Raw genomic sequence first — 57671 nt, forward strand, 5'->3', positions numbered from 1 at the left:
TCAAGTATTTGTCATGGGACACTCTTGTGGGAATTCGGATCGGACCCTACTTAATACTCTGTTTGAACACAATAATTGCGCTTCAGTAAAAGTATACTATAGACAATATCCAGATGGTTCTGACGACTATAGTAATTTGATAAGGAATATTTCACGGAATTTCAATAATAAACCTCAAATGCGAGACATAGTTGTAAATTGGGAGAATTGCTCACCACTGGTTCCGTACAAAAAGTATAATTAGATTATTATATTTTAATACTTTAGTTCATTAAGGGCTTTTATAACTGTCCCTCTCTTATAAAAACTTTCTAGATAAAAATCATTCGTAATTTTGCGAATAAAATAATGTTCGTATATTTGCGAACAATAAATATAAATAGCTATGTCAAAGAAAGAATTAACAGCCGATCAGGAACAATTAGCACGCTTTGCTAAAGCACTGGGACATCCTATTCGTATTGCCATACTTGAAATGCTTGCCAATCAATCATGTTGCTATCATGGCGACATGTCAGAGATATTACCAATAGCCAAAAGTACGCTGTCACAGCATTTGAATGAGTTAAAAGACGCAGGATTAATCCAAGGGACAATTACATTGCCTACTGTAAAATATTGTATCAACAACGAGAACTGGAATAAAGCCAAAGAATTGTTTGGTGGCTTTTTTACTCAGTTACAGAATACAGACGAAAATTGCTGATATAATTATGGACATCAGGTTTGCGACTAAAAAAGATATCCCCGCTATTAAAGAACTGTTCCGTTCAACTATCCTTTCAGTCAATTTGAAAGATTATACTTCCGAACAGGTCGAATGTTGGGCTGCAAGAGGAAAGGATGCGAGTATATGGGAAGAGTGGATAAATGAGCAATATTTTATACTTGCTGAGAAGAATAATATAATATTAGGATTTGCTGCCCTAAAATTATCAGGGTATTTAAACTCCATGTTTGTTCATAAAGACTATCAGGGAAAGGGCATTGCAACATTCTTACTTAAAAAGATTGAAGAATATGCACGGTTGAAAGATATTTCAGAAATAACTGCTGATGTCAGTATTACAGCCGAACCTTTCTTCTCAAAAAAAGGCTATGTTATTTTGGAACAACAGACCGTTTGCATTGGTATTTCCATGACAAACTATAAAATGTCAAAAATTTTATCCTGATATTTTTTTAAGATATACATTCGTTATTCTACGAAATAGGAACTGTTAGTATAAATACGAAATTATAAACAATATGAGAATTTTAATTCTGTGTACAGGAAATAGTTGCCGCAGCCAGATGGCACATGGATTTTTACAATCATTCGATCCTTCATTGTCTGTTTATTCCGCAGGGACAAAAGCAAGCGGAAAGGTAAACCCAAAGGCAATAGAAGTCATGCAGGATGCAGGTGTAGATATTTCACACCATACATCCGATAGTGTGGAGCAATATATGAATGATAAATGGGATTATGTGATAACCGTTTGCGGTGGTGCAAATGAAAGCTGTCCTGCATTCTCGGGAAAAGTAAAGAACCGTCTGCATATCGGTTTTGATGATCCGTCCGAAGCTACGGGAACACCCGAATTTATTCAATCCGAGTATATTAGGGTAAGGGATGAAATCAAAATAGCATTTTATGAATTATACACCGATAAGATAAAAGGTCATGAGTAAAAAGAAAATGAGTTTCTTAGATAAGAACTTAACACTTTGGATATTCCTTGCGATGGCTATCGGTGTAGGATTGGGGTATTTTATCCCGTCTTTCAGCAGCTACATAGATTCCATGTCGAGCGGAACAACAAACATTCCTCTGGCAATCGGTCTAATCCTGATGATGTACCCGCCATTGGCAAAAGTAGATTACAAACAACTGCCGAAAGTTTTCAAGAATGTCAGAATACTGACTGTCTCGTTAGTCCTGAATTGGATTATCGGACCTGCCCTAATGTTCTTACTTGCCATTCTCTTTTTACACGATTATCCCGAATACATGGTGGGGGTTATCCTGATAGGTCTTGCACGGTGTATTGCAATGGTGCTTGTATGGAATGATCTGGCAGAAGGTAATACAGAATACGGTGCGGGACTTGTCGCCCTGAATAGTATTTTTCAGGTATTTTTTTACAGTTTTTATGCGTGGATATTTGTAACAAAACTTCCTCCCTTGTTCGGTTTTGAGGGTACAATCGTGGATATATCCATAGGTACAATAGCCGAAACAGTAGCTATCTATTTGGGTATTCCTTTCCTGATAGGTATTCTAAGCCGATTGATATTAGTTAAAATAAAAGGGGAACAATGGTATAAAGAAAAATTTATTCCTACAATCTCTCCAATTACTTTAATCGCCTTACTATTTACCATAGTATTAATGTTTAGTCTCAAAGGAGGACTGATCGTACAAATACCATTAGATGTAGTGCGTATAGCAATACCATTATTAATCTATTTTGTAGTGATGTTCTTCCTCAGCTTCTTTGCAGGAAAATTAATGGGGGCGTCTTACGATAAAAATGCTTCGATAGCTTTTACAGCCACAGGTAACAACTTTGAACTGGCTATTGCTGTTGCTATTGGTGTCTTCGGCTTGCATAGCGGACAGGCTTTTGCAGGCGTAGTAGGCCCATTGGTGGAAGTTCCTGTACTTATCCTGTTGGTAAACATTGCCTTTTGGCTAAAAAAGAAATATTATAAATAAAATAACTACAATACTTTTAATATGAACACGAACGAAGAAAAGAAAGCTTTGGTAAAACAAAGATATAGTGAATTGGCTTTGAATAGTGATGCTTTAAAATCCGGTTGCTGTTGTGGAACGAACCCTGCAACTCCTTCAAAAAAAGTCTTTACAATTATGAGCGAAGACTACAGCGGGCTTAAAGGATATGAAGCCGATGCGGATTTGGGTGTAGGCTGTGGATTACCTACTGAGTATGCAGGTATTAAAGAGGGTAATACCGTTTTGGATTTGGGCTCAGGTGCGGGCAACGACTGTTTTATAGCCCGAGCAGAAGTCGGAGAAACAGGGAGAGTAATCGGTATTGACTTTTCTCCACAAATGATAGACAGAGCACGTAAGAACGCCACAAAGCGGGGCTATACTAATGTGGAATTTATTGAAGGTGATATTGAGAATATGCTTTTACCTAACAATTTCATTGATGTAGTAGTCAGTAATTGTGTTTTGAATCTTTTGCCTGAAAAGGATAGGATATTTAAAGAAATACACCGGGTATTGAAAAAAGGAGGTCATTTTTGTATCTCTGATGTTGNCAGTTGTCATTCCTGATGATGTTTTACAGGAACATCTGGATGAGTCGACGATAGCCGAATACAAAGGGGGCAATGTTGGCATTTATTCGATTACCGTTACAGGAGTAAAATCATAGAGTTGTTTAATGAAAATGATACGCCGCCTAAAAGGCGGCTTTTTTTGTCAAAAACCTGATTGCAGATAATTATCGGAATACATACCATGCATCCCGATAATTATCTCCGATCAGATTAAATACTCCACTCAATCTGCTTTTTCCTGCAAATTGTTTAGCTTCACGAATACTATGAAATTCGCCTAAAAGTCTGAATCCAATATATAGTCTGTACATTGTTGTTGATTTTTAGATTAATAAATTAGGCAGCCAATCGTTCCTCGATTTGCGAGATATTATTCTCCACAAGGCTGATAATCTGATTGTGATACTTGGTATTCTTATTACAAATACCTCTTGATTGAATAACCTTTAGTTGAGAAATTGAGACTTCTATTGTTTCAATCCGCTTACCATCTATACAAGCCGAAAGAATCAACGAATCTTTTTTTGAGTGATAACCGCCTACACAATGGTGCATGGCTTTACCCTCAGTTATTATCTCTGCAACACTTTCCAATACCCGTACACTGATTAACCCATCTGAAAATATGAGTCCGAAAAACTTAGCTTTAGCTTCTCTGAATGAATCTTCTTTTGCGAGTTGCTTTTCTATTTCCAATTGGGCATCTACTTTTGCTTTTTTTGCTACATATCGGTCGTGCTCTACTTTCAGATTATTGGGGCAAACGTATTTAGGATTAAGCAGGTCTTTACTAAAAAATCGAAGCAAGTCAATATAATCACACCAAAGAGTAGCATCTTTGATTTTGTAGTTATTGCGAATACAGATTCTAATCGATTGCCAATAGTTATCAATATTCTTCCATCCGCTATCCAGAATACGCTTTAATAGCTTGGCTTGTTTAGTTTTTATCAGCGTTTCGGCTTTACTATCTGTTAGTAGGATACGGAATAAATCCAACGGTTTCTGATTGTATAAAGCTTTCTTGTAGCCTGTACGCTTTAGTTCGGGTATCAGTTTTTGTTTTGGATATATTGCACCTGTATAGATACGATTATAAACATCAATCTCTTGTCTTAATTCCAATGGAGTATGAAATATCCATGAATCGTAATACATTGTACCCATTGTCTGCCTGAGTTTAGCAAATGTACAGTACTTCCCATCGGGAGCAATCCAACGTTGCATTACTTCAGATGCGCTGTATTTGGGTAGTTCCCCGATTTTACTTGTATAGCCTAACATAATTGTGCGTAGTACCTGATAGCCTTTGTGGGTATCAATAACTGTCATGTAATAGCTGTCATTGAATGTCCGTTTAGCAGTAGCTTTTACAGTCAGATTTGATTTACAGTTCGGACAATCACATCCTAAAAGAGTCGTAATCAGTTCGCCTTCTCCTTTCCATGAATGTCCACACTTGGAACAGGTCATAATGCCTTTCTTTGATCGATAACCGAGATATACAATTGCATTATCATATCCCCATTGTATCTGTTCTTTAGTTATTGCAGGTAATGTCTTACTTGCTTCTACAACTTGTTCTTGAAATTTATTCTTTGGTTTCATAGGTCAAAAAGGCTTAGTTGGTTTGTATTGGCTATTTGTTTAAATGTTGTCTTCTTCTTGGATTGCATCATCTTGTTATAGGCATCATTCTGTGCTTTTTGAATAGCATCCTGCCGTGCCTGTTGTTTTTCGTCCTCTGTTAGTTCTACTACATGGTTTACTGCAATTCTGGCATCGATCGGTTTGCCTACTTCTATGTTTTCTTCATCGTAATAATGTACTGCCATTGAGTAGACTTCATCATCCGTGAAACCATTACAACCGCTTTTCTGTACTTGATTCAGGATGTAAGTACAGCAATCATTAATATTCTTATCAAGGTTGGCAAACAATTGGGCGAACAAAGGGTCTATAGATGCCCTTTGTTCTAAGTGTGTCAATATGGTTCGTGTAAAATATGCTGTTGATTTCATAACTTTTATTTGTTTAGATTCAATACTTTTTGTAATTCTTCTCTCTTTGCTTTGGAAAATATCCATCCTGCTTGCTTTTCATTGTTGTGTGCCAGTCTCGGATTGAATTTTCCTCCCATTGCTTTGAGTAAATCTTTTATTTCTTTGGTATCTCCGAACAGGGCGATAGCTTTTTCTGAATAATCAACTATCTCAAAGGAGAGGTTATCGGATTCAAATTGGAGGGTTGGTTCTTTCTCGTTTTCAATAGAAGTATTATTCTCATTGCTGTTTTTGATATAAATACCATCGGGACATCCTGCGACATAGGCAAATTCATCAATCTTGTTCTTTCTGTCGTATATAGGGGATTTTTCAATAATCCATCCGCTGTATTTGCTTTCTCCTAAATAATAGCCTGCACCCATCGAATACTTTTCCCTGTGTTCATACTGTTCGTTATAGGTTGCCAGATGTGCTGTTTCTTCAAAGTTTGGAGCATACTTCCGCATCTCGGAAAAAACATCTCGCTTGTGTTTGGAGAAACCTAAGATTACTGTGCGTGCTACTCTTGAGGCATAATAGTCCGTTTGCGAGTCGGATTCATCAGCTTTCAAACGAGCCACAATAATTGCTTTGGCATCTTCGGGTAGGTTTTCATTCAGCCATTTGCGACCGATCTCCCTTACAGCCTTTCTTCGTTCATTTTCTTGTCGCTCTTTTTCCTGTTCTGCATCCTCTTTAGCCTTTGCTTTGACATAGAGTTCAGCGACTTCTTTTTCGGGCATGAATTCGATATTGTTTTCATCGTAATACATACCGATTCCAAACTTTTGGCTCAGCGGTTTAATGATTTCGGATTGTTGCATATCAAGTGTACGGAGGTTAATCAGATGATAGTGATAGCCGTACTTGTCATGTGTAATTTGGTGGACTACATAACGGTCATAGGAGTATCCTTCCATTTGAATAATTTGATTTTTTGCTGCTGCTTTCACTTCTGTATCGGTTGTTGTTCCTGCGAACAATGAATATAATTTTGTCATGGCTGTATGGATTAAAAGATTAGGAATAAGAAAATGGAGATAAGGATGATAAAAGCTATAATGGATAATATCATCTTGATAAATAGCTTTACTATTTTAAATACAAGACAGATAATCAGATAGCCACCGATAAGTCCTGTAATAACAGAAGTGTTTATACTCATTTGTGTAACTATCCATGCACACAGAGCCACTATTGCTACCCCTAAACCCAATTTTATGATGATTCCAGAGGGGAGGGAGTTTTGTTTCATTATTTTTCTTTCGTTTCTCATAACTGCGACTTTTTTTTTCATGCGTCATCCGTCAGGTCGGTCGTTTTTTGTTTCAAGGGCAACAAGCAGGTATAGGCTTTTAGACAGGCATATTTTTTCGTCAGTAAATACGCTCGCCTGAAAGGAAAGAGGAAGATTTCTGCGAAAACCGTTAGGCAATGAATATGCAGGACTAAAAGCCGTTCATACCTTTGCCCGATGAACAGAAAGACCGATCAAGAGATGGCTCCACTGGAAGAGGAGCGGTTATAAAAAGAGAAACGCAAAAGGGAAATTCTATAATATGGATGTATTAATTAAGATTCTTAATTCACGTTATCTCTATTGCTTTATGTACTTTTGTTTTGATGGAAAAGAAAGCTCTTGAAATATTTCGTGCAGAAGTAGATACTGAATTATCACTTCCTATAGCTGACGGAGGGATCAAAGCAGGATTCCCCAGTCCGGCACAGGATTTTATGGATTTGGCTATCGACTTGAATAAAGAGCTGGTTCGCCACCCGGCCAGCACATTCTATGGTCGTGTCCGTGGAGACAGTATGCAAGATGCAGGTGTTTATGATGGAGACATATTGATTATTGATAAATCTCTGGAGCCTCGAAACGGAGATATGGCAGTCTGCTTTGTCGATGGAGAATTCACTATTAAGTATATCAAAATAGAAAAAGAGATAGTGTGGCTGATACCTGCCAATGATAAATATAAGCCCGTTAAAGTGACAGAAGATAATGATTTTCTTATCTGGGGGATTGTTACTTATTCAATAAAAAAACAGAGATAATTTGCTTAATATGGATATAAAAACTTTAATAAATCGTCTACGTGTTAGGATAGAGGATGATTATTCTGAATATAGTGAGACATATTCAGAAAATATATTCGAAATAATTGACAACTATATAAATAACGATAAATATTCTGATTTAGAAAAAGCATTTTATCTGATATTGAATCAATATCCTAGTGATATGAAGAATTATTTTGTAAAGCCTAATGAAATGGTTCTTATACCAGATGTATATGATATGGGAAATCCAGGAATAGAATATGAAGTAGATTTTGCTATTTATGGAGGAGTATTGAATAATCCTGTTAAAATAGCAATTGAATGTGATGGAATTCGTTCTCATAGACAAAAACATAGTAATAAAGACAGAAGAAAGGACGTAAACTTTCAGGTGGCAGGTTGGATTGTTATTAGATTCGGTTCAAATGAAATTCATGAAGAATTGGCTAAGTATGAAAATCAAGAAAATTACACATCCGATTTTTTACAGTATATAGAAAATGTAATAAATGAAACTTCGCAGATAATCACATGGAGGTCATATGCGAAAGCTGACTTTAGAAGTAGATTAACTGGATATAAGTGGGGATACGTACTTTGCCCACTATGTGGAAAAAGCCAAATGGGAGAATTGAATCATATAAAACATGTCTGTAGGCATTGTGGTGAAAAATTCAAAAGAGAGGTCTTTTCAAGTGAAAATGTAAAATATGAACATAACGGAATATTGTATTTTGATTAATGTACGCCCTAATCGACTGTAATAACTTCTTTGTTTCGTGTGAACGGGTTTTTAATCCGTCATTAAACAATCGTCCTGTTGTTGTACTCAGCAATAACGATGGTTGTGTTATATCCCGAAGCAATGAGGCCAAAGCGTTAGGTATAAAAATGGGAGTACCATTCTTTCAAATAAAAGAGCTCGTTAAACAATATAATGTTGGGGTTTACTCTACTAATTTCACACTATATGGAGATATGTCGGACAGGGTAATGAATACGTTATCAAATCTTGTTCCCGATATGGAGATATATTCTGTGGATGAAGCTTTTCTTCATCTGCACGGAATAGAGGATATTGTAAGCTATAGCAAACATATCATCCATACAGTAACTAAAAATACAGGGATTTCTGTATCGATAGGCGTAGCACCTACTAAGACATTAGGTAAGATAGCCAATCACTTTGCTAAGAAGTACAAGGCATATAACAATGTTTGCATTATTGATAACGAGGAGAAGCGTATTAAAGCATTACAAAAGACACCTATAGGTGATGTTTGGGGAATCGGGCGTCGGCATACAAAGATGCTTGAATATCACGGGGTAAAAACAGCGTATGATTTAACCCAAAAGACTCGATCATGGGTCAGAGGCAAGATGACTGTAATCGGGGAACGTACCTGGCTGGAATTACAAGGCATCCCCTGTATTGAAAAAGACGAACTGTCGGCGAAGAAACAACAGATATGCACATCCAGAAGTTTTGGACAGCCAATTACAGAATACAACAATTTATTAGAATCTATTGCTTCTTTAGCTTCATTGAGTGTCGCTAAACTGAGGAAACAGAAAACCGTTACCAAAGCTATTTATATTTTCGTCCAAACTGATAGATTTGATGAAGATGTGTATAAACCGTCAAAGGTTGTTCCTTTGTCATTCTATACTTCAGATACAGCTGAGATAATCGGGTACTGTCGTCAGGCTTTGGATTCGATATATTTGCCGAATCTTGAATATAAAAGAGCCGGAGTGGTATTGATCGATATTATTCCCGAAGAATATGCACTACGGGACTTCTTTGATGAAAAAGACCGTGATAAGCAGCAGCGATTAAATCAAACGTTGGATGAGATAAATAAAAAGAATGGACGTGACACCATAAAACTTGCTATTGAAGGAAACGGCTATAGTAAGAATATTCGTCAGGAGCATCTTTCACAACGCTATACAACCAATTTTAATGATATTATTGAGATTAGAATTTAATCGTATTATTATAATTGAAACGTAATTTATAATCCACGAAAAAGGTTTAACTATTACTCATAATTAAATATCTTTCTTAGGGCAACAAGTATTCTATTCTGTTTGATTAAAATCAAACAGAATACTCTCATGATAAATATATTTTATTAATTTGATCGTTCTAACTTTTCCAGATCAAGTACTATTTGTTTATTGAGTTTTGCAATATTACAAAAATGCTGACTGACTATTAATGGATCTCCGTAAGAGTTTTCATTTGAATTCCTGACCATACACATGGTGCAATATTCCCTATCTATACATTGAATACATTTAGGGAAATCTTTGTTCCGCAAACCTCTTAAATATTGTACTTTTTCGGAATTCTCCCAAATATCTTTGAGGAGAGTATTTTTTACATTACCAACAATATAATCCTGCCAGCCTGCACATGGGTATACATCTCCATTTTCTGTTATACATATAGAGAAACGGCAAACACTACAAACAAAATCATTCGATGTCGCATCTTTTTTCTCTTTAGCAGCCATTTGCATCTGTTCTAAATATTTTGTATCAGTTGCGACTTTATCGTATATGATTCCTCTGATTTCATTAATCGGTAAGCGACAATTCAAATTTTGCGTTGTATGATCATATTCTGCAATAAGGTTATAATCAGTTCCGACATGAACTTTTTGTTTATTAGCCCATTCTATAACATCATTATAAGTACTCTTATTTTGTTTCATTATTGGACAGCTTATTTGCAAAGGGATATCGTTCTCAATCAGTTTTAAAATTGCATTTTTCGTTTTCTCAAAACTTCCTTTCATTTGAGTTATCTCATCGTGGATAGCTGGAGTCATTGAGTATAATGAGACTTGAACACCTAAAAGAGGATTCGCCTTCATTTCTTCAATTATTCTATCATTTAGTAATGTTAAATTACTAAGTACATTTACAGAAAAATTATATTCTCTGCATTTTTTTAAAAAGTCACAGAACTCCTTGTGCAACATTGGTTCTCCACCACTTAAGGTCAAATGCAGTAGTTTTAGATCTTTACATTGTTCTAAAATAGCATAGAACAAGTTTGGAGAAATACTACTTATTTTATTTTCGTGAGGTATATAGCAGTGTAGACATCTTTCGTTACATTTACTGGTAAGTTCTATGTGTAAATTTGTAAGCTGTGGCTTGCCATTAAAGTATTCTTCAAAGAAATCTTGTGTATCTTTTTCTGAATACTTACTTATTGAAAGAGAATCCTCATTTATAGTTTCATCATCTAACATCTTGTATGAAAATTGTGTATCTTTTTCTTCACATTCCTCAAATGTTTTGCCAGACACAACAAATCCATCTTGTTCAAGCATGCAATAAAATTCAGAAGCATCACTTTTTATTGTTTGTATATCAACATCAGGGAATTGCTTATTTATTTTATTTGAAAGTTCATTAATGTTTTGAGGTTTTCTATCTAATACCGAGAAAAATACATTTCCACTTTCTGATAGAATTTTGTCGCCGATGTAATTTTCATTACTATTAATTAGTTTATATCCAAAATTTCGATTATCGGTAATATATCCAAAAGACTCATAACTTCTGAATATGATATTAGATTTTTGCTTGAAAAACATAAGAATACTTCTTTAGTAAAATCAGGAAATGCATTTAATTATAAAACAGCATCTCCTGATTAATTTGTTCATTAACGTCCTCCAGGTCCTGGTTTATTACAAGGCCTTCCACTTGGCTTACTATTAGGACGGCATTCTGCCATCTGAGTAGTACTTTTTGCCAATACTTTAGGTTTCGTATAGGTCATAAGTTACCTCCTTTTTAATAGTTAATATTTTAGTTGTTAATCACACTTAAAAATATAAAACAACTATCATTCTACAAAGCATTTATCATTTTTATTTTAACATTTTCATGTAAATATTTTCAATAGATAGAGATGTTTTGATTAATATTGGGATACCTTTCCTACATATTATTGTTATTTACTGCGGAAGACTGCAGGATGAGGAGCTAGAAAAGTGTCTTAGAAACAAAGAAGAGGAGCTATCACCCCTCTTCTTCATTTTGTATATATCCTACACGCTTTCGAGATTTACTGTTCTGCTCTCTTGTACTGGCTAATTCAGTCAAAGCCTGATATATCTGATTAAACTGTATATTAGTTTCGATCATAAATGTTTCTAGCTTTTGATTTAGTTCTGCATAGTCTAAAGTATACTGTCGTAAAGCGACAAAAGCTCTCATGATTGAGATATTGATTTCAATGGCTATCTTACTTCGGAGAACGGATGAAAGCATAGACACTCCCTGTTCTGTGAATGCAAATATTTTAGATATACCCACATTATAGCCTGAGGGTATCACAGATTGTGATACCCCTATATTTATCAATTCTAAAGCTTCTTCGTTTGTCAATTCAAACATAAAGTCGTTTGGGAAACGCTCGATATTTCTTCTTACAGCTTGTTTTAATGCTCTGGTTTCTACCTGATACAACTCTGCTAAATGAAAATCAATCATCACCCGTAATCCACGAACTTCAAAAATCTTATTTTGTATTATCTGTAATTCCATATTAATTCGAAGTATTAAGTGAATATTTTTTCATATTAGAATTAAATAGTATAATCATTTCTGATTTAGCTTCTACTTTTCCGTATTCACAGAAAGCATTCAATACCCATTCCCGAAAAGCTTTGGTATATAAGGATTGAATACGAAAACTCAAGAAGATAACAACCTCTAAATTATAATAAGTACGAATATATTCTTCTGTCTCATTCCGAGTATATCTGTATTCTTCTGTCACATCCGGTTCTTTCAATAAACCTTCTTTAAACATAGCTTTGAGGTGTTTATTGATTGTAGGAATATATGTACCAAACAAATCAGCAATTTCATTTACTGTCATCCAAATCGTACTATTTACTATTTTTACTTCAATAATGGGACTATCAGTCTCTACATCTATAAACTTTATATATCCTGTTTCCATAATTTAGATTTTATTGATTTACTGCAAATTTATCACTCAGACCTTTTACTTTTGAAGCAAAATCATCCATGTCGTTACTTATCTTAGAATCAGTGATACGGGCATATATTTGAGTTGTTCGAATATTAGTATGCCCCAGCATCTTACTTACACTCTCAATCGATACTCCCTTAGAAAGAGTCAGAGTCGCAAATGTGTGCCGGGCTAGGTGGAAGCTCAATTCCTTATCAATTCCACATAAAGAACCGATTTCTTTCAAATATGCATTTACCTTTTGGTTGCTTGGAACCGGAAGTACACGATCATCTGATAATGCTCCTTCATATTTATCCAATATCTTTTGAGGAATATCAAGCAAAGGAATGGTAAAAGACACTCCTGTTTTCTCTCTTTTACCTATTAACCAGAGTTTGTTATCAAATGATATACGAATATTTTCTTTTCGCAGATTTTTCACATCGATGTAAGCCAATCCGCAAAAACAGGAGAAAATAAAAATGTCCCGAATCTGATCCAGGCGCTTTATCGTTATCTTCTTGTTAATGATAGATTCTATTTCGTTCTGTGTTAAATAACCTCGATCGACTTTCTTAATCCGGATCTTATAATTTATAAATGGATCACTCTTTAACCAGCCATTATTCTTGGCTATAAGAACAATTCGCTTAAAAAACTGCATAAATTTGGCTGTTGTATTCAGATTACAACCTGCTTTGGTCAAGAGATAAACCTCAAAATCAGTTATAAAAATAAAGTCGATTTCTTTTAAGGCAACATCTGAACGATTGTATTTTTCTTTGATGAAAGAAGTCAGATGCTTTCTGGTTACTTCGTACTTTTGGTAAGTAGCCTTACTTTTATTTATGCCGATCAGTTTCTCAACATCTTCATTATGCTTTCTGAAAAGATCAAGCAGCATCTGCTGTTGGATCTCAACACCAAAGAAGATATTCTTAATACGTTCAGGGGTAACAGAAACTTCTCTTTCCAGTAGTTCTCTGTAAATCTTAGTCATCGTTGCTTTGATACCATCAAGCACTGAGTTCGTGTTAATGACTTCCTGTGTTTTTCCAACAAGCTTACCTGCCGTTACATTCCATAATTTAGGATCAACATCAACCTTTGTTCCAAACTGGATCGATTTTCCATTAATGGTAATTCGTCCCATAACCGGCATCTTGCCGTTTGCTTTTAATCCATTCTTTTTTCCATAAAAAAGGATACTGAATGTCGTCTTTTTCATAACTCAAAATTTAATTTCAAAAATACATTCAACAATCAAATAATGAGATAAATACAGACTTCCAAAAATGGACTATAAACTGCCTAAATCAGACAAATCGTAACCTATTTTGATTTTCTGACAATAGGTTACGAATAGGTTACGCAGCTATGTCAAAAAATGGCTTTTTTATGGCTTCTATATGAAATGGGGATAAACGAAAAAGTCCCACAAATCACTGATTTGTAGGACTTTTCTTGTTTTTGGCTTATTTTGTCTTAGCCTTTTGGCGGAGAGAGAGGGATTCGAACCCCCGGAACCTCGCAGTTCAACGGTTTTCAAGACCGCCGCAATCGACCACTCTGCCATCTCTCCAATGCTTGTTCAGCATTGTGCTTTCCTTCAAAAGCGATGCAAAGATATGTACTTTTTTCTAATTCCAAAATAAATATCAGCCTTTTTTGAGATAAATCTGCATCATCAGAAGAAATGCTTGTTGAGGAAGTCCATAAATCTCACCTTATATGATTCTGACACAGGAATATATTCCTTTCCGAATACGATACAGTTTCTTTCTATTGTTTTTATCTTATCCAGATTAACGATAAAAGAACGATGTACACGCATAAACTGCTTTTCGGGAAGTTTCTCCTCCAACGATTGCATACTCATCAGCGAACTTACCGGCTCCTTTTGTGTTTCCAGATGGAATTTTACATAATCCTTTTGGTTCTCTATATAAAGAATATCGTCAAACTCTATTTTTTCCATTCTATAACCCGATTTCACGAATATACTCGAAGCGGAGGATGCTGCATTATCATTTGATGAAGCGGCTGTCAACTTAAACCATTCCAATGCTTTATTTGCAGCCTGCAAAAACTCGGTATAATTAATTGGCTTTAGCAGATAGTCCAGGGCATTTAACCGGAAACCATCTACGGCATACTGATCATAAGCCGTCGTAAATATAATCTTTGTAGTAGGAGGGAGGGTCTTGGAAAATTCCAGGCCTGTTATCTGAGGCATATTTATATCCAGAAACAATACATCTATTTTATCGTTGCTTATCGTATCCATAGCAGACAAAGCATTATTGAAAGTCCCTATCAATTCTAAAAAAGGAGTTTTTGCAACATATGTCTTCAACAAATCTATTGCTAGAGGTTCATCATCTATTATTACACATTTCAGTTTCATAATATATTTTTTTCTTTCCCAAAATCGATTCTTAATAATGTAAAGAAACTGTTTGTCCGTTTCTCTGCGATAAATTCATGCCTGTTAGGATATAGGAGATCAAGCCTTTTAGAGAGGTTGGTTAAACCAATGCCGGAATTATGCTCTTCCATATTCATATTTTCTTCTCTTTTCACAAGGCTGTTCTCCACAGTGCAAAGTACCCCTTTTCCCGGATCTACCAAAATACTAACATCAATAAAACTTTCTTCACCATTATTTATTCCATGTTTAAAAGCATTCTCTATCAGGGTTATAAACATTAATGATGCGATCATATCATGGCTACTTTTGCCGTCTATCAGCACATTTAGTTTCACGTTAGCGCTTAGACGGAGTTTCATTAAATCAATATAGTTTTGAGTAAACGTTAATTCCTTATCCAAAGGAACAAATTTCTCATCATTATCGTACATTACATAGCGTAAAAGATTACTGAGCCTGTGTACCGCATCCTGTGCCCTGTTCTGATCGATAGCAATCAGTGAATATATATTATTCAGCGTATTAAAGAGAAAGTGAGGATTAAGCTGGCTTCTCAAATTACGCAAATCGGCCTCTAATTGAACGCTTTTCGCCTTTTCAAAATTAATAGAATCACGATACCAGCGAATTGTTGTTTTTATTGCCACAGCGAGCCCTATCACAAAAATAATCGATACATAATCGAATACGAAACGCATCAGAAGAGGAGGCCCGCCATGCTTGCCTTCCGGGAATCGACCCATATGTGGAGGCTTCTTCTGTATACCTTCCTCTATAGTCTGTATCACCTGTGGATCAGGGCGCATAGATTCTGATACAAAAGTCTGAAGGATTACCAGAACAACTATAAGCGCTATATTTGTAATAACATAAAGAGCAAACTTCCTATTGAACAAATATTTCTCTATCAAATAAGAATAGTTTGCATAAAACAATATGGCAAATATCCCCATGCGGATAACATAATTATAATAAGGTTTATAATCGAATGTTCCTTCACGCGAGATCAAATATATCGGAACCACCAATGCAATCGTCCATATAATGATGTGTGGAAATATTTTTATAAAGTTCTTCATGCTTATATCATTTTAAAATACAGAAAGTTAACATTAGATACTTCAAGTAATAATTTACATTCATTAACTACATTTCGTTAAAAAGTAACAAACGTAACACAAAAAGTAATTAAATAATTAAGAATGAAAAATTAATAATTAGTTCTTATCATTATGACTTATGTCTCAAAATTCATTGTTTGTTAAAAAGTAACAAAGGTAACACATTATTCATATTTTATTACTGTTACTTTTTCCGAAAACCAATAATGAAATCAAATATCTCTGTATCTATAGCACAACCCTATAGATAAACAAATCTAGGGATAATTCAACCTTATTCATATCTCAGAGCTTCGATCGGATCAAGGTATGATGCTTTTTTTGCAGGATACCAGCCGAAGAAAATTCCCGTTGCAGTACACACAATGAAAGACAATACAATAGTATATACCTGGATGCTGATAGGCCATGCCAGCAGATAATTTACCATAAAAGCACTGCTGACACCAAGTATCACGCCGATAATCCCACCTGTTACGCTCAGAAGAATGGCTTCGATTAGGAACTGCATTAATATATCCACACCTTTGGCACCGATAGACATACGCAGCCCGATTTCGCGGGTACGCTCTGTTACTGATACATACATGATATTCATAATGCCTATACCACCTACCAACAAAGATATTCCGGCTATACAAGCCAGTAGGACAGTCATCATATCGGTAGTGGAACTCATCATGGAGATCAGCTCTTTCTGTGAACGTACATTAAAATCATCTTCATCATTCGCACCTATTTTATGACGCTGTCTCAAGATGTTTTCTATACTTGTTATAGCATCCTCTGTAGCGTCCTCTGTTACGGCAGAGGCCGATATGGACTGAATGTAAGTAATGGCCAAAATGCGCTTCTGAACTGTCGTATAAGGAGCGATAATCAGGTCGTCCTGATCCATTCCCATTGTATTGTCACCTTTCGAGGTAAGTACACCTATTACTTTGAAAGGTATTTTGTTAAAACGAATTGTCTGTCCAACAGGGTCTTCACCATTTGTAAACAAATTATCTACAACAGTCTGTCCTATTACACAAACTTTTGCAGAAGTCTTAACATCTCCTTCACTAAACATTTCGCCCTGAGCAATAGTATATTTGCGAATATCAAGATAGGAGGGATTCACACCATATATGGAAGTAGGAGAGTTGTTCGCTCCAAAAATCACTTGTCCCGATGACTGCACTTCGGGTGATGTTGCCGAGATATATTCGGCCTGTTCTGCAATAGCCTCATAATCTTCGAGTTTGAGCGTCTGCATACTCGATGCACTCTGACGTACTCCGCCAAACTGGCCTGTCCCGGGTCGAATATTTATCATATTCGACCCCATTGTGGATATCTGGTCCTGTATACTCTTCTTCGAGCCTTGTCCTATTGCAAGCATGGTAATAACGGCCGCTACACCGATTATAATACCTAGCATGGTAAGAAATCCCCTGAACTTATTACCGCTCAATGCCCGAAGAGCTATTTTGAATAGATTTACTAGATTCATAATTCTAATTTTTTGATGTGCCAATGAAATAATGTGCCGATATGCCAATTTTTTTAATATGATATATCTTATTTGTAAATTAAATAACTTTCAATTACGTTATTGGCACATTAATTATCCTCTTTCGGCAGTTTCGCTATAAATTCTTTTGCCGACTGGATACTATCATTATATTTATCTTCCTTGATACTACCGTCGCGAATAACAATATTACGGCTGCTGAATGCTGCTATTTCCGGGTTATGCGTAACAAAAATAATTGTACGCCCTTCTTCATCATGCATGCGTTGCAGTACGGAAAGAATTTCGAAAGAAGTACGGGTATCTAGGTTTCCGGTAGCTTCGTCAGCCAGTATTATCACAGGTTCATTTACCAGTGCACGGGCAATAGCCACACGTTGCATCTGACCTCCCGACATCTGATTGGACTTATGGTTCAGCCGATCGCCCAATCCTACTTCTTCCAGGGCCTTAATCGCGCGTTGATGGCGTTCCTTTGCCGAAACATCAGGGTTATACATAAGGGGTAATTCTACATTTTCCACAGCTGTAGTCTTCGCCAGCAGATTATAAGACTGGAATATAAATCCGATCTTACGGTTGCGTAGTGTAGCCCTGTCATTCTTACCCATTTTGCGGACAGAAATACCGTCCAGATAATATTCTCCTTCTGTAGGAGTATCCAGGCACCCCAGTATATTCAGTAAAGTAGACTTCCCGGAACCGCTCGTACCCATAATGGTCACAAACTCGCCCTCCTGTATACTGAAATTGACTCCACGCAAGGCATGAACCGTTTCATCACCTACGATATAGTCGCGTTTCAGGTTTTCTACTCTTATAATTTCTTTATTCTGATTCATTACATTATGCTATTTTATATGAAGGAAATGCCGGACTGGTATTACAATCACATAGGAGACATCCGGCATTCCCCGCATAAACACAGTGCTCGTATTATTTCTTCTTATTACCACCGGGACGCTGAGGCATAAACGGACTCGATTCGCCGTTTGCTTTTTCAGGCTCAGGCATATTGCCGTTTGTCTTCTGCGAAATACCTGTAGCAACTTCTTCCCCCAGATTAAGACCCTCCTTTACAGACACATGTACGCCATCAGTGGTTCCTACAGTAATCTGTTTAGGCGAAAGTGTATTTCCTGATTTTACCCAAACTACTTTCTTGGTTTTATCTTTCGGATCAAACTGTAGGGGCTGTCCTAATGTCAGGTCTTTAAAATTTTTCATTATATCGGGATCAGGATTGAAACGCAATGCCTTGGATGGTACTACCAGCACATCTTGTTCTTCCTGTGTATAGATATTGACACTGGCTGTAAGTCCCGGTTTCAGTTTCAATTCGGGATTCGGAGCATCTATAACAACTTCGTATGTAACAACATTAGATGTTGTGGTTGCTTCGAGCCTTACCTGTACTACTTTCCCTTCAAATTCATCCTCAGGAAAGGCATCCACTGTAAATGTTACACGCTGTCCTTCTTTCACTCCACCTATATCCGCCTCGTCTACATTGGCGATCACACGCATCTTGGTCAGGTCGTTAGCTATAGTAAACAGGGTAGGGGTGCTGAACGATGCTGCCACCGTTTGCCCTTCTTCCACTGCACGTGATATAACCACGCCGTCGATAGTAGATGTGATGGTTGCATATCCCAGGTTGGTCTGAGCTTTCAGTACAGCAGCTTTCGACGAAGTTACAGCCAACTGTGCCGTCTGGTAGGTAGATTCAGCGTTTTCCCAGTCTACTTTACTGATCGCCTGCTTTTCCCACAGGCCTTTCTGACGGTCGTAATTTTGCTTTTGTAATGTAAGCTCAACCTGCCTTGTCTGTAGATTGGCGTTCGCATTTTCCAGTTCCGATACAAGCAGCCTTTTATCCAGTTCGGCCAATACTTGACCGGCTTTCACTTCCGAATTAAAGTCCACATATATTTTGGATATAACACCCGATACCTGTGTACCTACCTCTACTAGTGTTATTGGCTCTATAGTACCTGTTGCTGTAACAGCAATAGAGATATTTCCTTTTTCTGCCTTCGCTGTATCCAGCATAATGGCAGAACCTTTTGCTGACGGAAGTAGGAAGAATATCCCTGCAACTACAATTGCGACTACGGCTGCAATAATCAGGTATTTTTTTAGTTTCTTATTCATAATTAGTTTCGAGTTACGAGTAAACGAGTTACAAGTTGTTTATAATCTGTAAAGAGTTAATTATTAATTATAATGCAATTTCCTGCCCCTGATAAAAATTAAGTAATTTGAGGCTAACCAACGCTGTATATTTGGCTTGCAGCAAATCCTGCAAAGCATTGGCATAATTATTTTTTTCGGTTGTTAGTTCAACTGTATTGCGCATGCCTAGTGCATATTGTTCCTGCACCAGTTCATAGCTCAATTGGGCCGAATTAAGTTTGTCTTTTGCCGCATTATATTTACTTTGCCCCGATACAGCATCCTGATACAGGTTTTCTATTGTCGAGAGCAATGTCTTCTGTGTATCTACAAGATCTAGTTCTGCCAATTGAATATTCAAATCGGCTTTTTTTACATTCGACCGGTTCTGTTTATTATCAAATATGGGTATACTGACTGTCAGTCCCACACTCTGATTGAAATTACGTCCTATCTGTGTTGCAAATGACGGGCTGCTGTTAAATATATTTCCTGTACCGATACTTCCCGATACGGATACAGTTGGTAAATAACCTGCCTTTGCCGAGGATTTATTAAGCTCTGCCAGTTTAATATTCGTCTTACTGCTGGCAATTTCCGGCATAATACTCAACGCTCTCTGATATACTTCATACTTCGAAGGGATAAAAGATAATATATCCTGATCGTCAATCCGTGGAAAATCAATATTCATTTCTTCGTCATAATCAAGCTCCAGCAACTGTTTTAGTTGTAGCTTATAAATCTCAAATGAATTCTGAGCCTGCACCAGATTATATTTATCGGCACTGTATTGCGCTTCCACCTGAGCATACTCGCTGCGTGTAATACTTCCTGCATCGAGAAAAATCTGAGTTTGTGCAAGTTGGGCTGAATCGGAGGCCACTATATTTTCATTATTTTTTATCGATTCCCTGCTGTATAGTATTTGCAGGTAGGCCTGAGTTATAGCTATTTCAATATTGTTCTGGGTATTCTTGGTATTCAGGTTCTGCATTTCTTTCTGCAATTGGGCCTGCTTTATATCATTCCTGTTTTTCCCTCCGTTGTACACAGTCCAGTTCGCATTCAGGGTATATTGCCCGTTGAATAAACCTTCGTACCGGTAATCCCCGTTTCCGTCCGGCGACTGGGAATTGGTATATCGCTGAGAGACACTTCCGCTGAGAGAAGGGAACAATGCGGCCTTGGATTGAGAAATATCCACATCGTAAGTTTCTGTTGTAATATCCGATTTTTTCACCTGAATGTTTTCCTGACGTGCATAATCTATGCAATCTCGCAAGGTCCATTTCTTTTGTGAAAAAGCAATGGTTGGTATCAGAACACCAACCATTACCAATCTAAACAATCTATTTATATTATAAGTGTTCATATAAATTTTAATTCTTGAAATTATCAAAACATATCGTCATCCGGCATATCCGGACGGCCTCCGCCATCATCGGGTCTTTGCACAGGTGGTTGTTGCCTGTTGCCCCTATTGGGCATGCCTTGACCTCTGAACTCTATATTCTTCTTATTTGCCGAGAATATATTATATTGTTCTTCGGATAGGATAGAGCGATACTTCTTGTCATATTTTTCTTCTTTCTTTTTTATTTTTTCATCTATTTTGGTCATCTTTCCGAAAAGTTTCTGCCTATCTTTTTCTGCCATTCCCGGATTTTCGGAATCTATTTTCAATTCCTGCTTTTCCTGCATCAACTTCGAAATATCCTTACGTTCACTGGTTATTTCTTTTCCCAGTTTTTCGCGCTGCTCCAGCGTTAAATCAGGTATTTCGGGCATACCCATTATCATAAAACTATCCTGGTTTTGTCCCTGCTTGTTCATCATAGGCGGACGGCCTCCACCCATTGGTGGCTGGGCTGCCAGACCGGAGCATATAAGGATAAATGTTACTGCCAAAATTGACTTTTTCATATTTCATATTTTTATTTCTATCTCAAAATTATGAGGAGGAAGGATGGAAAACAACACTAATCGACAGACAGGCTTTTTTTATCGAAGTATAGGTATTTTGACATGACAAAAAGAACGTTATCACTGTTAATGCTGTTACAAAACGCTTAACAGGAAAGAGATAATTTCTTTGTTCAACCTTATTTTTTATGTAGCGTTTCTGTAACAAAAATACAAGTGCTTTGTATCGTAAAATTCAAAGAAAATATGTACAAGGAAATTAGGAATATGTTTAAGAAACGTAACTACTTATTAAAAGCTTTTTTTGCGGTATTTATATTACTATCAGCAAATACCCTGTCGGCGCAGACAATAATAAAGGGATCTGTAAAAGATGTAAAAACACAGGAAACACTTCCCGGTGTTGCCATATCGGTAAAAAACACCACTATAGGGGTCATAACAAATGAAAACGGTGACTACGAACTCAATGTTGCCCCCGGAAAATATACCATCGTTACATCTTATTTGTCCTATCAGCCGATGGAGATTACAGATGTAGAAGTTAAGAAAGGTGAGCCTACCATAGTAGATATCCCTATGAAAGAATCGGAACATGCCTTAGGTGAAGTATATGTGGTTGCGATAGGCCGCATAAACTCGGAAGTATCTCTCCTGAATTCGATAAAGAAATCCAATGCGGTTGTGAGTGGGGTTTCTGCTCAACAAATATCGAAAAGTCAGGATAGGGATGCATCGGAAGTAATAAAACGAGTACCGGGAATCTCCATCGTGGATGATAAATTTGTAGTAGCCAGAGGATTATCGCAAAGGTATAATAATGTATGGGTAAACAACAGTACAATACCCAGTTCGGAAGCGGATACCCGTGCTTTTTCATTCGATATCATTCCCAGTTCACAAATAGAAAATATAATGATTGTAAAATCACCACAACCGGAACTGCCCGCGGATTTCTCCGGAGGTTTTATCAAAGTGGAGACAAAAGGTATTCCCAACGAAAATTCAATCCAAATAAATTATGGTGTCGGTATCAATACCCAGACTCAGTTTAAGGATTTCAAATATAGCAAGGGTAGCGGGACCGATTTTCTTGGGTTCGACAATGGAATGAGAAGCCTGTCAAGTGCCTTTACTTCGGGCCGAATAGACAATGATAATGCAGAACAGGTGGATAACCTGACAAGAAACGGCTTTAACAACGATTGGTCTGTAAAGACTAAGAATCCGTTGCCGGATCAACGTTTAGGCTTCGTTATCAACCGTAAATATACAGGAGAAGATAACAGTATGTGGGGACTTATAGCTGCCTTGAACTACAGTAATACCAGTAAAACATATACCGATATGGAAAATTCCAGATATGGCGTATATGATTCTGACAATGACAAACCGTATTTTACATTTAAATACACTGATAATCAATACAACAGCGATGCTAGGGTAGGAGCTTTGGCCAATCTGATATATATGCCGAATGACAAGCATCGTTTCGAGTTCAGAAACATTGTGAATCAGGTAGGAAAAAACAGATATACTGACCGTGAAGGCTATCAGAATACAAGTGGATTTTACGGACAGCGTAAAGCCGAATATATATATAGTAGCCGCTTGGCTTATTCAGGACAACTTGCAGGGAAACATACCCTGACCGATAAAGATAATCTGGATTGGGTGACGGGCTTTTCCTATAGTAACAAGAATCAGCCGGACAGACGTATTATCAATTGGGAAGAAAACGGATATCCGGGAGATGCCCATTACAAAGAGTATCAGGTAGACCTGAACGATATTACACGGGATTATAATAAACTGAATGAGTATAGTTATACTTTATCGACAAATTATACACATGATTTTTCATTCGATAATGGCTTCAAACCGTCAATAAAAGCAGGATTGTACGGGGAATACAGAGACAGGAATTACAATACACGATTTTTTAAATATCGCTGGATATCTGAAAATCTGCCGAATGATTTTGGTTACAGAGATGTTATTTCTGAAATATTAATTCCGGAAAATTATGGTGCCGATAAGCTATTTGCATACGACGATACTGAGAGATACAATGATTATTCGGGTACAAATACACAGGCTGCCGGATATATAGGATTCAACATACCATTAAGTAAGTTTAATATTTATACAGGAGCACGTCTGGAACATAACAAGATGTCTCTGAAAAGTTATACAACTATATCAGGTGACAAATCGAAGACAACAGATTATTCATATACAGATATATTTCCTTCGTTGAATGCCACGTATAATCTCACAGAGAAAAATCTGGTCAGGGTAGCTTACGGACGATCTACCAATAGACAGGAATTCAGAGAGATATCTTCTTCTTCGTACTACGACTTCGACTTATTCAGCTTCGTATCGGGTAATCCCGACCTGAAACCAGCTTATATCGACAACTTTGATCTCAGATATGAATTCTACCCTTCCAATTCCGAGATATTCTCCGTAGCCCTATTCTACAAACGTTTCAAAGACCCTATCGAATGGACTTACCTTGACGGAGGAGGAACCTATATCTATACTTTCAAGAATGCTGATAAAGCCGATAATTACGGATTGGAAGTAGATATTAAAAAGAATTTGGACTTTATGGGATTGAAAGACTTCTCCCTGACATTCAATGGATCTTTGATCAAAAGTAAAGTGAAGTTTAACGAAAATTCAGGAGCCAATTATGACCGTCCGATGCAGGGACAGTCTCCATATCTGATAAATGCAGGTATATTTTATCAGAATGAACCCCTTGGCTTAAATGCAACATTACTTTATAATATCATAGGGAAGCGCATTGTAGGTATAGGACGAGTGTCCACTTCTTCGGGCTCCACTATCAATAATGATATACCCGATATGTACGAAATGCCGCGCAATGTACTTGATCTGACAATAACCAAAAAGTTGGGGAAACATATTGAACTAAACGCGGGAATAAAAGATATACTGGCAACAAAAGCAAAATATGCCCAATTCCCGAAATTTACTGACAGCGACGGCAATACACATGAAAGGGAACAGATAACAAAGGAATATAAAACAGGACAGAATATTTCATTAACAGCAAGATATACATTCTAAAAGAGTATAAAATTGTAAAACATTTTTTAATAATACTGATTATGAAAACTTTAAGTTTATTTAAAAGCGCATTTTTTATTGCATGTATCGCTGTATTTTCAGCGTGCTCCGATAGTAACGATGATACAGGCGGAGGTAACGATGGTGGCGAAACAGAACAAATTCTATTCAATAATGGAACTGAAATTGGTAATGGGGAACGGGAGTTTTATGTGAAAGAAAGCCATACAATCAAAAAAGGAACTTATGTACTCAAAGGTTGGGTATATATCGAAGATGGTGCTACTCTGACAATAGAACCGGGAACAATCATAAAAGGAGATAAAACTACCAAGGCTACCTTGATAGCAAGAAGAGGAGGTAAACTGATAGCTAAAGGAACTGCTTCCGAGCCTATTATATTTACATCAAATCAGGCAAAAGGAAGCCGTAAACCGGGTGACTGGGGTGGTATAATTCTTTCCGGACGGGCACACAACAACAATGACATTGTAGTTGGTATGCCAATAGAAGGAGGTCCTATTGCACCTCATGGTGGTACCAATGATGATGATAACTCCGGGGTATTAAGTTATGTAAGAGTTGAATTTGCCGGAATTCCGTTTGAAACCGATCAGGAAATCAATGGTGTGACTTTTGGTTCAGTAGGTAGAGGAACACAAGTAGACCACGTGCAGGTTTCATACAGTGGCGACGACTCTTTCGAGTGGTTTGGTGGTACTGTAAATGCAAAATATCTAGTAGCATATCACGGATGGGACGATGATTTTGATACAGATTATGGTTATTCAGGTAAACTACAATTCCTCTTGGGTATAAGAAGCCCATACATAGCAGACCAATCATTATCTAATGGTTTCGAATCGGATAATAATGCAAATGGTACAACTGACGAACCTTATACTAAAGCAGTATTCAGCAATGTTACATTGATAGGCCCAATGGGACAAGCTACAGACTTCGCTAATACAACTCAGTATATAACAGGAGAAGGTTTGACTTCACCTGATGGAGGACGATTAGGCGTGTTTCAGGCTGCTATACAGATTCGCCGCAATTCACGTCTGAATCTATTCAACTCGATAGCCACAGGATATCCTGTAGGTCTATTGCTTGACAATCAGAAAGGTACTACACAGAAATGGGCTACTGATGGCATTATCAAGATACAAAATAATGTGTTTGCGGGTATGGGTGTTCTAGGTTCTGATATCAACAAACAGTCTCCTGCATGGACAGACCAGCTATCCACAAACGGAACAGCTGTAACTGATCCTACGAAAGCTTCATTCTCCAGCACTTTCTTTAACCTGACAGCTAATAACAATACAGCTCTGACAAGTATATCAGATCTCAAATTGAAACAGCCTAACAGCAAAGAAGCTAATCCTAATTATGGACCTGTTTCAGGAAGTCCTGTTCTCGGCTTAGGTGCATTTACCGATGCTTTGCTAAACGATTCGTTCTTCACCAAAGTAAATTATTCGGGAGCCTTTGCCAGTGACTCTGATAGTGACAACTGGATGAAAGGATGGACAAATTTTGATCCTCAGAACACTACTTATTAATATTATTTCAATTTTTCATAAAAGGGACGGTTTATTCAAATCGTCCTTTTTGTCTAAAATATTGAATGGGACAGACTCCATTCCTAATAAAAGAAAGAGAGAAGCTGAGTATATTTTATATCCGCTTCTTTTTTTGCATTATATTTGTGACTTATATATTTACTATAACAAACAAAAGTCTACAGAAAATTCATTACTAAAAATAGACTTGCAACTCGTAACCAATAACTGTAATTGCTTTCTATGAAACGAATACCAGATATCAAAGATTTCCGTATCAAAGACACTTCGTTCGCTAACCTGATGAATAAGCGAATCTATAATGTTTTGCTGATAGCAACCAAATATGATTCATTTATCCTCGAAGACGACGGACGTATCGATGAACAGATTTTCAATGAATATACATCCCTTAACCTGAACTATCCGCCCCGTTTTACACAGGTAGTTACTGAAGAAGAAGCTCTGACCGAACTTAGTGAGAATCATTACGAACTCATAATACAGATGCCGAATATGGATGAAACGGATATGTTTTCCACGGCAAAACATATAAAGGAACATTTCAATGATATTCCATTCGTCGTCCTTACTCCGTTTTCGAGAGAAGTAACGAAAAGATTATCACAGGAAGACCTGTCGGGTGTAGATTATGTTTTTAGCTGGCTTGGCAATCCCGATTTACTATTAGCAATCATAAAGCTGATAGAAGATGCTATGAATGCCGAACATGACACCGAGAGCGTAGGTGTACAGATCATTCTTCTTATCGAAGACTCGGTGCGGTTTTACTCATCGGCCCTGCCAACCTTGTTCAAGATAGTTATGGAAGAGTCGAAAGAGTTTTCGAAAGAAGCCCTGAACGAACACCAGCAGATGTTGCGTATGCGCGGCCGCCCCAAAATCATGCTTGCCCGTACCTACGAAGAAGCTGTCGGGATATATACCGAATATAAAGATAATATACTGGGTATAGTAACCGATATGAGTTATATGCATGGAGGAACGAAAGACAAACTGGCTGGCTATAATTTTGCCAAATGGGTAAAGGAAAAGGATCGTTTCAAGCCGATTGTATTCACTTCTTCCGAAATAACGAACAAAGTATATGCAGACGAATTGGAGTGCAGTTTTATCGATAAAAATTCGAAGAGTTTTCCTCGCGATTTAAGAAAACAGGTTGTAAATAATTTCGGTTTCGGCGACTTTGTTATTATCAATCCCGATACTCAGGAAGAGATATTCCGTATTCGCAACTTAAAAGATTTACAGAAAAATATATTTAATATACCAACCGACTCGCTGGTATATCATATGTCTCACAACCATTTCTCCCGTTTTTTCTATTCCCGTGCGCTGTTCCCGCTGGCAGAAGGGTTGAAAAAAATAGACATTTCGGACTTCGACAATGTGGAAGACGCCCGTCAGATCATTTATGATATGATAATAAAATACCGGCGTATCAAGAATTCGGGAATTGTAGCCGTTTTCGATAAAGACAGGTTCGACGAATTCTCTAATTTTGTGCGAATGGGAGATGGATCCATAGGCGGAAAGGGACGTAGCATCGCTTTTATGGACAATATTGTTAAAGAACATGCCGAACTAAACAATGATGAAAATATTGTAGTAAGGATCCCACGTACAGTAGTTATGTCCACCGATCTCTTTGATGAGTTCATGGAAATAAACGACCTGTACCCCATCGCTTTATCCGACAGGCCCGATGAGGAAATCCTCCGCTATTTTCTCAAAGCCGGATTACCCGACCGCCTGATTGAAGACTTTATGGCTTTTCTGGATGTAGTAAAAGCACCCGTAGCCGTACGTTCATCAAGCTTATTGGAAGATTCACATTACCAACCGTTTGCCGGTGTGTATTCCACCTATATGATACCATTGCTACCCGACAAATATGAAATGTTGGGGCTTTTAGGAAAAGCGATCAAAGCCGTTTACGCATCTGTATTTTATAGAGATAGCAAGACATATATGGTGGCAACACAAAACCTGATTGATCAGGAAAAAATGGCTATTGTATTACAGGAAGCTGTAGGAAGCCGTTATGGAGATCATTTCTACCCTACATTATCGGGAGTTGCGCGTTCTCTCAATTTCTATCCTGTAGGCAATGAGAAACCGGAAGAAGGTATTGCAAATATTGTACTGGGACTGGGGAAATATATTGTCGAAGGCGGAGCCAGCCTGCGCTTTTCGCCTGCTCATCCGCATAATATAGTACAATTAAGTTCTGTTGATTTTGCATTAAGGGATACACAACGCTTCTTCTATGCGCTGGATATGAAAGACACAGATAAGGAATTTTCTACAAATGACGGATTTAACCTATTGAAACTGAATCTGAAAGATGCAGAAAAAGACGGCTCTATAAAATATATATCATCTACCTACGATCCGGTGGACCAGGTGATTTATGACGGTTACTATGAAGGAGGGCGAAAAATCTTATCGTTTGTAAATATATTGCAACACAATGTTTTCCCTTTGGCCGAAATATTGAAACAAACACTCAGGATAGGGCAGGAAGAAATGGGACGGGCAGTGGAAATAGAGTTTGCAGCCGACCTGAAAGACAAAGGAGAAGGTACTTTCTATCTTTTGCAGATACGCCCTATTGTACAAAACCGAGAATTGCAAAGTGAAGACCTGTCGCAGATAAAATCGGAACAAGAAATATTGCATTCTACAAGTGCACTCGGACATGGGGTAACCAGTGATGTGTATGATATAGTCTATGTGAAGACCAAGAGTTTCAGTGCAGCAAATAATCAATCGATTGTTGCAGAGATAGATGGCGTAAATAGAGAATTTCTGGATAACGATAAGAATTATATACTTGTAGGTCCGGGAAGATGGGGGAGTAGCGATCCCTGGTTGGGAATACCGGTACGCTGGCCACAGATAAGTAATGCGCGGGTACTGGTAGAAATTGCGTTGGATAACTATAAGATAGAGCCAAGTCAGGGCACGCACTTCTTTCAAAACCTGACTTCCTTTGGAGTCGGCTATTTCTCTATCAATCCGTTTTTACAAAACGACGGATTATTCGATGAAGAATACCTGGACAGTCAGCCGGCTATTTATGAAACAGAATATCTGCGTCATGTCCGTTTCCCGAATCCGGTTATAATAAAAATAAATGGAAAGAAAAAGATTGGAGTTGTGTTGAAACCTGAATAATAAAGTAATTATTATCTTATGAAAAAAGCGGTATTTATATTCCTATTGTGCATCTTAGCCGTGATGGTTAATGCTCAGCATACCGGAAAGGCAACATTCTATGGGACGAAATTCAATAACAGAAAAACTGCCAGCGGAGAGATATACAGAAAAGACAGTATGGTATGTGCCCATAAGACATATCCTTTTGGGACACTACTAAAAGTGAAAAACCTGCATAATGATAAGGAAGTTGTTGTACGGGTAATAGACAGAGGCCCCTTTAGAAAGAGATATATCATAGATTTGTCTTATGCAGCCGCCAAAAAGATAGATATGCTAAGCCGTGGTGTTGCCGATGTCATAGTATCAGAACATAAATATAATTTGCCCGTGCCCTTTACAATTTATATGTTTGATACGCTAAAACTTCCAAAATAAGAAGGGCAACTGAATTTTTCATTTTAATATTGAAATTAACAGATAAATTGTTGTGAATATAAGAATCAAACCAGCATTTACGTATAATCCTAAACAATAGGCAAATACAGGATTTGATAATGATCAGGGATCTTTCAAAATCTATACTATCATTCGAAAGAGCCTTAGTTTCGGGCTGAAAAAAAATATAAAAACTTGTCTGTTGAATAAATTGTTATATCTTTGCATTCGCTAACCAAAAATGGTTCCTTGGCCGAGTGGTTAGGCACCGGTCTGCAAAACCGTTGACGGCGGTTCGAATCCGCCAGGAACCTCAATAAAAGCTCCGAAACGACTGATAATAAACGGTTTCGGAGCTTCTTTATTTTTAGGGGGCGCAAATAGGGGCGGCAAGTGCTTATTTTATAAGTGGCATATATACTGACGTTTGTCTATTTCACTAAAATAAAAGACATAAAATCTTTCCCTTTAGATGTTAGTTTATCGTCCAGAACATGAATAGGATTACCATTCGTTTGTAACCTAGATTCGCTAGCATTTTCTCTTACCAATCTATTTGATTCAAGAAAATATATTGCCTCAGAAATATCATCCTGAGAAGCCTTCGTTAAATCACTCATGATTTTCTTAAATTCACTAACCAAAGTATAATGAATTCGAAGAACTGCATTAGACTGACCCCCATTTGGATCTTTTATTACATTTCCTTGCTGGTCATTGTAAACCTTCGGATTTCTTAGAATCTTTAAGAGGAGAAGTTCAAAACTATTCATTTGTTCTAAAACTCTTAGATATTTTTCCGTTTTATCGTAACTACAATCTTTCATTGTAATACTATTAGCCAGAATATTTCTAAACAAGATTCTCTTTTCTTCATTTCGTTCATTGACTATGTATTTAGCCGTTAATTCAAAAATATCAAGAAAATCAGGTTGGTTTATATATGATGTATTAATCCGATCCTTTATTCTCTCCACCTCTTCTTTAAGAGCGATATAAAACTCCTCAAGGCGTTCATGTTTTCTTTTCGCTTGTATAGCCTCTATATCAGACCAAACAGAAGTAATAGTCCCACCTAATACAGGTATCATGGTTACAATACCCTTGGCTGCAATCAGCCCTTTTTCTATAATATTTTCTTTATTCATATCAACTTGTATATTACCCCAATTTACATCTTTACTTTCGATTTACAGCATTTATCTATCGAAAACGATAACGACCGCAAAGGAAAGATAGCTTAAATTTCGCCTTGAAAACGCGAGCGAAAAAATTCAATCTATACTTCGTATTAATTACCCATTTAAGGTTTCATTTCATTCTCTCTTAGAAATATACTAAATCATCCAATAAATAACATCAGTACTCATTATCATATATATATAAATAAATATTGGCTCAATATTTGTTATTACTAAAATAAAAAAACAAATGGCTCTTAGTAATGCTTTTGCTTTTATAAAGTATATTCAATCAAGTAATGATTTTAGAAAATCTTGTTACAGTTGCAAATCAAAGACTGATTTGATAACTATACTAGCATGTTATGAGATTGCATTTACAGATGAAGAGTTTCGTGAAGCAATTAGTGCATCATTATTTAAATGCCAAACGGAGAATGAAGCCTTAGAAATTAAGCAAATAGAATGGCTATATAATTTATATTCCGAAAAATGACTTCTTATGGATACAACAGAAAACAAAAACATTATCATTCCCAATATAGAAAAGATTCGTTTTATAATAAAAGATGCAACTGGCTTAGACGTTATGTATGCCTATGAAGATTTGTTCTTTGCAGAACACGGTGTTTTTCTAATCAAAGTTTATGACAATAATCAAAACCTCTTAGAATGCTTCTTTAATGTAGATTGTGATATAGATAACAGTTTAATAATACTCGAGAAGTTAATGATTTCGGCACAACTTAATGGAATGACCCTTCTTAATAAGGGGAAATTCGATATGAAACAAAATAAGGGAGAAGAAACCTTCTCCCTCACATTTTATTAATTTCAATAGATATCTTATTATAAAAGTAGATACCCTTTCACTCCAATAATTTTAATCGTATGTAAATCTGAGTGGCAGACTACTGAATGCATTATCTCAACCGGTACATCATGTGACCCAACATCTCCTCTTTCAAAACTCCACAGAGCTAATCTGTCATTGATACGTTGTGCCGCATATCCTTTTGCTTTTATCATTTTATTATCTGTTTTTTATTTTGTAAAAATAATAAGGATAAGCTTCCCCAAAGTATCCCAATATCTGAAAAGTGTATCCAGATGATGTAACTTATGAAAATCAAAATATTCAAGTCACAGTCTCTCTTTTCTTATGTCTATTTTTTATATAAATCAAACCTCTTGTATAACTAAACTAATGATGCTAAATTTGTTATTCAAACGCTAAAAGTGACATAACAATGAGTAATACTATATTATCTGTACTTGATCTTGCCTTGATTAACCAAGGGGAGACTACACAGCAGGCTTTAGAGTCTGCTGCAGATTTGGCTGTGTATTTAGAACAATTAAATTATAAACGTATTTGGTTTGCCGAACATCATAACTCAATTTCGATAGCCAGTTCTGCTACGGCGTTAGTTATTGGTTATGTAGCAGGCAAAACCACTTCGATAAGAGTGGGTGCAGGTGGTATTATGTTACCTAATCATTCACCATTAGTTGTAGCTGAACAATTTGGTACTCTGGGCACAATATATCCGAATCGAATTGATCTGGGATTAGGTCGAGCTCCCGGTACAGACCAGGCGACTGCTTTTGCTCTTCGCAGACAGAACATGAATGCACATTTTAATTTCAAAAGTGAAATTAAAGAGCTACAAAGATATTTCAGCAGAGATAATAGTTCGGCTAAAGTAAGAGCTATTCCGGCGGAAGGAGTAGATGTGCCAATTTGGATATTGGGATCAAGTACTGACAGTGCCTATCTAGCGGCTGAACTCGGTCTTCCCTATGCCTTTGCCGCTCACTTTGCACCGGCACAATTGTACAATGCCACAGAAATTTATAAAAGAGAGTTTAAGCCTTCCGATGTATTGGCTAAACCTTATGTAATAGTAGCTGTAAATGTGATAGCTGCTGATACTCAAGATGACGCAACTGAATTGGCAAAGAGCCAACAGATGATGTTCTTTAATGTAGTTACTGGTCAACAAAAATTATTACAGCCACCAACCGAACTTCCCGAAACCTATTATCGTCCGGATGTAAATCGGGTTGTAGAAAATATGTTGGCTTGTACTTTCAAAGGAACAAAGGAAACTTTAAAGCCTAAATTAAGCAATTTTATAGAGGAATTGGGGGTTAATGAACTTATCGTAGTCACTGCTATTTATGATAAACAGGCTAAGAAAAAATCGTTTTCTATTCTTAAAGAAATAATAGATTCGCTGTAAAATATGGAGAGCAGGCTATGAAATAGGTCACTCCTAATGAAGTTGTAGATTTTGACTACGGGACACAGATAATACCCCTTTATTTTTCAAAATGTTTGATTGCTTTGTTTATATCCTATTCTTTAGTAACTGAAGTCTGTCTAAGTCTAAGATTAGCTTATATTCAAATTTTACAAACTTTCTATATCTAAGTAAATTTACTAATTTCAAGTCTGTTACCTATTGAAGTGTTCCGATTTGCATATATGCCTTTTCTTGTGTTTTTTTTCATCAAGGCCGGCACAGTTTCGGAATCCCATTGCTTTCGGCAGGTATCTCTATCGAGAGTATTACCAAAATGATGGGACATGCAAATATTTCCACCATACAAGGATATGTACAAGTCACTAAGCAGAAAATAGCAAAAGATATGGATCAACTAATGGAGCGAAGAAGAATAACACACTAAAAACGGAATTTAATAACAATCACAGATAATGGAACAATTACTATTCCAAACAACTTAAGAATGAGTATTACTGAAATTGCGGACCTCTTTGATATTTATTATAAAAGAGTAAAGAAACACATTCGGATTATTGAGAAATTGGGTATTGCCACTAGAGATTATATCATGAATGATAGCTTTGAATATAAAATTATTATTGGATAAATTTGAACAGGCTCTAATATATTTCCGATTTTTATTCTTATTTTTATTTTGTCTATCGGAATTAAACTCTCCGGTATTACTTCCAAGCTAAGTCTCATACATGTTTATAAAATGAAGGAAGAACCTGTTTTTGATGTAAATATATTTCGAAATATATTTAATGATAATTATAGATATCTGTGCTATTTTGCAAAAGGTTATGTCAGCAATGATTATATAATTGAGGAGATAGTAAGCGAATCCTTTGTTAAGCTGTGGAATAACAGAGATAATCTGAAAAATCGGGACTCTGTGAAAGGCTATCTTTACCAAAGCGTAAGAAATGCATGCATCGATTATTACAGAAAGGAGAATAAGCAAATCAATAATACTACGAATATTGACGACAATCCGGTTGTATGTACCACTTTAGCCGATTTGGGAGAAGATCCGCTCAATTATCTTATTTCGAAAGAAAATGAAACTAAAATACTGAATGCTATAGAGAACCTGCCCGACAGATACAGACAAACCCTTAAACTTAGCCGCTTCGATAAGCATAGCTATGAAGAGATAGCCCGGATAATGGATATATCGACCAATACGGTAAAATCTAACTTAAGGGAGGCTATTTCGAAATTGAGAAAAGAATTAGGAGATACACTAATGCTTTTATTCTTAATAGTTTAATTCAGAAAAGAGAAAATGATCTTTTTTCTTGAAATAAACTTGAAAAGCCACCCACCTTTTTACTTTTAATTATCGTCTTATATAATATGAAGCAATTGGAAGAGTCAAGAATATATTATTTAATATCAACCTTTCTGACAAAAGGGTTGACAAAGGAGGAAGAGTCGGAACTGAAAGTATTGCTTCAGGAATCATCCAATAAAGAATATTTCCAACAATTGTATTCAATCGATCTGATAGCCCGGAATACAAAACGGTATCGTGATTTAGACCCGGTTTTTGAAGGAATAATAGCCCGTATTAATGAAGATAGTGAGACGGATGTTGAGCCGAAGACACGGAGAATAAAACACAATTTTACATGGAGAAGTATTGCCGCTTCTGTCATCTTTATTATAGCATTTGGCATCGGCATGTATTATTTAGGTGAGAAGAACATAAATGATACGATCATGGCTGATAATAATGCTAATACGATACAAGTACCATTGGGTTCCCAGTCTACTATCAGCCTGCCGGATGGATCTATAGTAACACTCAATTCGGGAAGTACAATCAGATATTCGAACTCGTTCGGGAAGAAAGACCGGGAGTTGCAACTTGAAGGTGAAGCCTTTTTCGAAGTTTTCAGAAATGAAGAAAAGCCATTTATCGTATATGCCAAAAAATCGGCGATTGAAGTATTGGGAACCACGTTCAATGTGAAGGCTTATGGGGACGAAGATTTTCTGGAAACTACGTTAGTGGAAGGTTCGGTAAGTGTAACACCGGATATAAACGATATATCACGCAAAAAAATCGTACTAAGCCCCAATCAGGCTATACTGATAGACCTGAAAAATAACGGATTGCAAATATCATTGCGTCAGAATATAAATACATTGCTTTATACGTCGTGGAAAGATCCCAGATGGATCATACAGGGGGAACAGATGGAGAGTCTTGCCCGGAAACTCGAACGCCGATACAGTGTAAGCATCAAGGTGGATGATGAACTAAGAAAGTATAAGTTTAGTGGTACGCTTGTGGATGAAACACTTCAGCAAACATTGGACATAATGAAGTCCATAGCGCCGATAACATATACATTGAATAAGAAGACTGTATTTATCTCTGTAGACTCAAAAAGAAGAAGTGCCTTTGAACAATCTATAACCAAAAATGAAAAATAATGTCTAACACTTAATACCGGAACAGCCTATGATATGAAAAACACAAAATAGTCGAAGGAAGATTGCAGCTTCCCTCGACCGGAGATTGAAATGTCTCAATTATAAGAAATTAAAACCATTTGTCTAACAAAGATATTAAAAAATCAATGAAACTTATGAAAAAAAAATGCAGATATAATATTTTGTTTGTTATACTGCTTTGTTTATTCAGTTTGCCTACGCAAGCGGTTTATGGCCAGCAGGCAAAATTGATAAATATAGATAAAGCGAATATTGAGATAAAAGAAGCCTTTAAGCTGATTGAGCGACAAACAGACTATCGCTTCTTCTATACAGATATTCTAAACGACCTGAATAAGAAAATTACAATTAAATATAGCGGGGAAAAGATAGAACCCTTACTCAACAAGGTACTGGAAAATACAGACCTGACCTATAAGCTGAACAATGATACCAAAGTGATTACAATCGCCCCCCTGAAAACAAGCAGGGCTGACAGTCAGAAGAGAACACCTGTATCGGGAAAAATTGTGGATGAAAAAGAGGAGGCCATCATCGGGGCTTCTGTAAAAGTAAAAGGTACAAATATAGGTACAATCACGGATACGGACGGAAGTTTCAGCCTGGATGTCCCTGACGGAGCTACACTAACGGTTACTTATATAGGCTTTAATCCTCAGGATATAAAAGTGGAGGGAAGAACAAATTTTCGGATTACACTTTCCGAAGACGCCAAACTGCTGGACGAAGTGGTAGTTGTAGGATACGGTACGATGAAAAAGAGCGACCTCACAGGCTCTATTACCAGCCTCAAAGCTGAAGATATCATTGAATCGCGCTCATTATCCTTTGTCAACGCCATGCAGGGGAAGATGGCCGGTGTACAGATATCATCGGCATCGGGAGAACTGGGTGCAAGCTCGCGTATATCGATACGTGGTGCAAATTCGGTATATGGTTCTTCATTACCTTTATACGTTATAGACGGGGTACAGATGGATGTGAATACAGATGAGGTCGCCTCCGCTAAGATGGGTAACGGCTCTACGCTCGACCCTTTGTCCAGCATCAACCCTTCGGATATAGAATCTATTGAAGTATTGAAAGATGCATCGGCAACAGCGATCTATGGTTCGCGGGGAGCAAATGGCGTTATCATAGTTACCACACGTAGTGGAAAAGTGGGTAAGACCCGTATCAATTACGACGGTAATGTCAGTTTTGGTACAGTCACAAAAAAAATAGATGTACTGGGAGCTTCCGACTTTATTGACTATCGCCGCGAAATAGATGAAAATACTCCACTTTTCTACGAAGATTCTAACAATGACGGGGCTTTTAACGAACTGGATAAACCGAGAGACCCTTATTCAAATCCGAGCCACGACTGGCAAAGCGAGATGTTGCGTACTGCCATATCTACCAATCACAATATTTCGGCCGACGGAGGTTCTGACAAACTCAGGTATTCGACCAGTCTGGGTTATACCAACAATGAAGGTATCATTATTAATAACAATTACAATCGTATAACCTCCCGCACCAAGCTGGATATTCAGGCTACAAAACGCCTCAAATTCGGCTCAAACATAAGTATATCACATTCCAAGTTTAAAGGCGTGAGCCAGAGCGGGGGAGAAGGTAATGCCTACAATGGTGTTGTGCAAAGTCTGGTTACAGCACGTCCCGTAGAAGTATATATCCCGTCGTGGGACAATACAGGTACATATGTTTCACCTATTGCCATGCTCAAAGAAGCTTACAAGAGCACATCATTGTTGAGGGGAGATGCCAATGTATACGGAGATTATCTCATTATGGAGGGTTTGTCGCTGAATATCTCGGCGGGAGGATTCTATTCCAGTTCGAAAGGAAATGAGTTTTACGGCAAAAACACGGAGTGGGGTGCCGGAGATATAGGGCGTGCCATCATATCCGAAAACCGCGCTTATTATTTATCGAATACAAATCAGATTTCGTATAAAAAAGACTTCGGGTGGAGCAATCTGGATGCTATGGCTGCTTTTGAAATCAATCATTACAATTATGAATCGTTCGGTGTAGATAACAGCAATTTTCTGGACGAATCAACAGGTGTATATTCCATAGCAAAAGGTAGCGTACTGAAAAGCCTGTATTCATATAGGGGTATCAACAACCGCTTGTCTTATCTGGCACGTGTGTATTACGATTTATACAAGCGTTATCTGATTACAGTAAGTATACGTGCCGATGGGTCGGATAAATTCGGGAAAAACAATAAATACGGATATTTCCCATCGGCAGCAGTAGCATGGCGATTGAGTGAGGAAAAATTCCTGAAAGACAAGAATATATTCGATAACCTGAAACTGAGGCTGAGTTATGGCCGCACAGGAAATGAACGGATACCGCCATATCAATATATGGCCAATATGGAGAATAGTTACTACAACGGTATATTGGGGTTAAGTCCTTCTACTGCTGCCAACGAAGATCTGAAATGGGAGTCTACCGCACAGTATAATGCAGGAGTGGATGTCGCATTTTTGAAAAATCGCATACAGCTTACTTTTGATGCTTATAAAAAGGTGACTGACAACATGTTGATGCCGACACCCATACCTTCCCAATCCGGTTTTTCTACGCAATGGCAAAATATAGGAAGGGTAGACAATAGTGGTATCGAAGTGCAGCTGACTACCCACAACATTGCAACTAAAGACTTTGAATGGACTACTAATTTCAATATAAGCCGCAATAAGAATAAAGTGAAAAGCCTTGGAGGGGTCGATTTCATCCCTGTAAGCATCGGTGGCGGCTGGATCACGAATGTCGGGCGTGTCATTGTTGGTGAAGAGATAGGCACAGCTTACGGATATGTATTTGATGGAATATATCAACTTGATGATTTTACATGGCAGAACAACAGCGATCCGAATATAGAATACGAAGATCGTGAATTCAGGCTCAAAGATGGCGTTGTACGTGTTGCCGGAAAGAATGTAAAACCCGGTTCTTTCAAATTCAAAAACCTGAACGGGAGCGAAGATAATCTGGTAGATGAAAATGACCAGAGTGTTATTAGTCGCAGTAGTCCTAAATTCTTCGGAGGTATTACCAATTCATTTCGTTACAAGAATTTCGAATTGTCTGTATTTTTGTCGGGGGCGTATGGCAATGAAGTTTTCAACGAATCGCGTTTCCGCCTCGAAGGAGGAACTCCTCTTACATGGCTCAACCTGTCGAAAGATTTCTGGGACAACCGATGGACTACCGAAAATCCGACGAATAAATACGGAACATTCAGTGTAGATACCAAGAACGTGACATCTATGATGACATCGAGCTACTATGTGGAAGATGCGTCATATCTCCGTCTCAAAACATTGTCCATAGCCTATAATGTGCCGCACAGTTTCCTGAAAAGTATGAAATGGAGTGAGAATATATCGAACCTGAAAGTGTATGTCACAGGAGACAACCTTTATACGTGGACTAAATACACAGGATTCGATCCTGAAATAGATTCCAATAATGCATTATTGACAGGTTTCGACCGTATTTCTTATCCTCGTACAAGGACATTGGTCTTTGGGGTTAATGTTACTTTCTAATAAATATATAATGTAAATATTTACTTACTAATTTTAATAAGAATATGACAACTAAATATATATATGGCATCATTGCAATATTTATGCTATTTGCTACTGGTTGCGACGGCTTTCTCGACACCAAGCCGTATTCCAATACAGTAGCCGATAATATGTACAAGACGGCTAATGATGCAGAGCTGGCAATCACAGGTTGCTATCAGATTATCATGGCTTCATCGGCACAGGGCGAATGGGGACGTGCATCGTTCAATTCGGGGACACAGGCAATGCTCGACGGAGGTACAGACGAATGTATCATGCGCGACGGGCTGTCTGATCCTGAATTCGGATTTATACCGGTAGGCTCTTATTCGGCACAGAACGATATGTTCAAATATAGCTGGAGTTATCTGTTCAAAGGTATAAACAGGACTAATTATCTGTTGGAAAACCTTGACAATATAGATATGGATGCAAAGCGCAAAGATGAAATCAGAGCCGAGGCGCAATTCCTGAGGGGTTTTTTCTATTATCATCTAGCGATTTTCTACGGAGGCGCTCCCATATATACTACAGCCACACAAGACCCGTATGCAGCACGCAATACATTGCAGGAAGTTTTCGGGCGTGTTATCGAAGATATCACTTATGCTTATAATACACTTCAGGACAGGTCGGGGATTAAAGGCCGTGCCAACAAATGGTCCGCAGCCGGATATCTGGTAAAAGCATATACTTATCTGGCCAGTTGTAAGGTCAATAATGTAGGGGCTGGTCTTAATTTTGATCTGAATAGCTTCGATTGGGTAAATTCATCCGATTATTATCAAAAGGCCAAAACTATATCGCAGGATATAATAGATAACAGCGGATACATACTCACGAAGCACTATGATTATTTATTCAGAGAAACTACCGAAGACGCTCAATATGAAGAATGCTTATTTACAGGAGAATCCACTCCATTGCAAGCTGTAGGGAACGATAACGGGGCATGGCTATTCTATCTCATTCCGGTAGGTTCTACCAATACTAACGGAGGAGGTTACGGTTGGTATCGTCCGACAGGTGAGATGTATTATAAATTGTACAATCCAGAAGATCCACGCCGTGCCCATAATATTGGAGGTACATTAGTCGATAACGAGAAAGAAACGGAATATATCAACAATGTAAGGTATTATGTTCCGCAACCGTCCAATCCGTCGCTAGAGACCTATTGCATTACAAAGTTCCGTTACATGGACCCCAAAATGAAGCAGACGGCACTAGCCCTTTCGCAGGGAAATTATCCGATACTTCGTTTTGCCGATATATTGTTGTTGAATGCCGAAGCCGAATATTATACAGGAGATGAGACTGCTGCACGCAAGCGGTTGACAGAGGTCAGAACCCGCGTATCGGCCGACAATATGGGCAGTTCTGCTCCTTCTATTGCGTACCTCAATAATGTATATAAACGGACTGATTTCCTTACGGAGTTATTAGAAGAACGTTCTCGCGAACTTTGTTTCGAAGCGCAAAGACGTACCGATCTTATCCGTTTCGGAAAAATACAATCGGCTATTGCCGGTTTAAGCGATGGAACAAAAACGGGACTTTTAGCAAAATGGAATGTAGTAGTTCCTATTTTGCAGGAAAACTGGGCAAATTCCCCATACAGGATATGGTATCCATTGCCGATAAATGATGTATTGCTGAATAGTAATCTGGAACAAAATCCCGGGTACGAGTCACGCTAAAGTATCGATTTATTAATGATAAAATAAATACAATGAAAAATTTATATATAATATTGACAGTATTTGCTTTTCTCTCTTTCTGTTCTTGCGATGATGAGATAAAAGAAGAGAAACGTGGCACTACCATCACTTCTATCTCTCCGCTCGAAGCTAAATCAGGCGAAGAGATAACGATAACCGGTACTAACTTTAAGAACGTGAACACGAATGTTGTCATTTTTTCGGGCGGCATAGTAGCTCAGGTAATAGAGTTTTCATCCAACGAACTGATTGCTATTGTTCCCGACAGCGGAGTGGTAAGCGGGCCTATAAGTGTGCGGGTAGGTGTGTATGAAATCTGTGAATCGGGACAAAGTTTCACTATAGACAAATCTGAACCGATAGTGCGTACAACATCTCCGGCATCGGGGCTGCACGGGGTGGAGGTGACAATCATAGGAACCAATTTTGCCCAATCGGGAAATAAAGTATTCTTTGATAACATCAGTGCCGAAGTTGTAAAGGAAAGCGAATACCGCATCACGGTAAAAGTTCCTGAGGGCTTGCCCACGGGTAAAGTGAATATTACAGTAAAATCAAATAACGTGACATCCAATGCCATATCTTTCGATCACGGACTGGTATATAGCGATACATTCAACCGTACGGAAACCGATTGGGGCGACAAAGATGCTATGCCTAATCCGGTAGGTTCGCCATGGACCATTACTAAAGGAAAATTCAGAATACAGAACCAGTATCTATATACCAATAATGGGGGTATCTTGTACGAAAATTCCAATGCCCTGGCAAAGAATGATGACGGACGCAGCTTTAAAGTGGCAGCCGACTTCCGTATCGATGTTGCTGCGGGTACATGTTGGGCCGGATTCATACTCAATGCGCAGAATACCGACCAGTTCTATCTGATGCGTATATCGGGCGACAGCCAGGTACAATTATTGAGGACGAGCAATGGCGGTGCAGGTTGGGATGCCGTGATCTACAATCAGGTGCATAATACCATACAAGGCGGAGATATATTCTATCATGCCGAGATAAGCTCTGCCGCTCCGGGTGTATTCGATATAGTGATAAGCAAACAGAATGGGGATATCCTGTTCAACCAAACGCTGTCTGATCCAAGTCCTGTCTATACAGGTGGCTATGTCGGCTTCATGACGGAAGAGGAGCATTCTCAATTCGATAATTTCGAAATAGCTATAAAATAAGACAGTAAATGCCCTGTTTCACCGGACTGCTTTTGTTTGATAAAAAACAGGGGTGGTCTGGTAATAAACACATCAAATAAAATATCTCATGAAAAAACTTAATTATATGCATACAGTCTTTTTCCTATTCATTTCAATGATATGTTGGTCTTGCGGAGGCAGTGACAATACAGATATAGATGGCGGCAAAACCGATCCGGACCCCGAACCTCCCGTAACTTATGTGTACACTAACCTTTTTTCCGATTCTGAATACAAAAAAGGTTTTAATGTAAGTTCCACACAGGAAGGCAATGCCGAAGTACATGGCATACTCGATTATGGCGACATTACTACATCAGCTCCGGTATGGCGTATCGCTCAATGGAACTGCATCAACAATGATATATTTGCAGGAACTTATTCTCTCAATGGCTCTGTGCATACATATAAAACGGCAAAAGGGAATGTTGTGGCAGCCGATGTAGAGAAAGGTAGCCTTGTGTTGGGTATAAACACATCTTCGGAATACGGACAGAATGGAATAACCAGCAATCCGAGAAAAAGTGGAGAGTCGTGGCCCCATTTATTAATAGAATACGTGTTGGCCGATAAAGATATTCTGAAAGTAGACGGCAAAGAAGAAATCCGCATGGATATCGCCTATAATGTGACGCAACTGGACGATAAGATGCCTGCAGGAACTACCAACGCAGACTTACATACAGCCCAGTTTCAGTGGTATGTGACAGTGCAGAACCGTACTCAGGGTTCGGAAGATTATGGGCGTTACATCTGGTTCGGGCTTAATTTCTTCGACAAGCGATATGAGTTTCCTCCGGCTTATGCTGCACAAGACGGAGGAAAGGAACACAATACAGGCGCATTCATATATGTTCCTGAAATGTCGCAAATAATGGGCTCGCAAGGAAAAACAGCTATTGGCAAAGATATGCATGTGGATGTAGATGTATTGCCTATCATAAAGTCGGCATTTAAGCTGGCTCAGGAACGCAAGTATCTGTTGAATACCACTTGGGAAGATTTGTATATAACCACTTCTAATATTGGTTGGGAAGTACCCGGCACATACGATGTTACAGTAAGGATAGATTCTGTAAATATTAAGTATAGATAAGAATAAGTATTTATAACGTAGGGGCACTTTATTGTAGTCCATATGCGAAACAAATAGGCAGGGGCAAATCATTACCCCTACATGCCATTTCCGGTAAAATGTTGTAATAATAATTATTGACAACATACAAACTTAAAATATAACAACATGCATAATAAAAAAATATGGTTTGCTTGTATTACATTCCTCTTTTGCTGCATTCCTCCTACATATGCTCAAAAAGTAATTCAGCTCGAACCGTCTGCACGATGGATAGAAAAGCAATGGAATGCTAAATGGATAACAAACCGCGACGGATCTAAGGTCGATTACGGAGTACACCGGTTTCGTAAAGCATTCAATATCGAACAAGTACCCGATTCATTTATAATAAATGTATCTGCCGATCAGCGTTACGAGCTGTTTGTCAATGGCGTTCGTGTATGCAGAGGTTCGGCCAGAGGCGATTTGTATAAATGGTACTACGAAACTTTTGATATTGCACCTTTCCTCAAACAAGGAGCTAATATATTGAGTGCTACGGTGTGGAATTATGGAGAATGGACTCCCGGAGCGCAAGTGTCGCATTCCACAGGCCTCATAGTACAAGGAAATACCCCACATGAAGAAATTGTAAATACGGATTCTTCTTGGAAAACATTGAACGATAAGTCCATTGAGCCATCATTGGTATATATACAGGATGTTGGCCCGGGAGATATCATCTATGGAGACAAGTATCCGTGGGGATGGACTGCTGTCGGTTTCGATGATTCGCTTTGGAGTATGGTCATTGAAAAAGAGCCCGGACAACCATTTGGTACAGGTATCCAATACATACGGGCATTGGTTCCACGGACAATCCCGATGATGGAAGAAAAAGATGAACCGGCTCTTGGCATTCGCAGGGCAACAGGAGTGAAGGTTGAGGATAATTTCAGAAAGAATAAACCGTTGGCCATTCCTGCCAATACCAAAGCTACCGTCTTACTCGATCAGGGTTATCTTACCAATGCTTATCTAACCCTGTCGGTGAGTAAGGGCAGGGATTCTAGAATATCGCTGACATATGCCGAAGGCTTATATATAGGGCCGGATGATAAAGGCAACAGGAACGAAATAGAGGGAAAATATATGTTTGGATATGTGGATACATTCTATCCCGAAGGAAGCGAAAACAGGATTTACAGTCCTCTTTGGCTTCGTACATACAGATATATACAACTCGAAGTGGAAACCAAAGAACAGGAACTGGTCATTAATTCGCTCAACGGAGAGTTTACAGGTTATCCATTTGAGGAAAATGGCAGCTTCAAATCGGATGACAAGCGTCTTACCGATATCTGGAATGTAGGCTGGCGCACAGCCCGCTTATGCGCAGGAGAGACCTATTATGATTGCCCGTATTACGAGCAACTTCAATATACGGGTGATACCCGCATTCAGTCTTTAATCTCGTTATATGTAAGTGGCGACGACAGGCTGATGCGCAAAGCAATAGATGATATTGCCCTCTCCATAACTCCTGACGGCATCTTGCGAAGCCGCTATCCGGCACGCAATAGCCAGATCATCCCACCATTCTCGCTTTACTGGATCAATATGCTTCACGATTATTGGATGCACCGCGAAGATGATGCGTATGTAGAAAGCCATGCTTCAGTATTGAGAAATATATTGGATTGGTACGAAAGCAAAATAGATACTCAGACAGGGATGCTGGCTGCTATGCCGCATTGGAATTTTACGGATTGGACAGCAGAGTGGCCTACAAGCTGGGTAATTCCCACAGGTGGAGTGCCCCCGGGGGGGATTGATGGCGGGTCTGCCATACTTACATTGCAGTTTGCCTATGCCCTTAACGATGCGATAGAATTGCTCAGTTATTGGGGCGATGAGGTTGCATCCTTGAAATACGGAAAACTGAAACAATCGCTTTGTAAAGCCACGATAGCGAAATGTTATGATAAGGAAAAAGGGTTGTTGTCAGACGATATAAAACGTAGCAGTTATAGCCAGCATGTGTCTATTATGGGTATTTTGTCTGGCGCTATAGACGAAAGCAAGTATAAAGATGTATTTAATAAGCTGAATACGGATAAATCGCTCATTCAGACCACGGTTTATTACCGCTTCTATCTATTTAGAGCAATGCTGAAAGCGGGATTGGCCGATCAGTATGTGAGCAGTCTCGATATCTGGCACAATATGTTGGCCAGCGGGTTGACTACTTTTGCAGAACGACCAGAACCATCACGTTCGGACTGTCATGCGTGGAGTGCCAGTACCAACTATTACTTCCTGTCTCTCGTATGCGGTATAATGCCTCAATCACCGGGATTTAAGACTGTAGCTATCGAACCTCATTTGGGCTATCTGAATAAAGTAGAAGGCAGTATGCCTCACCCGTTGGGGAAAATAGAAGTTTCGTTTGTAAAAGAAAAAGGAAAATTAAGTGGGTATGTTATTCTTCCTTCGGGGCTTACCGGAGTGTATAAGTATGGTAATGAGAACCTGCAATTAATTTCCGGAAAAAATATTATAAAATAAGAATCATGAATAAAAATAAAATCATAGGGTTGTTTTATGTCATATTTATCCTATCGGTGTTTTCTTTCTGTAAAACACCCGATAATAAATTACAGTATGTGAAGCCAATGATGGGAACAGGAGCCGATGGTCGTATTGTTCCCGTAGCAATACGTCCTTTCGGTATGGTGCAACTGGCTCCCGATACACGCCTGAATGCTTCGGGATATCATTATTCCGATGACAGGATTATCGGTTTCAGCCATATTCATAAGTCGGGTGGGGGATGTACCGATTTTCTGGATATAATGTTCTTTCCAATTAACGATGAGGCGTTGAAAAATGCAGATAAGTTTCCGCTGAATATATCGAGTAAGTTTTCTCACAATAATGAGACTGCTCAACCCGGTTATTATAAAGTCAGGCTGGATGACTCTGGCATCGATGTGGAACTGACTGCTACCGAAAGGTGCGGCATGCATAGATATAAATATCCTCAGTCGACTATTCAACAGGTAATTATTGACCTGAAGCATGGGAGTAACGAATGTTGTACGATACATCCCGAAGATAATTTCGATACGGTAAAAGTCGCTTATCTGAAAGTGATTAACGATAGAACAATCGAGGGATACAGAATATCGAACGGCTGGGTAAAAACACAACATGTTTATTTTTATGCCGAGTTCTCAAAACCGTTTACCACTACACAATTGTATGATAACAGAAATTTGCAAAAGGATGTTGTTGAAGTGAAAGCTACTGATATCAGGGCAATTTTAAGTTTTGATACAGAAGATGATGATGTTATTGCCCGCGTAGGAATTTCACCTGTCAGTGTGGAGGGGGCAAGGAAAAATCTGGAAAAAGAAATTACAGAATGGGATTTTGATAAGATAAAGGGCGATACTCAGAATATATGGAATGAATCTCTCACCGCTATTCAGATACATGATGAAGACAGTCCGCAGAAAGAGGTATTTTACACATGTCTTTACAATGCCTTATTTTATCCTATGTTATATTCTGATGTGACAGGCGAATATAGAGGACCTGATGTAGAGATCCATACCAGCGATTTCAGATACTTCAACGGGGTTACAGGCTTGTGGGACACATTTCGTGCCCAAAATCCATTAATAGCTATCCTGAGACCCGATGTGACAAATGATTTTATAAAGACATTTTATGCCCATTATCAGCACTACGGGCAATTGCCTATTTGGACATTAGCTGGGCAGGAAACTTTTTGTATGATAGGGTATCACTCTATGCCTGTTATTGCCGATGCTTATAGAAAAGGAATCAGAGATTATGATGTAGATGCTATTTATGAGGCGATGAAATACTCGGCAAATATAGATACTTTCGGGTATTTTCTTCACGACATGAGAGGTACGGTTAATTATAAGAAATACGGATATGTACCCTGTGACCTCGAGATAACATCCGCGTCCAAAACATTAGAGTATGCCTATGACGATTGGTGTATCGCCCAAATGGCTAAGATGCTGGGTAAGGAGGATGATTATAACTATTATATCGAACGTGCAGGTTATTATAAAAACCTGTTCGACAAAGATGTAAATTTTATGAAAGGACGCAATGCAGACGGCTCGTGGAGATCGCCTTTCAATCCGTTCCTGAGCAACCATTATCGCCCCGGAGACGACTTTTGTGAAGGAACGTCGTGGCAATGGAGTTTCTTTGCGCCCCATGACGGAAAAGGACTTATGGAGCTTTACGGAGGTAGGGATAAGTTTGTGTCTAAACTTGATTCATTGTTTATCGTCAGTTCACGGATAGATGGTGACACTCCCGCACCCGATATTACAGGCCTTATAGGGCAGTATGCACATGGCAATGAACCTAGTCATAGTACCATTTACATGTACAATTATGCCGGACAACCATGGAAGACTCAGAAATGGATAAACGAAGTTATATACAATTTTTATAATACATCGCCTGAAGGAATTTGCGGAAATGACGATACAGGACAGATGTCGGCATGGTATGTATTCAGTGCAATGGGATTTTACCCTGTGACACATGGCTCCGGTATATACTTCATAGGTGCACCTATCTTCAAAGATGTATCTCTAAAACATATTAAGGGTACTCTTCGAATAAAAGCAGCTAATGTATCGAAAGATAATAAATATATTAAATCGTTGACTGTGAATGGTACACCTTACACTAAATCGTGGATAAGCAATGATCTGTTGTTCGGCGGTAATACAGAACTTAGATTTGAAATGGACAATACTCCTAATAAAGAGTGGGGGAGCCATGATGCTGATTTACCTTTGTCTATGATGGATGAGAAATTCTGATTAATATTTTTTCTTTTCAAAGAGGCAAGCTGAATATCATCTCGCTCATAGCGATTTTCAATTAGTTTGTTACGTAAACAACATGAATACTCAATATGAGGGCTTACACGAGTGAGGATATTACCAACGGCTACCGATAACGAAGTGAACTAGGTAGCCGTTATTTTCTTTGTCAGGGCAGGCATATCAAGTCCGATTGCCTTAGCTCCTTTTTCTAAGATAAAATCAACTTAATAATTTCCATCTCGCCAATAGTAAAGATTATATCTTTCGGAAATAGAATGATTAATCAAGTGTATACTGACTGAAGACTCTGCAAGTTGTCCCCACAATTCAGTATGGATGAATGTTTTTTCATAAGTCTTATTACTCTGGGTTGTTTCTGAAACTTTGGACTTGAACCTCGCTTAGGAATTGTATCCCCAGCATACTTATCAAAACCTTTTAGTAATCCGCAATCGAATAGCAACTTTAGGTAGTTCGCTAATGTTGCCTGTATTACCGGCATCTTGAAGCTGTCCTATCATTTTTGTGTAAGAAAGATTCTGACAGGAATACCGACACCCAGTTTAAACAATCCTTTCAATAACGCAGGCTTATCGACACGTGTAAGCATCAAAAAATCTTTGGAAATACTCGTCTCTATAAGTGTGTCTTTTATGTAGTTCTTCCATCGTTCTTAATCACGAATCAATGTTACCGACCCCGGATAGCCGCCAAAGTAGATTTACTGTTCTACACTCCATCCAAATGCTTCTTGTATTTCAGGATAAGAGCAGTGGTTAGTTGGCTACAGCCCAGGATAGCAACAAAAACTTCAACCTCTGTCTTGGTGCCGTCGCCATTATCCAGTTGTAGTTTTTGACCTGTAAAGTCTATACATCTTATCCACGGCTTTATGTATCGTTAGATCATAAAAAAATTTATGCGGCACTATTTGTTAATGACACATTGGGCTTACTATTAAACCGAATAACAATTTATAATCACGATATTTATAACTGTTTATGTGATTTAGTTGTAGATAATTTTGATCCGAATTTTTATGGGTATAGAGAGTTATCTGATGTCGAAAGACGGAGACTTAAAGTAGCTAGTTTTATAAAATTTAGAAATGATAGGGAAAGAAAAATAAGCTTGTTAATTACTGAATTCAAAAAACAACTTGAATTATCTTTATAATATTATTTTCTTTATATCGTCTATATTTTCAATATCTTTAGTTGGTATTATAGCTGTTTTTATTTTAAATAGGATACAACAAAGATAGATATTTATTCCTAGTACCACTTCAATATATCAATAGCCTCTTTAGAGTATGGGGATTTATATTCTGTTAAGGGTAGGTGCAGATTTTTTATAATGTCTTTTTATGGGAGTTTTATGTTTTAAAACCTGCTATCAGGCATTAAATATTAATTAAATTATGTTATTTTTATGTTTTGTTCATGAAATCTGAAGGAGACATTTATCTATATGATAAAAAGAGAAACATTCTTCTTTATATAAATGGCCTGAAATCGTAATTCAAAGACTAATAATAAATATCTTAACTATGAAGCCTGCCCAAATTCTCTTCCTGCTATCCCTGTGGGTAGCATTACCCGGTTTTAGCCAATTGAACAATTCTCACAATCATCTTCGCCCCGGCGATGTGTTAATCAAACAACAGGTAGAATATAGAGATCCAGGAAATGCGGGAAAAGACCGGCTTTGGGATTTCAGTAATCTCAAGACACTGAATAACGCCTATACCCTGACATATTCATTACCGCCATTGGAAGGGGATAGTGTCTATATACTGGGATAATGTGTCTTTCGAGCTATACTCGATCGAAGGACTGCCTGTAAAGAAGATAAAGACACAAAAGAAGACAGTAGGCAGTTATTATGAAACGATTGATTGTTCGGGTTTGTTTCCGAAGAATTATGTGTTGAGGATTACTGCTAATGGATTGATTTTGAATGAAGTGGTGATTAAAAAATGAAAAAACGTAAGACTATGAAAAAATATATAATAGTTATAGTGTTATTAATCATTGCATTGAATGGCTACTCTCAATTATCGAATGATGGAGTTGATTATCAGATATCATCCAGACATTTATCTCCGGAAGCTTCTCAATTTATGAGGTATGGTAATACTCCCACCCGGAATTTTTATGGAGAACTCGATTTATCAATACCCTTGTATGTATATAGAGACCGTGACTTTGAAATACCTATCAGCCTGGTATATAACAATGATGGCTTTAAGCCAAATGAGCATGAAGGGATGATTGGCCTTGGCTGGAATCTAAATATAGGAGGAGCTATAACTCGAAAAGTAGAAGGCGGCTTGCAGGACGAGGGCAGTGATGCTTTAACCCAAGGTGTTTTAAGTGCGGCAAAAAGTAATTTTTATAAATATGATATTCCTTTTAATGAAAAGATAAGACAAGGAATAATATGTTCAAGAGAAAACAATAGTAACAATATTGTAAATGCTCCGGGAAATGTATCTTCTCATAAACATCCAAGCTACAGTAATTACGGGGAACTCGGTCCTGACTTATTTAATTTTAATATGCCCGGGCACTCTGGTCGGTTCAACTTTACTTGGGATGGAAGTATTCAAATAAAGGGAAATCAACCATACAAGGTTATATTAGATAACTATTTCTCAAGCGACACAAATTCTAAAGTCACTATTATATCTCCTGACGGCTATCAATATGTTTTTGGAGGTAATTCAAATTCATTGGAAACAACAAGTGTTTTAACACCTCAAACACCATTCAATCCGGTAAAGACCATTGTATCGTCGTGGTTCTTATCTAAAATAATCGCACCAAATAAAAGAACAATTGAGTTTATATATAAAGAAAAAGAATCAAAACATAACATTATACGTAAAAATGTTGCGCAAAGGAAGTCAATAGATGTGAATCAGAAAAATATTACCCAAATATCTGAACAAGGAAGAATCCCAAAGGAAGATGGATATACATTCGAGCTTATAAGCCAGACTTATTTATCGAAAATCATTATTGATGGGGATGTTACTATTGATTTTCTGTATAAGGAAAAAACTAAAAAATTCTATGAAGATGCTGATATTGACAATCTGTACCGTTCTTATAATACAATGAATCTGGCATTAGACCAGATTAGTATATCGTATGGTATAAAACCTATAAAAAAGATAAACTTCCATCAAGATTTTTTAGGAGGAAACTATACCCGGTTCTTTCTTTCGAAAGTATCTGCCGGTAATGAAGACTATACTTTTAGTTATTATAATACGGACAAGATACCGATACCGGACCAGTCTTGTATTGACCATTGGGGATATTATAATGGGAATAATAATACAAACAATAATGGACAAAATCTCTTAATGCCACGAATGGATATAGCCTACGGAAATTTCAATATTTTTCCATATCCTTATTTTGAAGAATATATGGTACGTAAAGCTGATGAAGAATCAAGCAAAGTAGGCATGATAAAATTTATGACTTATCCTACCGGAGGAATTAGTAACTTTTACTTTGAAACACATAAAGGTCTGGATTATGAGGTGCGTAAAATTCAGGGTCAGGAAGAAACTTTTGTAACCAGAAACGAAGCCGGAGGTCCTCCTCCATTAGGTATTGCTGGAGGAGTCCGGATAAAGGCAATTCAAGACATCGATGAAGATGGTAATATATATAATAGACGTGATTTTTTATATCCTAAAGGAATACTTACTCATTATCCTCACTATCTTAAAGAAAAAGCTTCATTAAGTGGATGGGCATACATAGAATGTTATATACTACCTACATCCAGAGGGAACTATCCTACAGACAGGCATGTGCAGTATGCCGAAGTTGTGGAAAAAACAAATGCAGGCTCTTATATTTATAAATATTCATCCTATTTGGATAAAGAGAATAGGGATTTATACGACAGCACTATACCCCATTATGTTTATAATCCACAGGTTTCATGGTATCCTTTCGCCGAGATAATGGATATAAGGGGTACCGACAAATCTTATCGTAGAGGACTATTAAGAGAGAAGGTAATATTAAATAATGAAAATGATACAGTATATAAAGAAGTTATCAAACATAATATACTGCAGCCATCATTATCAAATTATACAAATGCCATATACCATGGAGAGACTATGACAAATAAGTATACTATTGAAAATTTTGCATATCTCCCGACAGAAAAAAAACAGTCAACATATTTCCAAAACAATCTTGTAACGAGAACAACTCAGTATGAATATAATAATAAAGGAGTTGTTTCGAAAGAAACAGATGTGGATAATAGTATAGTTATAAAATATGTATATCCTTATGACAAATCGGTATCTCCATATACAGATATGGTTTCTCAAAATATTCTGAGTCCGGTTATTGAACAAGAAACCAGTAGGAATAGCAAACGATTATCACAAAAGATCAGGGAGTATTCAGGATTTCATAATAATAAGCTTTATCTACCATCTAAGATATATTCGGTTATAGGTAGTAGTGAAAAGGTTTTGGATGCCGAATTAAAGAAATATGACGAATATGGCAACTTGGTACAGTTGACAACCAAAGATAATATAAGCAATGTATATTTATGGGGATACAAAGGTAAATACTTATTGGCCGAAGTAAATAATACAAGCTATGATGATGTGAAAAATGCATTAGGAGGTAAAATTCCGGAAAGCCTATCATTAGAAGCAGGCTCAGATACAACTTTAATTCAGAGTTTGCATCGGAGTCAATATTTAAAAGATGCACAAATTAGCACTGTCTATCATAAACCGTTAATAGGCGCGACTAAAATGATTGATCCGCAAATAATAAGTGTCAATTATGAATATGATATCAATAACAGGTTGGCTAAAATAAAAGATAATGATATGAAGACTCTTACTTCATATGAATACAATCTATTCCCATATCCACCTATTTTTATTGGTTTTGATGTAAAAGATAAATATTATGTAAATGATGTATCTCCATTTAGTGTTACTAAAAGTGGTGGAACTGAGCAGTTTGCTTGTAAGTGGTTGATAAAGAAAGGAAATGGAGAAGTTTTGTTCCAGAATGATTATTCAAGTTCTTTTTATATTAACCATAATTTCCGTCATACAGATACTGGTTCTGCACAGATTACATGTTTTGTAAAAGATGCTAATACAGGAAAAATTCAGACAGAAACCCGGGATTTTGTAATAGAACTTGAGCCTTTCAAATATACAATAGAAGTGTTGGATGAATATATTTTTAATAGTTCTAAGGCGTTTGAGGCAGTAGTAAAGAGAGGCAGTGGAGATTTTTCTTACGATTGGTCGCTGAAAGATATTTCAAATAGCTCCAACGTTGTTACTATTCTCGATAAGCCAAACTCGGGTAGTAAATTTCAAGCCACGTTCTCCCGATCAGGTACAATACAGCTAAAATGTGTAATAAAAGATAAAGTGACTGGAAAAACTGATACAATGGTAAAAGATATTATGGTCAAGGCCTTTATCCCAGACATATATATATCTGGACCTTGTGCTGTAGGTCAACTCAATATTTTTTATGCTAGTGTACAGGGGGGATCTGGCAATTATACATATTCTTGGCTTGTGAAAAATGCAGATACAAATGAAGTTATATACCGCTCATCGGTTCCGTCTTCATCAAATTCATATACTCTGACTTATGCTCAGCCGGGGAAGATAGAAGTTTCATGTACCATCACAGATACTTCTAGTGGGAAAACTGAAGAGAGAACTGAATTGTTCGATTTAATTCCTCCTCTTATAGAATTTAAAAATAGTACAACAGTGAGAGACCCCCAAACGAGAGAAACGACCACTACAGCTGTCTTGGACTGTTTTGAAGAAGTTACCTTGGAGGTGGAAATATTGGGGATCTTCAGCTCCATATATGGCAAAGCTACTTTTACTGTGATTAAAGGCAACAATACAATCTATAATAAGGTTCTTACTCGAACTGTAGATGATAACACTTATCTATCGGAGAAGGTTCTCATAACAATTCCAGCAGGAATTTCAACTATGAAAATTCAATTAAGTAATTATGGAGGAGCGAGCCTTCAGGCAGGCATGATATTACATCAAGTAATGAGTGATACAAAAATGAAAATAGGTTCAGAAAGAAGACTTATGAGTGGCTTTTAATGATACATACTAAATAAATAATAATTATGAAAAAAATATACCTGCATATTCTACTATTTTTATTCAGCCTGAGCCTGTACCCTCAGTCTAACCTGACCCTGAATACTGTCCGTACCTCCGGCGGTAGCGAGACCGCCTGCCAAAGCATCGTGCTACAGCCCGGTTTCAGTTTTGTATCGGCTACAGGAAAGAGCCTGACCCTGAGTGTCAATCCCTCCACCTGTGACCCTTACGCCGGGGCTGCCTCCAGTCTGAGCAACGACCATAACTATATACAGACCAAGACCTATACCACCGCCGACGGCAGCCGTTACATGGAAGCCATCCAGTATTTCGATGGCCTGGGACGGCCCGTACAAACCGTACAGCGAGGCATCACCCCCAATGCCGCCGACCTGGTCGCCCTTCAGGAATACGATGCCTTCGGGCGTGAGAGCAACAGCTGGCTGCCCGCCGTACTTACAGGCAACAACGGGGCCTATGCAGACCCTGCATCGGTAATGGCCAAGGCCAAAGCAGCAGCAGCCAATGGGGGAGTAGCCGACACCAACCCATTTTCCAAACCCATTTACGAAGCATCACCCCTGAACCGTATAATCAGCCAGTACGGGCCGGGAGCCGACTGGCATAAGGATTACGGGACAACCAGCAAGGCTGTCGCTACCGAATACCTGACCAACAGCCAGGCCACAGAGCTGATCTGTAACCTGTACCGGGTTACAGGATCCGGTACGTCCACCGGATTGACCGAATCGGGCACTTATGCCAACGGTGAACTCTATGTGACCAAGGTAACGGACGAAGACAGCAACGTATCCTATGAGTTCAAGGACAAGCTGGGACAGGTAGTCCTTACCCGACAGATGAGCAAGGTAGGCACTTCCGATAAGGCTCACGATACCTATTATGTCTATGATGACTTCGGCAACCTGTCTTATGTACTGCCGCCGATGGCTGTCGATACCATTAGCAAAGCAGGTGTCAAAGGAGAGCTTATCGAACTGTGGGGTTACCTCTATAAATATGACAACCGCAACCGCTGCGTGATCAAGAAGCTGCCGGGAACAGACCGCATATACTATGTCTATGACAAAGCCGACCGTCTGATATTCACTCAGGACGGAGAGCAGCGCAAGAAGAATGAATGGACCTTTACCATCCCCGACGATTTCGGCAGGGTGGTACTGACAGGAACATGTACCACGGTAAATAGCGCAGCTATCAGGTCGGGGCGGTTCGATGATTACCTGATAAAGGCAGAATTCAGCACGACGGGTACTTATCACGGATATAATGTCAAAGTAGGTCAAAGCACATTCAATGAACTTACCATCCAGAACCCGGTGGTACATACAGCCAGTTACTACGACAGTTATAAATTCCGCGCCTTATCCGGTTTTTCCGCTGACAATATAAATTACAAGACCTCCGGCGAGCCTGCCATCTATCATACACGCTACGGGACGGATGCAAGCACTTATGAACATAAAGGCTTACTGACCGGTACTGCTACCCTGCTGCTGGATGGAAGTACTGCCACGAAGTACCTTTATACAGGTATGTATTACGACAACAAGAAACAACTTATACAGTCGCACAGCACTCACCATCTGGGAGGTGTTGACAGTGAATTTACAGCCTATAACTTCACAGGGCAGCCGGTCAACCGTAAGACCCGGCATACCATGGGCACAGCCACCCAGATAGAGCATTACACCTACCTCTACGACCATGCCGGGCGTCTGGTGGAGACAAAACATAAGTTGAATTCAGGAGCCGAAGTCGTCCTGGCCCGCAACGAGTACGACGAACTGGGCAGGCTCAAGGCAACCACAAAGAGCGGCAAGGCAAACCTGAAAACCACATATGCCTACAATATACGCTCGTGGACAAAGTCGATATCAGGGCCTTTGTTCAGCCAGACATTGTACTACAATGATAAAGTAACAGCGCATAACTATAGTGATTATACCCCTGCCTACAACGGCAACATATCGGGCATGGAATGGAAGGCAGAGACCGAAGCCATGAGGAGCTACCGTTTCAAATATGACAAACTCTCCCGGCTGAGCCATGCAGCATACAACGGAGTAGTCTCGGGAGGCTATTACAATGTTTCCTACAGTTACGACAAGCATGGCAATATGCAGACCCTGCACAGACGGGGCAAGATGACTGCGGGTAATAATGCGGAAGATTATAATTCGGTGGACAACCTGACCATGACCTATACAGGCAACCAGCTGGTCAATGTAAGGGACAGGGGAGTAAATGTCAGTCTGGCCGGATCGGCTGACTTCAAGGATCATTCGGGGGCGCAGGGTGTATACACCTATAATGCCAACGGCGCCATGAATAAAGATACCCATAAAGGAATAACCGGGATTCAATATAATTCACTAAATTTACCACAGTCTATAGAGATAGATAACCCAAATGTAAAGGGCAGGACAAAATATATGTATACAGCCACAGGTGTGAAGCTACAGGTTATCCATGAGACGGATATGAACCTTCAGGCGGCTACCGTTATGGCTACAGCCCCTTTCAGTACGCAGGCAACCGATACCAAGACCACCGACTACGTGGGTAATAAGGTCTATGAGAACGGCACACTCAAGCGCACCTTGATAGATGGGGGATATATTGAAGGTACAACTTATTATTTCTTCCTGACCGACCACTTAGGCAATAATCGTGTAGTAGCTAATGCAAGCGGCACAGTCATACAGAAGAATCATTACTATCCCTTCGGGATGGCTTTTGCAGAGAATACAACGGCTGGGCAGGGGGTACAGCCATACAAGTATAATGGTAAGGAGTTGGATGGAATGCATGGGTTGAATATGTATGATTATAGTGCGAGGTATTATGAGCCTAGTATTGGGAGGTTTAGTACGGTGGACCCATTAGCGGAGAAGTATTATAGTATTAGTCCGTATGCGTATTGTGCAAATAATCCGATTAAGTATATAGATTTAAAGGGCGATAGTTTAACCCATCATGGAGAAAGTGCCCTTTATGAAAGAGTAGATAGAGTTCATAATAACTACCTAGATGGATATTATACATTTACAACTACTTCGAATGGTGTAACATCTCTTGTCGCCACAGGTAAGGATAGGACACAAGATCCTGCAGCATTTGCAAAAGCTGAAGCTTATTTTAATGAGTTAAACACTGTTGTAAATGGACCTGGGATGACACATGTAAGGT

The 57671-nt window shown here is 38.2% G+C and carries 44 protein-coding genes, 2 tRNA genes and 2 pseudogenes (2 of these 48 cut by a window edge); 29 read left to right on the forward strand and 19 right to left on the reverse strand.

Features of this window, described 5'->3' with window-relative positions; genetic code table 11:
- From QZL88_RS00255 to QZL88_RS00280, 6 genes and pseudogenes are all read left to right on the forward strand, one after another.
- Positions 1-244 carry the 3' portion of an AbiH family protein gene (locus QZL88_RS00255; protein WP_296937739.1) on the forward strand. The gene continues 1052 nt to the left of window position 1, outside the view, so the window shows 244 of its 1296 coding nt (coding positions 1053-1296); its start codon lies beyond the left edge, outside the window; the stop codon is at positions 242-244.
- A gap of 141 nt (positions 245-385) precedes the next feature.
- Positions 386-706 carry a metalloregulator ArsR/SmtB family transcription factor gene (locus tag QZL88_RS00260; RefSeq protein ID WP_288210413.1) on the forward strand — a complete coding sequence of 107 codons (321 nt, stop codon included), beginning with the start codon at positions 386-388 and terminating at the stop codon, positions 704-706.
- 7 nt (positions 707-713) lie between these two features.
- Positions 714-1175, forward strand: coding sequence for a GNAT family N-acetyltransferase (locus tag QZL88_RS00265; protein ID WP_288210412.1), 462 nt, complete (start codon positions 714-716; stop codon positions 1173-1175).
- A 73-nt stretch (positions 1176-1248) separates the two neighbouring features.
- The gene (locus QZL88_RS00270) at positions 1249-1674 is read left to right on the forward strand and encodes an arsenate reductase ArsC (RefSeq protein WP_296937746.1); all 426 of its coding nucleotides are present in this window, start codon (positions 1249-1251) and stop codon (positions 1672-1674) included.
- Positions 1667-2701 carry an ACR3 family arsenite efflux transporter gene (gene arsB, locus QZL88_RS00275; RefSeq protein ID WP_291028912.1) on the forward strand — a complete coding sequence of 345 codons (1035 nt, stop codon included), beginning with the start codon at positions 1667-1669 and terminating at the stop codon, positions 2699-2701. The genes QZL88_RS00270 and arsB overlap by 8 nt, the downstream gene beginning before the upstream one ends.
- A 21-nt stretch (positions 2702-2722) precedes the next feature.
- Positions 2723-3392 (forward strand): annotated as a pseudogene (locus tag QZL88_RS00280) (methyltransferase domain-containing protein).
- Positions 3393-3461: 69 nt separating this feature from the next.
- Here the strand turns inward: QZL88_RS00280 and QZL88_RS00285 are convergent.
- Genes QZL88_RS00285 through QZL88_RS00305 form a run of 5 tightly spaced genes read right to left on the reverse strand, consistent with a single transcriptional unit; the run spans position 3462 to position 6618 of the window.
- A complete protein-coding gene (locus QZL88_RS00285; protein ID WP_288210408.1) occupies positions 3462-3608 on the reverse strand; it encodes a hypothetical protein in 147 nt (48 codons plus the stop codon).
- Positions 3609-3633: 25 nt separating this feature from the next.
- A complete protein-coding gene (locus tag QZL88_RS00290; protein ID WP_288210407.1) occupies positions 3634-4905 on the reverse strand; it encodes a PcfJ domain-containing protein in 1272 nt (423 codons plus the stop codon).
- A complete protein-coding gene (locus QZL88_RS00295) occupies positions 4902-5318 on the reverse strand; it encodes a PcfK-like family protein (protein WP_288210406.1) in 417 nt (138 codons plus the stop codon). The genes QZL88_RS00290 and QZL88_RS00295 overlap by 4 nt, the downstream gene beginning before the upstream one ends.
- Before the next feature lie 5 nt (positions 5319-5323).
- Positions 5324-6343 carry a fusion protein gene (locus tag QZL88_RS00300; protein ID WP_288210405.1) on the reverse strand — a complete coding sequence of 340 codons (1020 nt, stop codon included), beginning with the start codon at positions 6341-6343 and terminating at the stop codon, positions 5324-5326.
- An 11-nt stretch (positions 6344-6354) separates the two neighbouring features.
- Positions 6355-6618 carry a hypothetical protein gene (locus QZL88_RS00305; protein WP_288210404.1) on the reverse strand — a complete coding sequence of 88 codons (264 nt, stop codon included), beginning with the start codon at positions 6616-6618 and terminating at the stop codon, positions 6355-6357.
- A 347-nt stretch (positions 6619-6965) separates the two neighbouring features.
- On the opposite strand from QZL88_RS00305, the gene umuD reads away from it, so the two are divergent.
- Genes umuD through QZL88_RS00320 form a run of 3 tightly spaced genes read left to right on the forward strand, consistent with a single transcriptional unit; the run spans position 6966 to position 9398 of the window.
- Positions 6966-7400, forward strand: a complete 435-nt coding sequence (gene umuD, locus QZL88_RS00310) for a translesion error-prone DNA polymerase V autoproteolytic subunit (protein ID WP_288210403.1) — start codon at positions 6966-6968, stop codon at positions 7398-7400.
- Positions 7401-7410: 10 nt separating this feature from the next.
- Complete coding sequence (locus QZL88_RS00315) at positions 7411-8148, forward strand: DUF559 domain-containing protein (protein WP_288210402.1); 738 nt, start codon at positions 7411-7413, stop codon at positions 8146-8148.
- Positions 8148-9398, forward strand: a complete 1251-nt coding sequence (locus QZL88_RS00320) for a Y-family DNA polymerase (protein ID WP_296937753.1) — start codon at positions 8148-8150, stop codon at positions 9396-9398. The genes QZL88_RS00315 and QZL88_RS00320 overlap by 1 nt, the downstream gene beginning before the upstream one ends.
- Before the next feature lie 146 nt (positions 9399-9544).
- Here QZL88_RS00320 and QZL88_RS00325 read toward each other — a convergent pair whose 3' ends face one another.
- The 12 genes from QZL88_RS00325 to QZL88_RS00380 all read right to left on the reverse strand — a co-directional run bounded on the left by QZL88_RS00325 (position 9545) and on the right by QZL88_RS00380 (position 21586).
- On the reverse strand, positions 9545-11023 hold the full coding sequence (locus tag QZL88_RS00325; protein ID WP_135104123.1) for a radical SAM protein: 1479 nt from the start codon (positions 11021-11023) through the stop codon (positions 9545-9547).
- A 430-nt stretch (positions 11024-11453) separates the two neighbouring features.
- A complete protein-coding gene (locus QZL88_RS00330; protein ID WP_167755420.1) occupies positions 11454-11981 on the reverse strand; it encodes an ORF6N domain-containing protein in 528 nt (175 codons plus the stop codon).
- Position 11982: 1 nt separating this feature from the next.
- A complete protein-coding gene (locus tag QZL88_RS00335) occupies positions 11983-12402 on the reverse strand; it encodes a hypothetical protein (RefSeq protein ID WP_296937759.1) in 420 nt (139 codons plus the stop codon).
- A gap of 10 nt (positions 12403-12412) precedes the next feature.
- Positions 12413-13645 (reverse strand): site-specific integrase, encoded by a 1233-nt coding sequence (locus QZL88_RS00340; RefSeq protein WP_296937761.1) that lies wholly within the window; start codon positions 13643-13645, stop codon positions 12413-12415.
- 266 nt (positions 13646-13911) lie between these two features.
- A tRNA-Ser gene (locus tag QZL88_RS00345) sits at positions 13912-13999 on the reverse strand.
- Between the two features lie 105 nt (positions 14000-14104).
- Complete coding sequence (locus QZL88_RS00350; RefSeq protein WP_296937763.1) at positions 14105-14824, reverse strand: LytTR family DNA-binding domain-containing protein; 720 nt, start codon at positions 14822-14824, stop codon at positions 14105-14107.
- Complete coding sequence (locus tag QZL88_RS00355; protein WP_296937764.1) at positions 14821-15927, reverse strand: sensor histidine kinase; 1107 nt, start codon at positions 15925-15927, stop codon at positions 14821-14823. The genes QZL88_RS00350 and QZL88_RS00355 overlap by 4 nt, the downstream gene beginning before the upstream one ends.
- A gap of 316 nt (positions 15928-16243) precedes the next feature.
- Positions 16244-17464 carry an ABC transporter permease gene (locus QZL88_RS00360; RefSeq protein WP_296937766.1) on the reverse strand — a complete coding sequence of 407 codons (1221 nt, stop codon included), beginning with the start codon at positions 17462-17464 and terminating at the stop codon, positions 16244-16246.
- Between the two features lie 110 nt (positions 17465-17574).
- Positions 17575-18327: an ABC transporter ATP-binding protein gene (locus QZL88_RS00365; protein ID WP_296937768.1), complete on the reverse strand. Its 753-nt coding sequence runs from the start codon at positions 18325-18327 to the stop codon at positions 17575-17577.
- A gap of 94 nt (positions 18328-18421) precedes the next feature.
- The gene (locus QZL88_RS00370) at positions 18422-19639 is read right to left on the reverse strand and encodes an efflux RND transporter periplasmic adaptor subunit (RefSeq protein ID WP_296937770.1); all 1218 of its coding nucleotides are present in this window, start codon (positions 19637-19639) and stop codon (positions 18422-18424) included.
- Between the two features lie 67 nt (positions 19640-19706).
- Complete coding sequence (locus tag QZL88_RS00375) at positions 19707-21035, reverse strand: TolC family protein (RefSeq protein WP_296937772.1); 1329 nt, start codon at positions 21033-21035, stop codon at positions 19707-19709.
- 23 nt (positions 21036-21058) lie between these two features.
- Positions 21059-21586: a hypothetical protein gene (locus QZL88_RS00380; RefSeq protein WP_296937775.1), complete on the reverse strand. Its 528-nt coding sequence runs from the start codon at positions 21584-21586 to the stop codon at positions 21059-21061.
- A 246-nt stretch (positions 21587-21832) separates the two neighbouring features.
- Here QZL88_RS00380 and QZL88_RS00385 point away from each other — a divergent pair, with 246 nt between their 5' ends.
- From QZL88_RS00385 to QZL88_RS00405, 5 genes are all read left to right on the forward strand, one after another.
- Positions 21833-24688, forward strand: coding sequence for a TonB-dependent receptor (locus tag QZL88_RS00385; protein WP_296937776.1), 2856 nt, complete (start codon positions 21833-21835; stop codon positions 24686-24688).
- Positions 24689-24729: 41 nt separating this feature from the next.
- Entirely contained in the window at positions 24730-26256 is a 1527-nt protein-coding gene (locus tag QZL88_RS00390) for a hypothetical protein (protein WP_296937777.1), read from the forward strand.
- Positions 26257-26499: 243 nt separating this feature from the next.
- On the forward strand, positions 26500-29457 hold the full coding sequence (locus tag QZL88_RS00395) for a PEP/pyruvate-binding domain-containing protein (protein ID WP_296937779.1): 2958 nt from the start codon (positions 26500-26502) through the stop codon (positions 29455-29457).
- 18 nt (positions 29458-29475) lie between these two features.
- On the forward strand, positions 29476-29877 hold the full coding sequence (locus QZL88_RS00400; protein ID WP_296937781.1) for a septal ring lytic transglycosylase RlpA family protein: 402 nt from the start codon (positions 29476-29478) through the stop codon (positions 29875-29877).
- A 243-nt stretch (positions 29878-30120) separates the two neighbouring features.
- Positions 30121-30191, forward strand: a tRNA-Cys gene (locus QZL88_RS00405).
- A gap of 117 nt (positions 30192-30308) precedes the next feature.
- Here the strand turns inward: QZL88_RS00405 and QZL88_RS00410 are convergent.
- The gene (locus QZL88_RS00410; protein ID WP_296937783.1) at positions 30309-31025 is read right to left on the reverse strand and encodes a hypothetical protein; all 717 of its coding nucleotides are present in this window, start codon (positions 31023-31025) and stop codon (positions 30309-30311) included.
- A gap of 283 nt (positions 31026-31308) precedes the next feature.
- Between QZL88_RS00410 and QZL88_RS00415 the strand changes: the two genes are divergently transcribed.
- Both QZL88_RS00415 and QZL88_RS00420 read left to right on the forward strand, forming a co-directional pair.
- The gene (locus QZL88_RS00415) at positions 31309-31554 is read left to right on the forward strand and encodes a hypothetical protein (protein WP_296937785.1); all 246 of its coding nucleotides are present in this window, start codon (positions 31309-31311) and stop codon (positions 31552-31554) included.
- Between the two features lie 6 nt (positions 31555-31560).
- Entirely contained in the window at positions 31561-31890 is a 330-nt protein-coding gene (locus QZL88_RS00420) for a hypothetical protein (protein WP_296937788.1), read from the forward strand.
- Positions 31891-31907: 17 nt separating this feature from the next.
- Here the strand turns inward: QZL88_RS00420 and QZL88_RS00425 are convergent, their stop codons facing one another.
- On the reverse strand, positions 31908-32087 hold the full coding sequence (locus QZL88_RS00425) for a hypothetical protein (protein WP_296937790.1): 180 nt from the start codon (positions 32085-32087) through the stop codon (positions 31908-31910).
- Positions 32088-32308: 221 nt separating this feature from the next.
- Here QZL88_RS00425 and QZL88_RS00430 point away from each other — a divergent pair, with 221 nt between their 5' ends.
- The 13 genes and pseudogenes from QZL88_RS00430 to QZL88_RS00490 all read left to right on the forward strand — a co-directional run.
- On the forward strand, positions 32309-33304 hold the full coding sequence (locus QZL88_RS00430) for an LLM class flavin-dependent oxidoreductase (RefSeq protein WP_296937791.1): 996 nt from the start codon (positions 32309-32311) through the stop codon (positions 33302-33304).
- A 259-nt stretch (positions 33305-33563) separates the two neighbouring features.
- Positions 33564-33752, forward strand: a pseudogene (locus tag QZL88_RS00435) (tyrosine-type recombinase/integrase); the annotation flags it as partial.
- 315 nt (positions 33753-34067) lie between these two features.
- Positions 34068-34625 carry an RNA polymerase sigma-70 factor gene (locus tag QZL88_RS00440; protein ID WP_296937794.1) on the forward strand — a complete coding sequence of 186 codons (558 nt, stop codon included), beginning with the start codon at positions 34068-34070 and terminating at the stop codon, positions 34623-34625.
- 86 nt (positions 34626-34711) lie between these two features.
- The gene (locus QZL88_RS00445) at positions 34712-35797 is read left to right on the forward strand and encodes a FecR family protein (protein WP_296937796.1); all 1086 of its coding nucleotides are present in this window, start codon (positions 34712-34714) and stop codon (positions 35795-35797) included.
- Positions 35798-35952: 155 nt separating this feature from the next.
- Entirely contained in the window at positions 35953-39393 is a 3441-nt protein-coding gene (locus QZL88_RS00450) for a TonB-dependent receptor (protein WP_296937798.1), read from the forward strand.
- 44 nt (positions 39394-39437) lie between these two features.
- Complete coding sequence (locus tag QZL88_RS00455; RefSeq protein WP_296937800.1) at positions 39438-41117, forward strand: RagB/SusD family nutrient uptake outer membrane protein; 1680 nt, start codon at positions 39438-39440, stop codon at positions 41115-41117.
- Positions 41118-41149: 32 nt separating this feature from the next.
- Positions 41150-42328 (forward strand): IPT/TIG domain-containing protein, encoded by a 1179-nt coding sequence (locus tag QZL88_RS00460; RefSeq protein WP_296937803.1) that lies wholly within the window; start codon positions 41150-41152, stop codon positions 42326-42328.
- A gap of 88 nt (positions 42329-42416) precedes the next feature.
- The gene (locus QZL88_RS00465) at positions 42417-43445 is read left to right on the forward strand and encodes a hypothetical protein (RefSeq protein WP_296937805.1); all 1029 of its coding nucleotides are present in this window, start codon (positions 42417-42419) and stop codon (positions 43443-43445) included.
- Positions 43446-43592: 147 nt separating this feature from the next.
- Entirely contained in the window at positions 43593-45974 is a 2382-nt protein-coding gene (locus QZL88_RS00470; protein ID WP_296937806.1) for an alpha-L-rhamnosidase C-terminal domain-containing protein, read from the forward strand.
- Between the two features lie 5 nt (positions 45975-45979).
- Positions 45980-48289, forward strand: coding sequence for a GH92 family glycosyl hydrolase (locus QZL88_RS00475; protein ID WP_296937811.1), 2310 nt, complete (start codon positions 45980-45982; stop codon positions 48287-48289).
- Positions 48290-49844: 1555 nt separating this feature from the next.
- Positions 49845-50099, forward strand: a complete 255-nt coding sequence (locus tag QZL88_RS00480) for a hypothetical protein (protein ID WP_296937813.1) — start codon at positions 49845-49847, stop codon at positions 50097-50099.
- Positions 50100-50291: 192 nt separating this feature from the next.
- Positions 50292-54455, forward strand: coding sequence for a hypothetical protein (locus QZL88_RS00485; RefSeq protein ID WP_296937815.1), 4164 nt, complete (start codon positions 50292-50294; stop codon positions 54453-54455).
- A 26-nt stretch (positions 54456-54481) separates the two neighbouring features.
- On the forward strand, positions 54482-57671 hold the 5' portion of the coding sequence (locus tag QZL88_RS00490) for a DUF6443 domain-containing protein (RefSeq protein ID WP_296937817.1). The gene runs 374 nt beyond the window's last position; only the first 3190 of its 3564 coding nucleotides appear in the window; its start codon is at positions 54482-54484; its stop codon lies beyond the right edge, outside the window.

Source organism: uncultured Dysgonomonas sp. (genome assembly GCF_900079725.1).
Classification (GTDB): domain Bacteria; phylum Bacteroidota; class Bacteroidia; order Bacteroidales; family Dysgonomonadaceae; genus Dysgonomonas.

What these genes read in the sequence shown, in the direction of transcription:
- QZL88_RS00260 (WP_288210413.1), top strand. Translation starts at nt 386, where the DNA reads ATGTCAAAGAAAGAATTAACAGCCGATCAGGAACAATTAGCACGCTTT.
- QZL88_RS00265 (WP_288210412.1), top strand. Translation starts at nt 714, where the DNA reads ATGGACATCAGGTTTGCGACTAAAAAAGATATCCCCGCTATTAAAGAA.
- QZL88_RS00270 (WP_296937746.1), top strand. Translation starts at nt 1,249, where the DNA reads ATGAGAATTTTAATTCTGTGTACAGGAAATAGTTGCCGCAGCCAGATG.
- arsB (WP_291028912.1), top strand. Translation starts at nt 1,667, where the DNA reads ATGAGTAAAAAGAAAATGAGTTTCTTAGATAAGAACTTAACACTTTGG.
- QZL88_RS00285 (WP_288210408.1), bottom strand. Translation starts at nt 3,608, where the DNA reads ATGTACAGACTATATATTGGATTCAGACTTTTAGGCGAATTTCATAGT.
- QZL88_RS00290 (WP_288210407.1), bottom strand. Translation starts at nt 4,905, where the DNA reads ATGAAACCAAAGAATAAATTTCAAGAACAAGTTGTAGAAGCAAGTAAG.
- QZL88_RS00295 (WP_288210406.1), bottom strand. Translation starts at nt 5,318, where the DNA reads ATGAAATCAACAGCATATTTTACACGAACCATATTGACACACTTAGAA.
- QZL88_RS00300 (WP_288210405.1), bottom strand. Translation starts at nt 6,343, where the DNA reads ATGACAAAATTATATTCATTGTTCGCAGGAACAACAACCGATACAGAA.
- QZL88_RS00305 (WP_288210404.1), bottom strand. Translation starts at nt 6,618, where the DNA reads ATGAGAAACGAAAGAAAAATAATGAAACAAAACTCCCTCCCCTCTGGA.
- umuD (WP_288210403.1), top strand. Translation starts at nt 6,966, where the DNA reads ATGGAAAAGAAAGCTCTTGAAATATTTCGTGCAGAAGTAGATACTGAA.
- QZL88_RS00315 (WP_288210402.1), top strand. Translation starts at nt 7,411, where the DNA reads ATGGATATAAAAACTTTAATAAATCGTCTACGTGTTAGGATAGAGGAT.
- QZL88_RS00320 (WP_296937753.1), top strand. Translation starts at nt 8,148, where the DNA reads ATGTACGCCCTAATCGACTGTAATAACTTCTTTGTTTCGTGTGAACGG.
- QZL88_RS00325 (WP_135104123.1), bottom strand. Translation starts at nt 11,023, where the DNA reads ATGTTTTTCAAGCAAAAATCTAATATCATATTCAGAAGTTATGAGTCT.
- QZL88_RS00330 (WP_167755420.1), bottom strand. Translation starts at nt 11,981, where the DNA reads ATGGAATTACAGATAATACAAAATAAGATTTTTGAAGTTCGTGGATTA.
- QZL88_RS00335 (WP_296937759.1), bottom strand. Translation starts at nt 12,402, where the DNA reads ATGGAAACAGGATATATAAAGTTTATAGATGTAGAGACTGATAGTCCC.
- QZL88_RS00340 (WP_296937761.1), bottom strand. Translation starts at nt 13,645, where the DNA reads ATGAAAAAGACGACATTCAGTATCCTTTTTTATGGAAAAAAGAATGGA.
- QZL88_RS00350 (WP_296937763.1), bottom strand. Translation starts at nt 14,824, where the DNA reads ATGAAACTGAAATGTGTAATAATAGATGATGAACCTCTAGCAATAGAT.
- QZL88_RS00355 (WP_296937764.1), bottom strand. Translation starts at nt 15,927, where the DNA reads ATGAAGAACTTTATAAAAATATTTCCACACATCATTATATGGACGATT.
- QZL88_RS00360 (WP_296937766.1), bottom strand. Translation starts at nt 17,464, where the DNA reads ATGAATCTAGTAAATCTATTCAAAATAGCTCTTCGGGCATTGAGCGGT.
- QZL88_RS00365 (WP_296937768.1), bottom strand. Translation starts at nt 18,327, where the DNA reads ATGAATCAGAATAAAGAAATTATAAGAGTAGAAAACCTGAAACGCGAC.
- QZL88_RS00370 (WP_296937770.1), bottom strand. Translation starts at nt 19,639, where the DNA reads ATGAATAAGAAACTAAAAAAATACCTGATTATTGCAGCCGTAGTCGCA.
- QZL88_RS00375 (WP_296937772.1), bottom strand. Translation starts at nt 21,035, where the DNA reads ATGAACACTTATAATATAAATAGATTGTTTAGATTGGTAATGGTTGGT.
- QZL88_RS00380 (WP_296937775.1), bottom strand. Translation starts at nt 21,586, where the DNA reads ATGAAAAAGTCAATTTTGGCAGTAACATTTATCCTTATATGCTCCGGT.
- QZL88_RS00385 (WP_296937776.1), top strand. Translation starts at nt 21,833, where the DNA reads ATGTACAAGGAAATTAGGAATATGTTTAAGAAACGTAACTACTTATTA.
- QZL88_RS00390 (WP_296937777.1), top strand. Translation starts at nt 24,730, where the DNA reads ATGAAAACTTTAAGTTTATTTAAAAGCGCATTTTTTATTGCATGTATC.
- QZL88_RS00395 (WP_296937779.1), top strand. Translation starts at nt 26,500, where the DNA reads ATGAAACGAATACCAGATATCAAAGATTTCCGTATCAAAGACACTTCG.
- QZL88_RS00400 (WP_296937781.1), top strand. Translation starts at nt 29,476, where the DNA reads ATGAAAAAAGCGGTATTTATATTCCTATTGTGCATCTTAGCCGTGATG.
- QZL88_RS00410 (WP_296937783.1), bottom strand. Translation starts at nt 31,025, where the DNA reads ATGAATAAAGAAAATATTATAGAAAAAGGGCTGATTGCAGCCAAGGGT.
- QZL88_RS00415 (WP_296937785.1), top strand. Translation starts at nt 31,309, where the DNA reads ATGGCTCTTAGTAATGCTTTTGCTTTTATAAAGTATATTCAATCAAGT.
- QZL88_RS00420 (WP_296937788.1), top strand. Translation starts at nt 31,561, where the DNA reads ATGGATACAACAGAAAACAAAAACATTATCATTCCCAATATAGAAAAG.
- QZL88_RS00425 (WP_296937790.1), bottom strand. Translation starts at nt 32,087, where the DNA reads ATGATAAAAGCAAAAGGATATGCGGCACAACGTATCAATGACAGATTA.
- QZL88_RS00430 (WP_296937791.1), top strand. Translation starts at nt 32,309, where the DNA reads ATGAGTAATACTATATTATCTGTACTTGATCTTGCCTTGATTAACCAA.
- QZL88_RS00440 (WP_296937794.1), top strand. Translation starts at nt 34,068, where the DNA reads ATGAAGGAAGAACCTGTTTTTGATGTAAATATATTTCGAAATATATTT.
- QZL88_RS00445 (WP_296937796.1), top strand. Translation starts at nt 34,712, where the DNA reads ATGAAGCAATTGGAAGAGTCAAGAATATATTATTTAATATCAACCTTT.
- QZL88_RS00450 (WP_296937798.1), top strand. Translation starts at nt 35,953, where the DNA reads ATGAAAAAAAAATGCAGATATAATATTTTGTTTGTTATACTGCTTTGT.
- QZL88_RS00455 (WP_296937800.1), top strand. Translation starts at nt 39,438, where the DNA reads ATGACAACTAAATATATATATGGCATCATTGCAATATTTATGCTATTT.
- QZL88_RS00460 (WP_296937803.1), top strand. Translation starts at nt 41,150, where the DNA reads ATGAAAAATTTATATATAATATTGACAGTATTTGCTTTTCTCTCTTTC.
- QZL88_RS00465 (WP_296937805.1), top strand. Translation starts at nt 42,417, where the DNA reads ATGAAAAAACTTAATTATATGCATACAGTCTTTTTCCTATTCATTTCA.
- QZL88_RS00470 (WP_296937806.1), top strand. Translation starts at nt 43,593, where the DNA reads ATGCATAATAAAAAAATATGGTTTGCTTGTATTACATTCCTCTTTTGC.
- QZL88_RS00475 (WP_296937811.1), top strand. Translation starts at nt 45,980, where the DNA reads ATGAATAAAAATAAAATCATAGGGTTGTTTTATGTCATATTTATCCTA.
- QZL88_RS00480 (WP_296937813.1), top strand. Translation starts at nt 49,845, where the DNA reads ATGAAGCCTGCCCAAATTCTCTTCCTGCTATCCCTGTGGGTAGCATTA.
- QZL88_RS00485 (WP_296937815.1), top strand. Translation starts at nt 50,292, where the DNA reads ATGAAAAAATATATAATAGTTATAGTGTTATTAATCATTGCATTGAAT.